Source organism: Curtobacterium sp. MCBD17_032 (assembly GCF_003234855.1).
GTDB lineage: Bacteria > Actinomycetota > Actinomycetes > Actinomycetales > Microbacteriaceae > Curtobacterium.
Map to the genome: position 1 here is coordinate 55,783 of NZ_QKTO01000006.1, position 56,592 is coordinate 112,374.

Here is a 56,592-nt window from a genome sequence, read left to right on the forward strand (position 1 = left end):
ATGTAGCGCGCGAGCTCCAGGTTGTCGTTGAAGCAGCCGACGTCGGCCGGCTCACCGCGGACGAACTGCGGGGCGATGGCGACGGTGCTGTCGTGCACGACCCGCACGCCGCGGTTCTCGCGCTCGAAGCGGCTGAGCAGGTCGTCGAAGTAGGCGATGACCTCCTGCTTCTGCTCGTAGAAGCGCAGGGTGCTGCCACCCGCCGCGGTGCTGCCCGCAGACGGGGCCGAGCACCCGGCGAGCGCGAGTGTGCCGAGCCCGAGCCCGCCCACCGCGCCGGCGAGGAACCCACGCCGACTCAGTGCCGTCCGTGCCGTCGTGCTGCCCATGCCCATGGTCACTCCCTTTCGCGCTCCGTCGCGCCAGCCCAGTTTTACAGCGCTGTAAACGCAAAGTCAACGCTGAGGTGGCGTGCTGCGGGGTGGTTCAGTCGCGGGCGTGCTGGCGCTCGTGTCGCAGGGACCGGACGGCACGCATGAGGTCGTCCTGCTTGCGGGCGCTCGCGCCGATGGGTGACCCCAGAGTCGGGCGCGCGACCACGCCGAGCCGCCCGGCGTCCGTGACGACGGCGAGCGACCACGCGCTCTGCCCGAGGCCGGTCTTCCGCTCGTCGGGCTCGACGTCGTGGAGGTCTGCCCACCCGATCGTGACGACGGGTCCGGGCTGGTCGGGTGTCCATGCGCGCAGCCCGAGGTCGTCCACCGTCCAGAGCGTCGGTCGGTCCCGACGTCGGGAGGGGATGCCGAACGCGGCGAGGTCGCCCCGGAGGTTCGTGTGGACCGGCAGGAACAGGCGCGGCTGCTCGTGCCACGCGCGAGCACGCTGCACCGCGGCACGGTCGCGGCGCCGGTACCGGGCGGTGCCGATGCCGAGGGCGACCGCCGCGAGCAGGAGGAACCAGGGCAGCAGGAACGACCGCGAGGCCCGGCCGTCACCGGTCCCGGTTCCACCGGGGTGCGCCAGCTCGAGCGCGACGCCGGCGAGCCCGAGCACGCCGAGCACCGCGACGGCGAGGACGGTCTTCCAGACCGGCGGGAAGACGCCCTCGCGCAGTCGCTGCATCCAGGGCTCGGGGACGGAGGTCATCGGTCCAGCGTGGCAGCGGCCCGGCCGCGCGTCCGGGGCGGGCGCGATCCGGGCCTCCCGGAGGGGTCAGGCGTAGCGGCGGGCGGCGCGCAGCGCGGCGTCGGTGTACGAGCCGCCGAACAGGAACACGTGGAGCAGGAGCGGGGCGAGCTGGTGCAGGGCCACCCGGTCCTGCCACCCGGGGGCGAGCGGCGACTCGTCGTCGTACGCGGCCAACACGGTCCCGAGCTTTGGGAGGCCGAAGAGCGCCAGCAGCGCCAGGTCCGTCTCCGCGTGACCGCCGTGCGGGGTCGCGTCGATGAGCACGGCGCCGGTCGGTGCGTCCGCCTCCCGCGGCCAGAGCACGTTCCCGGCCCAGAGGTCGCCGTGCAGTCGGGCCGGACCCTCCCCGACGAGCGCCGGCTGCGGGGACCCGAGCGAGCCGTCCTCCAGGCGGCCGCAGACCCGCTCGAACACGGCGGCCTCGGCACCGTCGTACCCGCCGGCGTCGACGATCCGCTCGACGAAGTCCCGGATCCGGTACTCGGCGAAGAACGCGCCCCAGGACGTCGGCGCCTCGGGCGCGGGGACGAACGGCGTGCGCGAGCGGCCCATCCGCAGCGGGCCGTTCGACGGGAACCCGGGCGACGGCGCTCCCCAGTGCGCCGCGCCCGCGGCGTGCGTGTGCGCGAGGGAGCGGCCGAAGCGCGCCGCCTGTGCCCGGGTCGGTGACCCGTCGGCGATGAGCTCGAGCTCGAGCAGCGTCGGGTGCGGGCGCCCCAGGACCCGCGCGACCCGGGTGCCGCCGGCGTCCTCGGCCTCGGCCAACCAATCCAGACCGGCGGCCTCGGCGGCGGCCTCGTCCGGGTCGGTGAAGGTCTTCGTGTGCGTGGCGGCCATCACCCCATCCTGCCGACGACGGGCGACCCTGGGTTCAGACGGCGTCGACCAGGGCCCGGGCGAGCGGGTGCCACGGCCGCGAGGACGGCCCGCTCAGCACCAGGGTCCGCTGGTAGCCGGGCGTCACCGGCAGCATGACGAGGTCCGGCGGCAGCATCACCCGTCCGAGCGTCGGCACGATCGAGACGCCCTCCCCCCGTTGGATCATGCCGAACATCGTGCTCATCTCCCGCACGCGGTGGGCGTAGCGGAAGGGTTGTCCGGCCCGCTCGTGCATGCGCTGGATCTGGTGCTCGCAACCGCCGCCACCCGCGACGAGGCCGTCCTCGTGCAGGTCGTCGAGGGTCAGCGCCGGGAGGTCGGCCAGCGGGTGGTCGCGGCGGACGACGGCGGCCATCTCGTCCTGCGCCACGACGATCCCGCCGTCCGGCACCACGGTCGGGTCGACGAGCACGGCGGCGTCGACCGTGCCCGCCTCGAGCCACTCCGGCATCTCGTCGTCGTCGCCCTCGTAGACCTGCACGTCGACGTCCGGCAGCGTCACCGCCCACACCTCGCGGAGCCGGGGGAGCAGCCCCTGGCACACCGTCGGGACGGCGGCGAGGCGCACCGTGCCGCGGGCCGGGGCGGGCCGGACCACGGCCTCCAGGGCGTCGACCGAGGCGAGCACGCTCCGGGCGTGGCCCAGCAGCCGGTCGCCCAGTGGGGTGGCCGCGGCGGCGGCGCCCCGGAGCACGACGGGGCCGCCGACCTCGCGCTCGAACCCGGCGACGGCATGCGAGACCGCGGACTGCCCGACGCCGAGCGCGAGCGCCGCCGCGGTGAAGGAGCCGGCGTCGACGATGGCGACGAACGCGCGCAGTTGGGGGAGCGAGACGGTCATGCGGTTCCTTCATGAGTGCATGAGCAGCATGCGTTTGCCGCATGCCGTCGGTTTCCCGAGACTAGGCCAGGTGAACGCCCTCCTCTACGTCCTCGTCGCCCTCACGTGGGGATCGAGCTTCTTCTTCGCGAAGATCGGACTCGAGGGCCTGGCGCCCCAGCAGGTCGCCACGGTCCGGACGGTGCTCGGTGCGGTGACGCTCGTCGTCGTGCTGCTCGCCACGCGTCGTCGGTGGCCGCGGGACCGCCGGCTGTGGGCGCACCTGTTCGTGGTCGCGGTGTTCCTCAACGCGGTGCCGTCGTCGCTCATGGCGTGGGCCGAGCAGACCGTGCCGTCCGGGCTCGCGAGCATCTACAACGCGACGACGCCGATCATGACGCTGCTCGCCCTGGCCGTGCTGGTGCCGACCGAGCGCCTGAGCCGCCGGCAGGTCGGCGGGATCGTTCTCGGAGTCGTCGGGGTCCTCGTGCTCGTCGGCCCGTGGGACGTGCTCGGCGACCCGGAGGTCCTGGCGAGCGTGCCGGGCCAGGTCGCGCTGCTCGGCATGACGGCGTCGTACGGCATCGGGCTCGCCTGGCTCCGCCGCTCCGCCGTCGGCGGCGGGATCGACCCGACCACCGTCGCGACCGTCCAACTGACGCTCGCCGCGGCCCTCATGCTCCTGGTCGCGCCCGTCATCGCGGCCGGTCCGGTGCAGCTGGACTGGAGGATCGGAGGCGCGATGGTCGCGCTCGGTGCCGTCGGCACGGGGTTGGCCTACGCGTGGAACACACGGCTGGTGGGTGCGTGGGGCGCCGGGCGGGCCTCCACCGTGACGTACCTGACGCCGGTCGTCGGGGTCGCGCTCGGCGTCCTCGTGCTGGGGGAGCCGCTGCGGTGGAACGAGCCGGTGGGTGGGCTCGTCGTGCTCCTCGGCATCGCCCTGGCGTCCGGGCTGCTCGGGGCGCGGCGCCGGACCGCTCCGGCACCGACCGGGGAGTCACCCGCGGTGGCGGGCCGCTGAGGAGCTCGCGCGTCAGCGAGCTGCGGCGGACGGAGTCCGCTGCCGGAGCGGCTGCGTGCTGGTGTCGTGCAACCCCCTGCCGGTCGTCTCCGGCGCCATGACCTGCGAGAGCACCCCGCCCGCCACGCAGACGGCGGCCGCGATGAGCATGCAGGCGCCGATGCCGATGGTCGAGATGCCGACCGGCAGCAGGAACGTGCCCGCCGCCGCCCCGATGCGACTGCACGCGGCGGCGAACCCGACGCCGGTGGAGCGGACCTCGGTCGGCAGCACCTCGATCGGGTAGACGGCGGTCAGGTTGCCCTGCACCGCGTTCATGAACGAGAACGCCGCGAAGCACAGCACCACGACGACGCCGGGTGCGGAGCCCCAGAGCCCGACGACCGCGAGGGCCACGGCCATGATCCAGAACGGCGGGATGAGCTGACGCCTGCGGCCGAGTCGTTCGATCGTGAGCATGCCGACGAGTGCCCCGACGGCCGCCATCGCGTTGACGGTGATCGTGCCCGCGGCCTCGTCGCGCAGCTGCAGGGACTCCAGCACCGTCGGGGCGAACGTGAAGATCGCGAAGTACGGGGCCACGTTGCACGCCCAGAACAGCGAGATGAAGGCGAGACGCTGGCGGTTCTCCTTCGCGAAGAGCACCCGGTAGCCACCGGACTTCTGCTCCTCCGCCGCGTACTGCTCGTCACGGAAGTACGCCTCGCCGCCGAGGTGCGCGGTGACGATCGCCCGCGCCTCGTCGACCCGACCGCGGGCGAGCAACCACCGGGGCGATTCCGGGAACCCGATCCGGGCGATCGCGGTGACGACGGCCGGCAGTGCGCTCGTCACGAGCACCAACCGCCAGCTCAGCCCGAACGCGTCGATCATCACGTAGGCGGTGACGACGGCGAGCAGGTACCCGCCGTACCAACACACGAGCAACCCGGACAGCCGCCGGCCGCGGTCCTTCGCGGGGGCGAACTCGGCGAGCATCGCGGCACCGATCGCGTACTCCGCGCCGATCGCGACGCCGAGCAACACCCGGACGACGAACAACTGCCACCCGTCGGCGACGACGGCCTGCGCGGCTCCGAGGACGATGAACGCCAGCACGTCGATCGTGAAGACGCGTTTGCGGCCGAACCGGTCGGTCAGCCACCCGGCGAGCGGCGCACCGATGAAGATGCCGATCAGGGAACTCGCACCGATGAGTCCGGCGAGCACCGGGTCCAGGCCGAGCGCCACGGTGATCGCGGGCAGGGCGACACTGATGACGCCGAGGTCGAACCCGTCCAGGCCCTCGCCCCACGCGCAGGCGAAGGTCATCCGGCGCAAGAACCCGCGCCGACCGGCCGGGATGCTCGTCGTGGTCATGGTGCTCCTCCCGCGTGCGGCCGGCGGTCGACGCCCGTCGGACCGTAGACCGGAGGTGCTCGTGTGCGCGTCCAGGATGTCCGGCGGGGCGGTCGACCGTCGCAGCGCCAGGTGGCAGGGCTCGTGTCGTCCGGGCGGACGCCGGCTCCGTACGCTGGCACGGTGACCCCTCCGCGCAGGCCCTCGACCGTCCGCCTGCTGTTCGCGTCCTCGCACCCCGGCCCGACCTTCACCGTCACGGTCCTCGCCACGGTGCTCGCCGCCGCGGTCGGGCACCCGGTGGGGACCGTCGTGCTCGTGGCGCTCGCCGTGGTCGCCGGGCAGCTCTCGATCGGGCTCGCCAACGACTGGATCGACGCAGACCGCGACCGAGCCGTGGGGCGGAGCGACAAGCCCGTGGCTCGTGGGCTCATCGCCGTGTCGACCGTCCGCGCCGCCGCCGTCGTCACCGCGGCCGTCGCCGTCGTGCTGTCGCTGTTCCTCGGACCCGTCGCCGGGGTCGCGCACGTGCTCCTCGTCGCCGCCGGGTGGGCGTACGACGCCGGCCTGAAGCGCACGGTGTGGTCGGTCGCGCCGTTCGTCGTCGCCTTCGGGCTGCTCCCCGTCGTCGCGATCACGGCGGGGCCGGACGGGAGCTGGCCCGCCGCGTGGGCGATCGTGACCGGTGCGGTGTTCGGCGTCGCGATCCACTGCACGAACGTGCTGCCGGACCTCGTCGACGACGAGGCGACCGGGGTGCGCGGCTTCCCGCACCGGCTCGGCCTGCACGCGTCCGGGGTCGTCGCGTTCGGTTCGCTCGTCGTCGCGGCCGTCCTGGTGCTCGTCGGCCAGCTCGGCGGCGACGACCCGGTCCGCGGGGTCGGCGCTGTGCTGGCTGTGCTGGGTGCGGTCGTCGTGGTCGTCCTGGCAGCGGTCGGGGTGCGACTCGTGCTGACCGGGCCGCCGACCCGCACGTTGTTCCGCCTGGTGATCGCGTCGTCGCTCGTGCTCGTCGTCGAGCTCGGCTTCGCGGGAGCGGCCCTGGCGGCCTGAGCCGCGGCCGCGGCCGCGGCCGCCGCCGCCCCACACCAGCCCCATGGCGAGACCGACGCCAGCGTTTGCGGAGCGCCCGATCAGGACCGGCGCAGGAACGGGTCGACGACCGCCCACGTCGCTTCCGGAGCCTCCAGGTGCGGGAGGTGCCCGGCCGCCGGGACCTCGACGAACTGCGCATCGGGAACGGCTGCGGCGACGGCCCTGCCGTACGCGGGCGTGACGACGCGGTCACTGGCACCCCACACGACGAGGGTCGGGACGTCCACCGCCCCCAGACGGCCGAGGAGCGTCGGGTCGCTCATGCTCGTGCCGGCGACGGCAGCCATGGTGCGGCCGTTCGCCTGCTGGACCACGCGCTGCTCGTCGGTGGAGCCGGCCGGGTCCCGGTACCCGCGCTCGGGGTCGTGCCACGCCACCTCGGCCAGTCCGCGGGCGTCGAGGGCGAAGAAGTCGGCGATCGGCTCACCGTCCACCACGACGCCGACGCCGTCGATCACCACGACGGCTCCGATCCGTCCGCGGTACCGGTCGTCCGCGGCCGCCTGGGCGGCCATCTCGAGGGCGACTCACCCGCCGATCGACGAACCGATCAGGACGACGTCGTGCTCGTCGCGGTCGACGAGGTGGTCGAGGTACGCGTGCGCGAGGTCGGCGACCGAGGCGATGGCCTCCGGCCGGGCGGTGCCGTCCCAGCCGGGGTGGGTCGGCGCGACGGCGTGCATGGTCGCCGCGAGGTGCCCGACGATCGGTGCGACGGTCTGCGGGCCACCGCCGCCGTGGAGGACCAGGGCGATCCGCGCGGCGGGGTCGCCGCCCTGGTCGACGGGGAGGTCAGTGGGGAGGGTGCTGGTCATGGTCCGCCTGTCTCAACATGTTGATCTAACGATGTTGATACCGTAGCACCATGGCGACGGACCTCGAACTCCTCGGACAGATGCTCAAGCGAGCGCAGTACCGGAACCACCGGACGATGGACGCTGCGCTCCGCGACGTCGGGGTCAGCCTCGTGCAGTGGGACGCGCTCCGTGCGGTCGACCGGATGCCCGGAGCCTCCGGCCACGACCTCGCCGTCGCCACGTTCCAGAGCGACCAGGCGTTCGGCACGCTCGCGACACGGCTCGTCGAACGCGGCCTCATCGAACGGTCGGCGGGACTCGGGCGCCGTCTCGTGCACACCCTGACGGACGCCGGCCGCGCAGCGCTCGACGACGGCCACGCGATCGCGGTCCACGTGCTCGACGAGCTCTTCGCCCCGTTGGACGACGCGGGTCGGCGCCACCTGGAGCGCGCGCTGGCTGCTCTCACCGCGGCGGAGTGAACGGCATCTCCGCAACCGGGTCCGCGGGGCCCTCGACCGTGCTGGCCGTACAGTGCACCATGACCGAAACCACGCCGACACCCCACCTGCTCCGGCTCGGGGTGCTGGCTGTCTCCCGGAAGGCCGACGAACGTCGCCTGCCGATCCACCCCGCGCACGTCGAACGCATCGACCCCGACCTCCGCGCCAGGATGGTCCTCGAGCGCGGGTACGGCGACCGCTTCGGCGTCCCGGACGAGCAGCTCGAACCCCTCGTCGGAGGGATGGCCACGCGTGCGGAGGTGGTCGCCACCGCCGACGTCGTGCTCCTGCCGAAGCCCCAGGCATCGGACCTCGCCGACCTGCGGGACGGCCAGGTCCTCTGGGGGTGGCCGCACTGCGTGCAGGACCAGGCGCTGACGCAGCTCGCGATCGAGAAGCGCCTGACCCTGATCGCCTGGGAGGCGATGAACCACTGGCGGGCCGACGGCGGCTTCGGCCTGCACGTCTTCCACAAGAACAACGAGCTCGCCGGGTACTGCTCGGTGATCCACGCGCTGCAGCTCTGCGGCTCCACCGGGGACTACGGGCGTCGGCTCACCGCCGTCGTCATCGGTTTCGGCGCCACCGCCCGTGGGGCCGTCACCGCCCTCAACGCCCATGGCATCCACGACGTCCGCGTCCTCACGAACCGCGACATCGCCGCCGTCGGGTCGCCGATCCCGTCCGTCGACATCCTGCAGATCGAGCACGACGAGGACGCACCGACGGGGAGCACGGTCCGGACCCGGGACGGCTCGGTCCCGCTTGCGCCGTACCTGGCGCGGAACGACATCGTCGTGAACTGCACGCTCCAGGACCCGAACGCGCCCCTGACCTACCTCCGCACGGAGGACCTCGAGGCCTTCCGCCCGGGCAGCCTGGTCGTCGACGTCTCGATCGACGAGGGGATGGGCTTCAGCTGGGCACGGCCGACGTCGTTCGCCGAGCCCATGGTCACCGTCGGCGGGTCGACGAACTACTACGCCGTCGACCACAGCCCGTCACTGCTCTGGAACTCGTCGACGTGGGAGATCAGCGAGGCGCTGATGCCGTTCCTCCGGACGGTGATGTCGGGTCCGTCGGCGTGGGCGGAGTCGGACACGATCCGTCGGGCGATCGAGATCGAGCACGGGCAGGTCCGCAACGAGGCGATCCTCGCCTTCCAGGGCCGCGCGGCCGCCTACCCGCACGCGGTCACCGGCTGACGGCGGCGTCTGCTCGGGACGCCTCGGTGGCTCCGAGACGACGCCACCTCCCGCGGCGTCCCGACCACTCGGTGGCGTCCCGCTCGGACGGGCCCGTCTCGCAGGCCCGTCTCGCCGGCCCATCTCCCCGGCCCCCGGATGGACGTGTGGTCGAACGGACGGGAGGCCGGACGGACGGGAGGTCGACTACGCCCAGGCCATCGCGTACAGCCGGGCCAGGGCACGCGCGGTCGGGAGCGCCAGGACGGACCGGAGCAGCACCTCCCGGCCGACGCCGACCACGCCGGGGACCGCGCGCCCGAGGGCCATGTTGGCCTCCGCCTGCCGTCCGGCCCGTCGTGCGGCGGCCTGCCGCCGACGCGCGTACGCCGGCCACGGCCCGGCCGCTCCGGTGCGGACGGCCTCGGCGAGGACCGGGGCGAGGTCGGCCGCGTCCAGCCACCCGAGGTTCATGCCCTGCCCGCCGATCGGGCTGATCTCGTGGGCCGCGTCGCCGACCAGGACCACCCGGCCGGCGCCGACGCGGTCCGCGGTGCGGCGACGCACGCGGAAGGCGCTGAGCATCGAGCAGGTGGCGGGGTCCGGCGCGACACCCGTGCGGTCCCGCACGATCGCCGCCAGCCGGGAGGCCCGGTCCGCCTCCGGCGCGTCGGCTGCGGTCGTGGTGGCGCCCGGGTCCGCCAGGGCGTCGTCGTCCCGGAGGAGCGCGACGTACCGGCGGCGGCCGTCGGGGAGCGGGAACGACTCGACCACGCCCGCCGCGCCGACGTCGACGAGGGCGGCCGAGCGGGCGTCCGCGTCCTCGGGATCGGCGAAGTCGCCCATCACGTAGCGGTCCGGGTAGTCCCGGCCGGTCGTCCCGATGCCGAGCAGGTCGCGGACCAGGCTCCGGGCGCCGTCCGCGCCGACGACGAAGGACGGGCGGATGCCGACCGGTCGGCCGTCGCGGTCGGTGCCGGTCGCGTCGACGTGGTCGCGGTGCCGGGTGAGCCCGACGAGTGCGGTGCCGGTCCGGAGCGCTCCGGGAGCGCCGTCCTCGAGCCGGTCGCGGAGCAGCACCTCGGTCCGGTGCTGGTCGAGCGTCGCCACGTACGGGTGCGTGTCGGACGCGCCGGCGAACGACAGCGTGCCGAGGACCCGACCGCGGCTCCGGGCGACACCGGTCCGGACGAGCACCGCCTCCGCGAGCACCGCGTCGGCCAGTCCGACCTCCGCGAACGCGTCGAGCGACGGCGGGTGGATCCCGATCGCCCGCGAGCCGACCGGGTCGGTGGTCCGGCGCTCCCAGACCTGCACCGTCGTGCCCCGGGCGGCCAGGAGCGCGCCGAGGAAGAGGCCGACCGGTCCACCGCCGACGACGAGGACGTCCGTGGTGTCCGTGGTCACGCGCCGAGCCTACGCATGACCGGACCACCGGTTGTCGGGAACGCCACCGCGACCCCCAAAGAGCTCTTTGACGGTCCCGCCTCGCGAGTGTCACCGTGACGCCGTGTCCACCATCGACGAGCTCCGCGCCACCGCCCACCCCGTCCGCCTGCGACTGCTCTCGCTCCTCACCGGCGTGGCGATGAGCGCCGCCGAAGCGGGCCGGGAACTCGGCCTCTCGCAGGCGACGGCGAGCTACCACCTGCGCGTCCTCGAGCGTGCCGGACTCGTCCGGGTCGTCGAGGTCGTCCGCCTCCGGGGCGGTGACGCCAAGCGCTACCGGCACGAGGCGTCGTCGGTGCCGTTCGACGTCCACGACGTCCACCCGCTCGACCCGGGCACGGCGGAGGAGCGCGTCGCCTACCTCGGGTTGATCGCGGTCGAGCTCCGGCGGCGAGCCCTCGACCAGGTCGACGGCCCCGGCATGTCCGCCGACGCCGAACTCTGGGTCGACCCGGAGACGTGGCGCCGCGTGGTGCACCACGTCGGGCAGACCGCCGCCCTCCTGCACGCCGCCGCACGCCCGCCGCGGACACCCGGCACCCAGCCGGTGTCGATGACGGCGGCGCTGTTCCCGGTGCGACGACGGTGAGCACCACGGTCGACCGGCTCGGTCCACTCCGCTCCGCGCCCTTCCGGTGGCTCCTCGCGGCCCGGACGACGAGCATCCTCGGCAACGCCGTCGCACCCATCGCGCTCGCGTTCGCCGTGCTCGACCTGACCGGGTCGGCGGCCGACCTCGGGCTGGTCGTGGCCGCACGGTCGGTGGCGAACGTCGCGGTCCTGCTGTTCGGCGGCGTGGTCGCGGACCGCCTGCCCCGCGACGTCGTCCTCGTCGGGACGTCCGGCGCTGCCGCCGTCACGCAGGGCGTGGTGGCTGCGCTCGTCCTCACGGGGTCGGCGAGCATCCCGACCCTCGTCGTCCTCAGCGTCCTGAACGGAGCCGTCGCGGCGGTCAGCCTCCCCGCCGCGGCGGCACTCGTGCCGGACACTGTGCCCGCACCGATGCTCCGCCCCGCCAACGCAATGCTCCGGCTCGGCCTCAACGGCGGGAGCATCCTCGGCGCCTCGGCGGGTGCCAGCCTGGTCGCCCTCGTCGGGCCGGGATGGGGACTCGCGGTCGACGCGGCCGGCTTCGCCGTCGCCGGCCTGCTGTTCGCCCGGATGCGACTGCCCCGGACCGGCGCGGCAGCGGCCGACGCGGACAGCGGGACGTCGCGGTCCATCATGTCCGACCTGCAGGAGGGGTGGCGCGAGTTCGCCAGCCGCCGGTGGGTGTGGATCGTCGTGGTGCAGTTCGCGGTGCTCAACGCCGCGTTCGTCGGCGCGACGGCCGTGCTCGGTCCCGTGGTGGCGGACGCGTCGTTCGGCCGAGCTGCGTGGGGCGTCGTCGTCGCCGCGCTCTCCGTGGGGCTCGCGGTCGGCGCGGGCATCGCGCTCCGCTGGCGACCGCGGCACGCACTCGGCATCGGGGTCGCACTGATGGTCGCCGCCGCCGTGCCGGTGCTCGCCCTCGCGCTGACCCCGTCGGTCGTCGCGCTGGTCGTCGCCTTCGCCGCCGCCGGCGTCGCGATCGAGGTGTTCTCCATCGCCTGGGACCAGTCCTTGCAGACGAACGTGCCGCGCGACGTCCTCGCCCGCGTGTACTCGTACGACGCGGTCGGTTCGGTCGTCGCGGTGCCCGTCGGCGAAGCGCTCGTCGGACCGCTCGCGCACACCGTGGGAACGGTGCCGACCCTGCTCGGATGCGCCGCGCTCATCGTCCTCGCCACCGTGGCAGCGGCCGCCACGCGGAGCGTCCGGCACGTGACGGTCGAGGAGTCCGCGGGCTCCTGACCGACCGGTTCCCGACTGTCCGCGAACCGCACCAGGTGCCGGATCTGCCAGCCCTCACGGGCGCACCCGAGTTCCGTTCCGTGCGGATCGACCACCAGCACGAGCACCACCGCCAGGAGGCACCCATGAGCACACCCGACGACGACACCCGGCCCGTCCGCGGCACCGGCGCGCACGACGGCACGGGTCGTGACGACACGCGCCACGACGGCAACGCCGCCCACGCGGTCGGTGCCCCCGACGACACACGGCACGACGGAGCGGGCGGCACCCGGGCCGACGGTCCCGTCGCAGGCACCGTCGGTCGCGCCGAGCGCGGCGCCACCCAGCGCGAGACCGTCCTCGAACGCGAGAAGGAGGAGTTCGCCGGCTTCAAGTGGGGCTCGGCGTTCTTCGGCTGGCTCACCGCCACCGGCACCGCGGTCATCCTGACGGCACTCCTCACCGCCGTCGGCGCAGGCGTCGGCCTCGGCCAGAACGGCGGCGACGTCGACGACGCAGCCCAGGACGTGACGCAGAACGGCGACGTCGTCGGCATCGTCGGCGCCATCGCACTCGCCGTGATCCTGTTCGTCGCCTACTACGCCGGCGGCTACGTCGCCGGCCGCATGGCCCGGTTCTCCGGTGCCAAGCAGGGCATCGCCGTCTGGATCTGGGCGGTCGTCATCGCGATCGTCGTGGCGATCGTCACCGCCGTCGCCGGGAGCCAGTTCAACGTCCTCGGGAACCTCAACAGCTTCCCGCGGATCCCCGTCGACGAGGGCACGCTCACCGTGACCGGCATCGTCACCGTGATCGTCGTCGCCGTCATCAGCCTGGTCGGCGCCGTCCTCGGCGGCCTGACGGGCATGCGGTACCACCGCAAGGTCGACCGCGTCGGTCTCGGCCGCTGAGCCGAGGCACCGCCCCGGGCGCTCTGCCCCCACGAACCCACCTGACACACCACCACCGCACGACGAAGGGAACGACCATGATCGACACGAACAACATCAACAGCGTCTTCGACGCCAAGGTCATCGACCCGGACGGCCAGAAGGTCGGCACCGTCAAGCAGGTCTACGTCGACAACACCGACGGCCACCCGCTGTTCGCCAGCGTCTCCACCGGCCTCTTCGGCACCTCGGAGTCGTTCGTCCCCCTCGAGGGCGCCGACCTGACCGGTGACGAACTCCGCGTCGCGTACGACAAGGACCGCATCAAGGACGCACCGCGCATCGACGCCGACGGCGACCTCAGCGACGACGAGCAGGACCGCATCTTCGACCACTACGGCCTCGGCAGCAGCAGCAGCACCACCACCGGCACCGACACCTCGGCCGGCTTCGGCACCGAGTCGACGACCGGCACGACCGGCACCGACCCGGACCTCACCACAGGCACGGCCTCCGGCTCCGGCACGACCGGTGACGTCACCGGCGTCGACCGCAGCGCCGGCCACGACACGTCCGGGGCGAACACGGACGACGCGATGACGCGGTCCGAGGAGCGCCTGGACGTCGGCACCCAGAAGGTCCAGACCGGCCGTGCCCGCCTCCGCAAGCACGTCGTCACGGAACAGCAGTCCGTCACCGTGCCGGTGCAGCACGAAGAGGTCCGCCTCGAGACCGAGCCGATCACCGACGGCAACGTCGGCGCGGCGACCGACGGCCCGGCCCTGTCCGACGAGGAGCACGAGGTGACCCTCAGCGAGGAGCGCGTCGTGGTCGACAAGGAGACCGTCCCGGTCGAGCGCGTCCGCCTCGGCACCGAGACCGTCACCGAGCAGCAGCAGGTCTCCGAGGACGTCGCGCACGAGGAGATCGAGCTCGACGAGGACGGCACCACCCGCCGCTGAGTCGCGTTCTGCACGACCGGGAGGCTCGGTGCCAGCTGGCACCGGGCCTCCCGTCCGTCGTTGCACCGGCACGCACGACCAGGCGGGCGTCGGAGGGGTGCCGACCACTAGCGTGTGCGCATGGCAGCAACCGACGAGACACCGGCAGTGGAGCCGACGCCGGCACAGCACCTCGATGCGATGATCGCGGCGCACGCGGACTGGCGCGGAGCGGTCCTGGCCGACGCCCGTGCGGCGGTCCTGGCCGTGGACCCGGCGATCGAGGAGACCTGGAAGTGGCGGGGCGCTCCGGTGTGGGAACTCGACGGCATCCTCGTCGTCGGCAACGTCTTCAGGACGGCCGTGAAGCTCGGCTTCATGTACGGCGCGGCCCTCGAGGACCCGGACGGCCTGTTCAACGACGAACTCGGTGGCAACCAGCGTCGCGCGATCAAGTACTCCGAGGGGGACGACGTCGACGTCCCGGCACTGCAGGCGCTCGTGCGACGGGCGATCGACCACAACCACGCGCGACGCCAGGCCAGCCGACGCCGCTGACCGACCGACGCCGCTGACCGACCGTCGCCGCTGACCGACCGGCCCCGCTGTCGGGTCCGCGTCAGCTCGCGGCGCTGCGGGCGGCGTGGTCCTCGGCGACCAGGCGACGGGCCTCCCGGGCACGCGCGCGGAGCTTCTCGACCGGGACCTCGACCGCGTACGCCGCCCCGATGGACACGATGACGGCGGCGGTGAAGAGCCAGACGTTCCCGAACCAGCCGATCGCGAACGTGCCGAGCAGGGCGATCACGAGCGGGTGCCAGAGGTAGGCGGAGTACGACACCCGGCGTCCGAACCAGGCGACCGGGGACCAGGACAGGGCCACGGACACCGGCGTCCGCACCGAGACCAGCCCGCCGATGAGGACCGCCGCCGCCAGTCCGGTGGCAGGCATGAGCAGGCCGAAGGTCCAGGCGTGGTCGGTCCAGTCGTCACCGATCCAGAACTGCACGCCGACCACCGCCGCGGCGCCCGCCCAGGTGCCCACGTGTCCGGCGAGGCCGGAGGCGAACGACCGGCACCGCTCGTCGTCGAGCAGCAGCGCGAGCACGCACCCGGTCGCGAGCGGCACGACGCCGAGTACGGGGGAGAAGTACACGTCCGGGGTGGAGCTGCCTGAGGGGGTCCGGTAGCTGAGCCACGACGCTGCCGACGCCGCCACGACGACGGTGGACAGGCCGAGGACGAGTGTCCGCCGACGACGTCCGAGCGACAGCAGGAGCAGCAGCACCGGTGGCCAGACCAGGTAGAACTGCTCCTCCATCGACAGGCTCCACGTGTGCGCGAAGACCCCCTGCGTGGTGTCCCAGAACGAGCGGTAGAGGTTCCCGGTGTAGGTCAGGGCGATGAAGGCCGCTGACCCTGCCGAGAGCGACGCGCCCTTGTAGTCGCCGACCCAGTTCCAGAGCAGCAGCCCGGCCACGACGAGGGCGACGAGCGCCGGGTAGAGCCGGAGCAGGCGTTTCCACCAGAACGACCCGAGGCGGATGGTGCCGGTCCGCTGCCGCTCGCGGAGGAGCAGCGTGGTGATGAGGTGTCCGGAGAGCACGAAGAAGACGGTCACGCCGATCCACCCGCCCTCGAACTGCGGGACGTGCAGGTGGTACAGGACCACCATGACGATCGCGACGGTCCGGAGGCCGTCCAGCGCGAGGGCGCGACCCGGCGGCGGGGCCGGAGCTGGCGGCGGGGCAGCCACGGGCGCGGCTGCGGCGGGTACGGACGGCGCGACGACGGGCACGGTGTCCGTCGGGGGCGCTATCCGGGTCATCGTCCCAGTGTGCTCCCGCTGTCCATGAACCGGCTCCGGCCCGTCAGGCGTGCTGTCGAACCATCGACGCGGCCAGCGCGTCGAGCCGCTCGGTCGCGAGTTCCGGCAGGGTGCGGGTCTCGCCCGGGGCGATCCACTGCGCGAAGGCCAGGTGGAACACCGTCACGCCGGATTGCGCCAGCAGGGTCGCGGCCGGCTCGGGGACGCCCCGCCCGCGGAGGACCTCGGCGAGCCTGCGTCCGAGACCGGAGAGCTTCGCGAGTTCACGCTCGCCGAGAGCGGGTTCGGCGTCGATCACGGTCTGCCGGCGGCGGGACCACTCGCGGCGGTCCTCGGGGAAGAACGAGCCGGCACCGTCGAGCGCCCGTGCGATGAGCTCGATCGGCGGGATGTCGGCCGGGGCGTCCTCGACGGGTCCGACGAACAGCCCGATGAAGGCGTCCTGGCTCGCGAACAGGACTTCGCGCTTGTCGGCGAAGTGCCGGAAGAAGGTCCGCTCCGTGACGTCAGCGGCACGGGCGATGTCGGCGACCGTCGTGGCCTCGAAGCCCCGGTCGAGGAACAGTTCCAGAGCCGTCGACTGGAGGCGCTCCCGCGTGCCCGGTTGCCATCTCGCCATCCTCCGAGTGTACCGACGGACCAGTCATGATGACAGAGCCTGACATCGGGTGTACCGTCTCGATGTCAGTAACTGACATCAACGAGAAGGGCACCATCATGCACGTGTTCGTCACCGGAGCCTCCGGCTGGATCGGCTCCGCCACCGTCGACGAGCTCCTCACCGCCGGCCACCGCGTCACCGGGCTCGCCAGGTCCGACACCTCAGCCGCGGCCGTCCAGGCGAAGGGCGCCGAGGTCCTCCGCGGCGACCTCGACGACCTCGAGGCACTCCGCCGTGGGGCCGATGCCGCCGACGGCGTCGTCCACCTCGCCAACAAGCACGACTTCGCGCACCCCGAAGTCAGCGACGCTGCCGAGCGCGCCGCCGTCGAGACCCTCGGCGAAGCGCTCGTGGGCAGCGGGCGACCGTTGGTGGTCGCGTCCGGCGTGGCCCGACTGGCCGGCGACCGGGCCGCGACCGAGGCGGACCCGAACCCGGCCGTCGGTCCGCACTCCATGCGCGGCGGTGGTGAGAACCGTGCGCTCGACTTCGTCGACCAGGGCGTCCGGACCGTGATCGCGCGCTTCGCCCCGACCGTCCACGGCTCCGGCGACTCCGGCTTCGTCTCGCTCATCACCGAGGCCGCCCGTCGGCACGGGGCCGCCGCGATCATCGGCGAGGGGTCGAACGGCTGGGCTGCGGTCCACCGCACGGACGCCGCGCGCCTGGTCCGGCTCGGCCTCGAGGGCGCACCGGCGGGCACTCGGATGCACGTCACCGCGGAGGACGCCGTGCCGACCCGGGACATCGCGCGAGCGATCGGTGACGCCCTGGGCGTGCCGGTGACGACGATCGAGCCGGCCGACGCGGTCGACCACTTCGGCTTCGTCGGATCGTTCTACGCCATGGAGATGGCCGCGACGTCGACGGCCACTCGGGATCTCCTCGGTTGGCAGCCGACCGGGCCGACCCTGCTCGAGGACATCGCGGCCGGCGCCTACACGGCCGCACGGAGCTGAGCGCGCGGTTCCCTGACCGCACGGACCGGGCCGACGGCGGACGGGAGGTCCGTCACCCGCTGGTGACGGACCTCCCGTACGGTCCGTGGTCGCGCGGGGCGCTACTCCGCCTTCTGCAGCTGCCAGTGCTCCGGCTCGCGGTCGCCGTTCGGGCGCACCGGGCGGACGTCGCCGACGATCGGGATCGAGCGCTTCCGCATGAACCAGACGTAGCGGACGAAGAAGTGGGTCAGCGTCGACATGCGGTTGCCGTTGCCGAGCAGGCTCGTGATGTGCACGAACACCCACGCGGCCCAAGCCACCGGCCCGACCATCGTGATGCCGCCGCGGAGCTGGGCGACGGCGGCGTTCGTGCCGATCGTCGCCATCGTGCCCTTGTCGAAGTACTTGAAACGCTCGGTCGGCTTGCCGGCGACGAGTCGCTTGATCTGCTCGGCGACGTGCTTGCCGCCCTGCAGCGCCGGCTGGGCGAGCTGGGCGAGGGCATCGTCCTGCGCGGCGATGTCCCCCGCCGAGAAGATCCGCTCGACCCCCTTCACGCTGAGGTCGTCGTTCACCTGGATGCGACCGCCGTGGGTCTGCGGCAGGCCCCAGTTGCCGACCTCCTTGTGCGCCGCGACACCAGTCGCCCAGATGACCTGCGACGCCGGGATGACCTCGCCGCCGGCCAGGCGGACGCCGTCGGGCAGGACCTCCTCGACACCGGCGTTGAGCCGCAGCACCACACCGCGCTTGCGGAGGATCTTGGCCGCGTACCGGCGGAGGCGCGGGGCGAACGGCTTGAGGAGCTCGCCGCTGCGGTGCACGAGCGTGATCGAGATGTTGCCGCGCTCGATCTCCGGGTAGGCGCCGACGAGCGCCTGGTCGCGGAGCTCCGCGAGCGCGCCCGCCATCTCCACGCCGGTGGCACCGCCGCCGACGATGACGACGCGGATCTCGTCCGGCCCCTGCTTCGCCGCGGCCTGCTCCAGGCGGGTGAAGAGCTCGTCGCGGATGCGCAGGGCCTGGGAGCGGGAGTACATCGAGTACGCGTACTCGTACGCGCCGGGCGTCCCGAAGTAGCTCGTGTTCACGCCGTTGGCCAGGATCAGGTAGTCGTAGTGCAGGTGCTCGCCGTCGGACATCTCGGCGATGCGCTCGTCGTGTCGGATGCCGGTGAGCAGCCCGTGCCGGAAGTCCGCGTTCGCCTGGCGTGCGCGGAGGCTGCGGAGGAAGTACGTCACGTCACCGGCGTTCAGCCCGCCGGTCGCCACCTGGTACATGAGGGGCTGGAACATGTTGTAGACGTGCCGGTCGACGAGGGTCACCCGGACCGGTGCGTCCTTGAGCTCGCGCATCGCGGCGATCCCGGCGAATCCGCCGCCGACGACGACGACGTGCGGGCGGGTGTCCTGCGGCATGGTGAGCTCCGGGGGTCGTGCGGTCTGGGCCACCCAGAAGGGTACGCCGATCACGCAGACCCGCTGTCCACGCTCCGGACGAGAGCCGGGAGGCGCGGATCACCGCCGTCAGGCGTCGAACCGCCCGTAGGTGCTCAGCACGTTCCCCTTGCTCGTCACGGCGTTCGTGACCAGGCGGAGCCGCGTCGGCGGGTCCGTCGGCTCGAACAGCTTCCGACCGTGTCCGGCGATCGCCGGGTGCACCATCAGCTGCAGCTCGTCGAGCACCCCGGCGAAGAGCAGACTCCGGACGAGGGTGACGCTGCCGCACACGGCGATGTCGGCTCCGTCCCGTCGCTGCAGCTCGCGGACGAACGCCGGCACGTCGCCGGGGATCCGGGTGCTGTTCTCCCACGCCAGGTCGTCGCCGAGGGTGGTCGACGCGACGTGCTTCTCGATCGGGTTGATCCACTGGCCGAAGGGGTCGTCGGCGTGCGCTGGCCACCACTCGGACCACTCCAGGTAGCTGTTCCGACCGAGCAGCACCGTGTCGGTGGCCGCCATCCACGCGGTCATCGCGGCACCGAGCTCGTCGTCGAAGCTGTCGTACTGGAACTCGTACGGGTCCTGCACGACGCCGTCGACCGAGGTGAACAGTCCCGCAGTGACCTTCCGCATGTGGGCGAGGGTAGCGCCTGGAGCCCGGCGGGGGAATGGTTCCCAGGCGCTGCGGTCCGGTCGGCATAGGGTCGGGGGATGCGTGCACTGGTGGAGACCGTCCAGGTCGACGGACACCCCGTCCGGCTGCGGACCATGGCGCCGGCCGGTCGGGTGCGGGACTCGTTCGCCCCCACGGTCGTGCTCGTGCACGGCATCGGGATGTCGCACCGGTCCTTCCACCGGGTGCAGACGGCGCTGTCCCGGACGCACCGGACCGTGTCGGTCGACCTGCCCGGGTTCGGCGGGTTGCCGTCCGGCCGCCGTCGGTTCGAGGAGCTCGAGTACGCCGACCTCGTCGTGCGCGCGGTCACCGCCCGTGGAGCGGAGGACGTCGTCGTCCTGGGACAGTCGATGGGCACGCAGATCGCCGTCGAGGCCGCCCTCCGTCACCCCGACGTCGTCAGTTCCGTCGTCCTCGTCGGTCCGGTCGTCGACGACCGCCGCCGCTCCCTCGTCCGGCTCGCCGCCGGACTCGGCGTGGATGTCCTGCTCGAGGGTGCCCGGATGAACGCGATCGTCCTCTCGGACTACCTCCGGAGCATGCCCCAGTACCTCCGCGAACTCCGGCCGATGCGCAACTTCCGGATGACCGACGGCGTCCGGGCCCTGACCGTCCCGGTGCTCGTCATCCGCGGTGCGCAGGACCCGGTCGCGAAGCACGACTGGGCCGTGCGGCTCGCGGCGACCGCCGCGCGCGGTGCACTCGTCGAACTGCCCGGACCGCACCACGTGCAGGAACACCAGCCGGTCGCCGTCGCCCGACTGGTGGACGAGTTCCGTCGGGTCCAGACGCTCGAGTCGGCGCGCGACGGAGTCGCGCTGTGACCGGCCCGGCCCCGCACCCGGGTGCGCCGATCGACGTGACGGCGGGCGGGCCTCCCGTCCGGGTCGGCCTCCTCCGACGCGTCCGGTGGGCACTGCTCGACTGGCTCTACGCCGGGGTGTGGCAGGTCCGGAGCCTCGGGCCGACCACCGCGGACGACTACCGGACCGGTGACCGGCAGGCCGTCGTCGTCATCCCGGGCGTGTACGAGACCTGGCACTTCATGCGCCCCCTGATGGACGTCCTGCACGACCGCGGTCATCCCGTGCACGTGCTCACCGACCTGCGCCACAACGTCCGACCCGTCCCGGTGTCGGCGGAGGCGGTCATGGCGTACCTCGACGAGCACGACCTGCAGCACGTCCTCGTCGTCGCGCACAGCAAGGGCGGACTGATCGGCAAGTACGCCATGACCCGACTCGATCCGCACGGGCGGATCGACCGCATGGTCGCGGTGTCGACGCCGTTCGCCGGCTCGAAGTACGCGGTGCTCGCGCCCGTGCGGCACCTCCGGGTCTTCCGGGCGGCGGACCCGGTGCTCGCCGGGCTGGCGCGGGAGCTGGACGCGAACAGCCGCATCACCTCGGTGTACGGGGTGTACGACACGCTCATCCCCGGGGGGTGCGAGTTGGCGGGCGCGCAGAACGTGCGGCTCGACCTCGGCGGGCACTTCCGGATCCTCGCCGACCGCCGGACGGCCGTCGCGGTGCTGCAGGCGGCGGACGGCGACTGAGCAGGGCGACCTGCTGACGCCGCAGTTCAGCGGCTGGCGACGCTCGCGCGCTCGACGATCCGGTGCGGCACGACGACCGTCCGGACCGGTGCCTCACGGTCGGCGATCCGTCGTTCCAGCAGGTCGAGAGCCGCTCCCGCGAACGCCCGGCGGTCGAACGAGACCGTCGTCAGCGCGGGGATCGCGAACGCCGCCTGGTCGACGTCGTCGAACCCGACGACGCTCACCTGCTCCGGCACCCGGACACCCCGTGCCGCCAGGACGTGCAGCACGCCGAACGCGATCGAGTCCGTGAACGCGAACACGGCGTCGGGCAGGGCGTTCCGGTCGAGCCACCCGGCGAAGGCGGTGGCGGCCGCCGGGGTCGTCCACTCGGGCAGCGGCACGCGGAGCGCAGGGTCGACGTGCAGGCCCGCGCTGCCGACGGCGTCGTCGTGACCGAGCTGCCGCAGCCGTGCCGTCGCGGTGACCCCGTCCCGCCGCGCGGCGCCGACGACGGCGATGCGCCGGTGCCCACGGTCCAGGAGCATCGCGGTGACCTCCCGCGCGGCCGCCCGGCTGTCGACGTGCACCTGGTCGACGTGCTCGGGCTCGACCTCACCGATGACGACCGTCGGCGGCAACCCCTCGGTGCTCGCGAGGGTGCTCGCGCTGAGCGACACCGGGTTGAGGACGAGACCGTCCACCAGGTGCGCCCGCGCGCGGGACACCAGTTCCCGTTCGCGCTCCGGGTCGTCGGCGGTCTGCTCGAGCTGCACGACGAGCCCCCGGTCGTGCGCGAGTTCGACGAACCACCGCGCGAGGTCCGCCGAGTACGCGCTCGCGAGTTCCGGCAGCGTCAGGGCGATCGCGCCGGTCCGGCCGTTGCGCAGGCCACGGGCGGAGAGGTTCGGCACGTAGGCCAGCTCCGCGACGGCGGCCTCCACCCGGGCCCGCGTCTCGGGGCGCACCACGACACCGCCGTTGACGACGTTCGACACCGTCTTCGGCGACACCCCGGCGAGGGCGGCCACGTCCCGCACGGTCGCTCGCATGACAGCACCGTAGCGCGCCGCGTCAGCCGGCGACGCCGATCCGCACCGCGGTCGGGCCGTCGGGGCCCAGGGTGACGGTCGCCTCCTCGGCGCCGACCCGGACGGCGTACTCGCCGCGGAACCCCCGGAACGACGCCCGCCCCGCGTCGTCGGTCCGGAGGGTGGTCGGTCCTGTCCACCACTCGTCCTTCACCAGGCGACGGAGGGCATCGTAGGACGGCTTCGGCGAGCCGTCAGCCCGGACGAGGCCGATCGGTGCGCCCAGCCAGGCGCCCTCGTCGGTGATGCCCCAGTACGTGATCGCCTCGACCGCCGGGTGTCCGACCAGGCTGCGGTAGTGCCGTTCGAGCTCGTCGGCCTGCCGTGCCTCGCCCTCGGGCGTCGACGGCCACGAGTCGACCACGTGGTCGTTGAGGTCGACGATGTGCGCGGGCATGAGCTCGCCGGACACGAGTGACGTCTCGGTCAGGTGCAGCGGGAGGCCGTACCGGGCGAACCGGTCGACCATCGCGAGCATGGAGTCCTCACCCCAGTAGCCCTGGTGCATGTGGGTCTGCAGCCCGATCGCGTCGATGCGGATGCCGGCTCGGAGGACGCCCTCGATCAGGCACTCGTACGCGTCCGACAGGTCGAAGTCGTTCAGCAGCAGCGTCACGGCCGGGTTCGTCGCCCGGGCTTCCTCGACGGCCATCCGGATCATCGCGAGGCGGCCACGAGCGAGCGCGAGCGGGGTGATCGCGTTGTCGCCGTTCGCGAAGTGCGGCATGATCACGACCTCGTTGATCGCGTCCCACGTGTCGACGAGACCGGTGAAGTCACCGACCTCGCGGCGGATCCGCTCACGCTGCAGTCGCTCGACCTCGTCGTCCCCGAGACCGAGCAGCCAGTCCGGTTGCACGGTGTGCCAGACGAGGGGATGCCCCTTCGTCGCGACGCCCCGGTCCCGGAACCACGCGGCGGTGCGCTGGAGTCGCTCGGTGTCCGGCCGTCCGCGCTCCGGCTCGAACCGGCCCCAGTAGAACGGGAGCGTCGCGGTGTTGAAGACGTCGAGCCACAGGTCCGCGAGCTCGGGCGTCCCCACGTCCGGCTCGCCGTCCGCCAGCCCGACGAAGTCGAAGCCGATGTTGCCGAAGCCGAACGCGTGCCGCTGCTGCTCGACCACGACCTCGGCGCCGGGGACCGGTGCGCCGTCCGCGTCGGTGACGCTGACGACCGCTTCGCCGGTCCGGTGTGCTGTGTCCTGGTGCGTCGCCATCGACGGCCTCCCGTATTTGTTGTGAGCGGGAACTTATCAGGTCGCGCCGCCGGTGGCGAGGGGGTGCCGGCTCGCGTTCGACCGACGCCCCCGTCTGCCGGCGGCGCCGCCGTGTGGCTGCGACGCCGCCGGATGTGGCGGCGTCTCGGGAGTGGGGCGGCGTGGTGCGGAGACGCCGGCGTCTTGGGTGGCGTACTGGAGGCGCGGGGCGGGCCGGCGCCGCGCCTCCCGTCCGGCGGGCTGTGCGGGGGTGCGGGACGCCCCCGTCTGCCGGTGGCGCCGCCGTGTGGCTGCGGCGCCGCCGGATGTGGCGGCGTCTCGGGTGGCGGGCCGGCGCCGCGCCTCCCGTCCGGCGGGCTGTGCGGGGGTGCGGGACGCCCCCGTCTGCCGGTGGCGCCGCCGTGCGGCTGCGACGCCGCCGGATGTGGCGGCGTCTCGGGAGTGGGGCGGCGTGGTGCGGAGACGCCGGTGTCTCGGGTGGCGGACTGGAGGCGCGCCTCCCGTCCGGCAGGCTGTGCGGGGGTGCGGGACGCCCCCGTCTGCCGGTGGCGCCGCCGTGTGGCTGCGACGCCGCCGGATGTGGCGGCGTCTCGCGAGCGGGGCGGCGTGCTGCGCAGACGCCGGTGTCTCGTCCGCCGGACTGGAGGCTCCGGGCGGCGCCTCGCGCCGCCCGCGTCAGGAACCGGCAGGCGGTGGCGCGGTGCTCGCGCGCACCACGAGCGACGCCGGCAGCTGCACGTGCGCGGGGACGTCCCGCCCGCCGAGGAGCTCGAGGAGCATGCGGAGGGCCTCGGCGCCGAGGTCGTGCAGCGGCTGCGCCACGGTCGTCAGCGGGGGAGTGGCGTTCGCCGCCTGTGGCACGTCGTCGAAGCCGACCACGGACAGGTCTTGCGGAACGCGGAGTCCGAGTTCGCCGGCGACCTGCAGCACCCCGATCGCCGAGCTGTCGTTCGCGGCGAACACGGCGGTCGGGCGGTCCGGGCGGGCGAGCAACTCGCGGGCGACCTCGGCGCTCACGCTCGTCTGGTAGTCGCCGACGCACACCAGGTCGGGGTCGAACGGGATGCCCGCTGCCTCGAGCGACTGCCGGTACCCGATCTCGCGGAGTTCGGCCGACGCCAGGTCCGCGCGGCCCCGGATGTGGGCGATGCGTCGGTGGCCGAGGCCGATGAGGTGTTCGGTGGCTGCTCGCGCCCCGCCGACGTTGTCGGAGTCGATGGCGGCGTGGCCCTCGGGACCGGTGTGCGGGTCGATCGAGACGACCGGGATCGGCGTGCTCGCCATGAGCGTGGTCGGCGTGACGACGATCGCGCCGTCGATCAGGGTGCCGGCGAGTCGGGAGAGCGACCGGCGCTCCCACCCGGGCCGGGCCTCCCCGCTGACGAGTCCGGCGTAGGCGAGCAGTTCGTAGCCGGTGCCGTCGGCCGCCGACGAGATGCCCTTGAGGAGCTCGGTGGAGAACGGCTCGAACTCGGTGACGAGGATGCCGATGACGTCGGTACGGCTGCGCCGGAGACTCCGTGCGACGAGGGAGCTCTCGTAACCGAGCGACTCGATCACGGCGAGCACGCGCTGCGACGTGGCGGCGGCGACTCCGTCGCGTCCGTTGATCACCTTCGAGACGGTCGGCACCGAGACGCCGGCAGCGCGCGCGACATCGCTGATGGTGGTCCGCCCCGGCGGGGGAGCAGGACGGGCGATGGCATCCACGACGACACCGTACTCGTCCTGCGGCCCCGGACAGCACGCCACGGCCGAGACCACGACGTGGAGCGCGACATCATCGTTCTGGGCCGCGCACCGGACAGAAATCGTTATCGAAATCGATTGACAGCCGGTCGGAGCGCCGTGCATGCTCTGTCTGCGGCCTCGCGGTCGCATGTCAACGACGACTACCGAGGGATTCCACAATGACGAGGAAGAACAGGTTCGCGGCGGCCATCGCCATCGCAGCCGGCACCGCACTGCTCGCCACCGGGTGCTCGAGCGGCGGCGCCGCCGACGAGGGCGACGGCAAGGTCACGATGACCTTCTGGCACAACTCGACCACCGGCCCCGGCAAGGCGTACTGGGAGGACACCGTCAAGGCGTTCGAGGCGAAGAACCCGAACGTGACGGTCAACATCCAGGCGATCCAGAACGAGGACCTGGACGGCAAGCTCCAGACCGCGCTCAACTCCGGCGACGGCCCCGACGTGTTCCTGCAGCGCGGCGGCGGCAAGCTCAACGCGATGATCAACGCCGGGCAGCTGCTCGACATCAAGGACTCGATCAGCGCCGACGCGAAGAAGTCGATCAGCGCCGGGACGTTCTCGGGCTACGACGCGAAGGACGGCACGTACGCGATGCCCGTCGCCGTGCTCCCCGAGGGCATCTGGTACAGCCAGGACCTCTTCGACGAGGCAGGCATCGAGGGCACCCCCACCACGATGGACGAGCTGAACGAGGACATCGCCAAGCTCAAGGAATCGGGCGTCGACCCGGTCGCCGTCGGTGCGAAGGACGCCTGGCCGGCCGCGCACTGGTACTACAACTTCGCCCTCCGTGCCTGCAGCGAGAAGACCCTGACCGGTGCTGCTGAGTCGCTCGAGTTCGACGACAAGTGCTGGACCGAAGCCGGCAAGCAGCTCGAGGACTTCAACGACACGAAGCCGTTCAACAAGGGCTTCCTGACGACCGCCGCCCAGCAGGGTGCCGGCAGCTCCGCCGGTCTCCTCGCCAACCACAAGGCGGCCATGGAGCTCATGGGCGCGTGGGACCCGGGCGTGATCTCCTCGCTCACCCCGGACGCCAAGCCGCTGCCCGACCTCGGCTGGTTCCCGTTCCCCGCGGTCGACGGTGGCAAGGGAGACCCGAAGTCGATGATGGGTGGCGTCGACGGCTACTCCTGCACCGCGCAGGCCCCGAAGAAGGCGTGCACCGACTTCCTCAACTTCATCGTGCAGAAGGACAACCAGGAGGGCTACTACAAGGCCTTCCAGGCGATCCCCGTCAACCAGGACGCACAGTCCGTCGTGTCGGAGCCGTACCTGAAGTCGGCCCTGGCCGCCTACAAGGAAGCCCCGTTCGTCTCGCAGTACCTCGACACCCTGTACGGCCAGAACGTCGGCAACGCGCTGAACACCAGCGTCGTGGACGTCCTCGCCGGCAAGGGGACCGCGAAGGACATCGTCACCACCACCAACCAGGCTGCGGCCAAGGGCTGACCATGACCCTCGACACCTCGCTCGGCACGACCCCGGCCACCGGGTCGGACGGCGCCGCGGGGTCCACGCCGGCGGGGAGCGGTGCGTCCAGCGCACCGCGCCCCGCCGGGCGTCGGCCCGCCAAGCGGCTCGCGGACTGGCGGCAGCGCGCGGAGATCGCCGTCCTCGCCGGTCCCGCCGTGATCGTCTTCGTGACGTTCGTCATCCTGCCCGTCGCCATGGCGGCGTACTACGGGTTCTTCAAGTGGCAGGGCTACGGCCCGCCCACCGACTTCGTCGGCCTGCAGAACTACCTCATCATCTTCCAGGACCAGGCCTTCCACTCGGTCCTCATGCACAACGGCTTCATAGTCGTGCTCTCCCTGGTGCTGCAGGGGCCGATCGCCATCGTGCTCGCCCTGCTGCTCAACCAGAAGATGCACGGCCGCGGACTCGTCCGTGTGCTCGTCTTCGTGCCGTACGTCATCTCCGAGGTCATCGTCGGCACCGGGTGGAGCCTGCTCCTGCAGTCCAACGGCGCCGTCAACGACATGCTGCAGACGATCGGACTCGGCGGCCTGCGGGCGGACTGGCTGTCCAACCCGGACATCGCCATCTGGACGCTGCTCGTGATCATCTCGTGGAAGTACATCGGCTTCGCGGTGATCCTGTTCCTCGCCGGTCTGCAGAGCATCCCCGAGGAGCTGTTCGAGGCGGCCGCGATCGACGGTGCCGGCTACTGGCAGATCCAGCGCCGCATCACGTTGCCGCTGCTCGGCCCGACGATCCGCATCTGGGCGTTCCTGTCCATCATCGGCTCGCTCCAGCTGTTCGACCTCGTCTACATCATCTGGGGGCAGTACATCGCCTCGACCGCCGGCACCTCGACGATGGCCACGTACATGGTCGGCAACGGGCGGAACTCCGGGAACTACGGCTTCGGCAGTGCCGTCGCCGTCGTGATGTTCGTCATCTCCCTGGCCGTCGCGCTGATCTACCAGCACTTCGTGCTCCGCCGGGACACCGCGGGCGCGATCACCGAGAGGAAGAAGTGATGGCCACCACGAGCATCGTCGCCCCCGGGCGCCGGGCGACCCGGGACCGACGGTCGAGTGCTGCCATCGGTCGCGCCAACCCGCTCACCTACGTCGTGGCGATCCTGTTCGTCGCCGCCAACCTCGCCCCGGTGCTGTACATCGTGCTGGGCGGGTTCCGGACGAACTCGCAGATCACCACGAGCCCGGCGGGTCTGCCGGCGCCGTTCGAACTCGGCAACTACGGCTCGGTGCTGAGCAGCTCGATCTTCTGGCGTGAGCTCGGCAACTCGACGATCAGCGCCGTCGCCACCACCGCCGGTGTCGTCGTGCTCGGCCTCATGGTGAGCTACGTACTCGCCCGCTACCGGTTCGCCGGCCGCGGCGCGCTCTACGCACTGTTCGCCGCCGGCCTGATGTTCCCGATCACCGTCGCGATCACGCCGCTGTACCTGCTCATCAAGGACCTCGGTCTCACGAACAGCCTGGCCGGCGTGATCCTGCCGCAGATCGCCTTCGCCCTGCCGACGACGGTCATCATCCTGGTGCCGTTCCTCCGGGCCATCCCCGACGAGCTCGAGGAGGCCGCGTCGATCGACGGGGCGAGCCGCCTCGGGTTCTTCTTCCGGATGATCGTGCCGCTGTCCCTGCCGGGCGTCGTCACGGTCGGCATCCTGGCCTTCATCGCCAGCTGGAACAGCTACATCCTGCCGCTGTTCATCCTCAACAACGAGGGCAGCTACACCCTGCCGCTCGGCGTACAGGCGTTCTCGTCGCAGTACTCCGTCGACACCGCCAAGGTGCTCGCGTTCACGTCGATGTCGATGATCCCCGCCCTCGTGTTCTTCACGATCTTCCAGCGCCGCATCGTCGGCGGGCTCACCGGGGCGGTCAAGGGATGACGATCACGAACCAGCCCCGTCACGCAGCCGGGGACCGCGCCGTCGGCGCTGCCCGGACCGACCTGGCGGACGCGACCCCGGGCCTCCCGGCCGTCCCCGAGGTGAGCGACCGCGTCCGCGACCTGCTCGCCCGGATGACGCTGGAGGAGAAGGCGGCGCAGATCGTCGGCTACTGGCTCGACCAGAACGGCGTCGTCGCACCGATGCAGGGCGAGATGGCGGCCGCGCAGGACGCCCAGGCGACCCTGCCGGAGGTCACCCGCGACGGCATCGGGCACTACACCCGCGTCTACGGCACCCGTCCGGTCGACGCCGAGGAGCGAGCGGCCTGGCTCTGGCAGGAGCAGCGACGCCTGAAGCGGGAGACCCGACTCGGCATCCCCGCGCTCGTGCACGAGGAGTGCCTGACCGGGCTCGCCGCGTGGAAGGCCGCGACCTTCCCGACCCCGCTCGCATGGGGAGCGTCGTTCGACCCGCAGCTCGTCGAGCAGGTCGGCCGCGCGATCGGCGACTCGATGCGGGAGCTCGGCATCCACCAGGGCCTCGCCCCGGTGCTCGACGTCATCCGCGACCCCCGCTGGGGCCGCGTCGACGAGTGCATCGCCGAGGACCCGTACCTCGTCGGCACCGTCGGCACCGCCTACGTGCGCGGGCTGCAGGACGCCGGTGTGCACGCCACGCTGAAGCACTTCCTCGGCTACTCGTCCTCCCGCGGGGGACGGAACCACGGACCGGTGTCCGCCGGGCCGCGCGAGATCCGCGACGTGTTCCTGCCGCCGTTCGAGATGGCGCTGCTCGACGGCGACGCCCGCTCGGTCATGAACTCGTACACCGAGACGGACGGGGTCCCGATGGCGGCGAGCCCCGAGTACCTGACCGGGGTGCTCCGCGAGCAGCTCGGCTTCGACGGCACGGTCGTCGCGGACTACTTCGCGGTCGCGTTCCTCGAGGTCATGCACGCCGTCGCCGCCGACCGTGGGGAGGCGGCCGCGCTCGCCCTCGAGGCCGGCATCGACGTCGAACTGCCCACCGGGGACGCGTACCTCGCACCGCTGGTCGAGCGGGTGCGCTCGGGCGCGTTCGACGAGGCGTTCGTCGACCGTGCCGTCCTCCGTGCCCTCGCCCAGAAGGAGGCGCTCGGCCTGCTCGACCCGGACGTGTACGAGGACGAGCCGCCCACCGGGGTCGACCTCGACTCGCCGCGGCACCAGGCCCTCGCCCGGCGTCTCGCCGAGGAGTCCGTCGTGCTGCTCGGCAACGACGGCGTGCTGCCGGTCCGGCAGACACCCGGCTCCGTGGCGGTCATCGGCCCGAACGCCGACCGCGCCGAGGCCCTGCAGGGCTGCTACTCGTTCGCGAACCACGTCCTGGCCGCCCACCCCGGGCTGCCGCTCGGGTTCTCCATCCCGACCGTGGCGGAGGCGCTCCGGGACGCGTTCACCGGTGCGGACATCCGGTACGCCGAGGGCTGCACGGTCGAGGGGACCGACTCCTCGGACTTCGCGGCCGCGGTCGAGGCCGCCACGGGTGCCGACCTCGCGGTCGTGGTCGTCGGCGACCAGGCCGGCCTGTTCGGCCGTGGCACGGTCGGGGAGGGCAACGACTCCGAGTCGCTCGACCTGCCCGGCGTGCAGCGCGAACTCGTGGAGGCCGTGGTCGCCACCGGCACACCGGTCGTCCTGGTGCTCCTGACCGGTCGGCCCTACGCGATCAGCTGGGCGCTCGACGGGGACCAGCCCCGACCGGGCGCGGTGCTGCAGGCGTTCTTCCCGGGCGAGGGCGGCGGGCTCGCGATCGCCGACGTCGTCACCGGGCAGGTGAACCCCTCCGGTCGCCTGCCGGTCTCGTTGCCGAGGTCCGCGGGAGCGCAGCCGTACTCGTACCTGCATCCCGTGCTCGGCGGTCCGTCGGACGTCACCGCGACCGACTCCACGCCGGTCCGACCGTTCGGCTTCGGCCTGTCCTACGCGTCCTTCGCGTACTCCGACCTGGTCGTCGACGACTCGGTGCAGGCCGGAGGGTCCTTCACGGCGAGCGTGACCGTCACGAACACCAGCGCGGTCGCCGGCGGTCACGTCGTGCAGCTGTTCGGGCGCGACGTGCATGGCTCGGTCACCCGGCCCGTCGTGCAGCTGCTCGGCTACGCCCGCGTCGAGCTCGACGCGGGGGAGACCGTCCGGCTCGCCTTCTCCGTGCCCACCACCCGACTCGCGTTCAGCGACCGGCGCATGGTCCGGATCGTCGAGCCGGGCGACGTGGAGGTCTGGGTCGGGTCGCACGCCTCGGCGTCCGCCTCGGCTGCGGACGCCGACGCCGCCACCGGTGGGGTCATCGTCAACGAGCGGGCGACCGCGGTGCGGGTCCTGCCCGGGACCGCGACGCCGCGGGCGGTCGTCGCGGTCGCGGGGCCCGTGCACGAGGTGACCACCCGTGACGCGCGACTCGTCACGTGGGAGGTCGTCGGCTGACGGGGGACCGACGCGCGCGATCCGTCGGACGGGAGGCCCGTGACCAGCCGGTCACGGGCCTCCCGTCCGTCATGTGCGCGGCTGCGGTCGCGGGGTGAGCGCGGGCTATGGTGGCGACGATGAGCAGCGCTGCCGATCGGGCCCGCACGTCCTGGACCGGGCGCCCGGGACCGTTGCTGACCCTCAGCCTCATCGTCGGGGTGTCGCCCTTCGCGACCGACATGTACATCCCGGGTCTGCCGGCGATCGCCCGTGACCTCGACGTCTCCGCCGCAGCCGTGCAGCTCAGTCTGACCGCGTTCCTCGTCGCCTTCGCGATCGGGCAGATCGTCGTCGGGCCGATCAGCGACGGCGCCGGGCGACGCCGGATCCTCCTCGCCGGGACGGCCCTCTTCGCCGTCGCCGGGCTCGTCTGTGCGATGGCCCCGGACATCGTCACCCTGGTCGCCGCCCGGGTCGTGCAGGGCCTCGGCGGGGCAGCCGGTGCGGTGGCCGGGCGGGCGATGGTCGGTGACGCGGCCACCGGGACGCAGCGCGGCCGGCTGTACTCGACGCTCGCGGTCGTGAACTCGGTCGGGCCGGTGGTCGCGCCGCTCGCGGGTGGCGTCGTGCTGTCGTTCGCCACCTGGCGCGGAGCGTTCGTCGTGCTCGCGGTCCTCGGCGCCGTCCTCACGGTCGCCGCCGGTCGACTGCTGCCGGAGACCCTCGTCGAGCCGACGCCCGGTGGTCGCTCGCCCCGGGCCGTGCTCGGTCGGATGGGGGAACTGCTGCGCATCCCACGGTTCCGCTGGTACCTCGTCACCGGGTGCGCGGCCACCATCGGGTTCTTCTCGTACATCGCCACGTCGTCGTTCGTGTTCCAGCAGCAGTACGGGTTCGGCGAGGGGCTCTACACCCTCGTCTTCGCCTCGAACGCGTCGTGCATGATCCTGTCGACCCTGGTGTTCCGGCAGCTCGTCGGCCGCGTCCCCGAGGACCGCCTCTACTCGATCGGACTCGTCGTCGGCACCGCGGGGTCGGTGCTCGTCCTGCTCGGTGCGGTCAGCGGGGCGGGCGCAGCCGTGGTGTGGCCGGCGCTCGCCCTCGTCACCGCTGCGTGGGGCTGGGTGATCCCCGGGTCCATCACGGTGACGCAGGCGCTCGGGCACCGGCATCCCGGGACGGCCTCCGCGCTCGCCGGTGGCATGACCTTCGGGCTCGGTGGACTGGCGACGCCGCTCGCCGGGGCGCTCGGCGGGACCGCGACGGCGATGGGCGGGATGATGGCGGGGTTCATCGCGCTCGGGTTGGTCGTGCAGCTGTGGGCGTCCGCGCGGGACCGACGGCGGTCGGTCGACGAGCGCTGAGTGTCCGTGGTCTGACGGCGTGCAGGGCGATCCGGACCACGCTGAGCGTCCGTGGTCGGACGGCGTGCACGGCGACCCGGACCACGCTGCGCGTCCGTGGTCAGACGGCGTGCAGTGCGATCCGGACCGCGGCGACGAACGGGATGACCCCGAGCGCCGCGGACACACCGGCGAACCAGAGCGCGGCAGTCCGCCCTGGCAGCGTGCGGAGCCGGACCGCGAGGACCACCGCGACCAGGGCGAGCGGGAAGGTCACGAGCGTCGCCCACAGCGGCCAGACCCAGAGGGCCCATGCCCGCTCGCTCTCGTACGGCGCATCGATCGAGGCCACGGACCCGGCGATGACGAGGGCCGCCTCGATGGTCGGCGGCGCGGCGATGAGCAGGTCGCGCAGCACGCGCCACCGGGTCCGACGTGTCTCCCGTGATGTTCCCCCCATGCCGCGAGGGTAGCGGGCGCCACCGGACGGGCAGATGGGCGGACGGCGGGGCGTCCGGCTGACACGTCGTCGTGACGGGTCTCCCTAGGGTGGGGGGATGCCCACGCTGAACCGCATGCCCGTCCTGCTCGCCACCGGCTCGATCGCCATCCCCGTCGCGGAGGCCCTGGTCGCTCTGCCGTTCGAGGTGCTGCAGCGCATCGAGGCCGCACCGATCGACCCAGAGCTGGCGGACACCGCCGCGTTCTCCGAGGCGTACGGCTTCCCGGTCGCGGGCGGCGCGAACTGCATCGTCGTCGCGGGCAAGCGGGGCGACACCGTGACGTACGCGGCCTGCGTCGTGCTCGCCTCCACCAAGCTCGACGTGAACCGCACCGTCAAGGGGCTGCTCGGTGCCCGGAAGGTCAGCTTCGCGCCGATGGAGGACGCCGTGGAGCGCACCAGCATGGAGTACGGCGGGATCACCCCGATCGGCCTGCCCGCCGACTGGCCCGTCTACGTCGACGCGCGGGTGCTCGCGGCGCCCGAGGTCGTCATCGGTGCGGGCGTCCGCGGGGCGAAGCTGTTCCTGCCGGGTGCGGTGCTCGCCGAGCTGCCCCGGGTCGAGGTCGTCGAGGGGCTCGCGGTCGAGCCGTCCGCCGACGTCACCGGCGAGGTGCCGTCGGCCTGAGCGTCGTCGGTCAGTCCTGCGGTCGGACCAGGCAGAACGGATGCCCTGCCGGGTCGAGGTAGACGCGGAACGTGTCCGTCCCCTCGCCGGTGGCCCGCGCTCCGATCGCCAGCACGGCCCGCTCGCCCGTGTCGAGGTCGTCGACCTTCACGTCGAGGTGGAGCTGCTGTGGGACGTCCTGCCCCGGCCACTCCGGCGCCCGGTAGCCGTCGACCCGCTGGAAGGCGATCATGGGGCGACCCCCGGCGGACGGCAGGGTGACCTCGACCCACTCGTCGTCCGGCCCGACCGTGTCGGCCCCCTCGACCGATCCGCCGAGGAGTTCCGCGTAGAAGCGGGCGAGGGCAGCGGGGTCCGGGCAGTCCAGGACGACGACGTCGAGTGAGCCGATCATGGCGGTCACCGTAGTCCTCGCGGGCGGGGTCGTCCTCCGGTCAGCGTGCCGCCGCCGTGAGGGCCTTCGTGATCCGCTGCAGCGAGACCGTCTCGGCGGTGCCGAGCTCCTGGGCGAACAGGCTGAGGCGGAACTCCTCGAGCATCCACCGCGCGTGCACGAGCTCCGGGTGCGACCCGACGGCCGGCGGGAACGCGCCCCCGGCTTCGACGTAGCGGTCCGTCGCGCCGGTGACCTCGCGCATCCAGCTCGCATCGCGGCCCGGGTTCTGCAGCAGCTTCGTCACGCGCGCTTCGATGCCCTGCAGGTACACGCGGATGCGGCGGAGTCGGTCGAGTCCGGCGACCGAGACGAACCCGGCGGACACCAGCCGTTCCATCTGCTGCCGCATGTCCGACAGGGCCGGCAGGAGCGCCATGTTCGTCGCCTGCTTCAGCGCCCGCTCGGCGTTCCGCTGCGCCGTGAGCACCGCCGCGACCTCGGACACGGCGGTGAACATCGTGTCGACGACCGTCGCGGACACCGCGTCCCGGACCTGCTCGAACGCTGCTCGGGTGAAGACGAGGCCGTCCGCGTGGGTCCGGCGGATCCCAGCGTCGACCACCGCGGCCAGGACGTCGTCGAACAGCGCCGACGTGGACGGGTAGGGACTCGCGGCGAGGGCCAGTTTCTCCTGCGCGGTGAGGTGCTGCTGGATGTAGGACACGGGGGAGGGCACCGCGAGCATGACGAGGCGGCGGACCCCGGCGGGCATCTGCACGGCTCGGTCGTCCGGCGTCGCGAGGAGCTGCACGCCGACGGTCGCCTTCGGGCCGGTGCCCTCCTCGACGAGCGCGGGGTAGGCGCGGATGACACCGCCGGCCTGTTTCGTGTCGAGCACTTCCGGCAGGTCCTCGTCCGGCCAGCCGGTCAGACCGGACCGTTCGATGCGGCGACCGGAGCCGGCGTCGGCGACGCGGGACGAGCCTCCCGGCCGACCCTGCCGCTGCGTGGCGGCGGCGACGCTCTGCTGCGTGCGGTCCTTCAGCTTGGTCTGCAGGGCCGCGAGGTCCTTCCCGGCTTCGACCCGGCGGCCGCGCTCGTCGACGACGGCGTAGGTCGGCAACAGGTGCGCGGGCACCCGGGTCATGTCGAAGTCGGACTCGGTGACGGGGACGTGCACGAGTCGCTGGATCGTCTTCGCCAGGGTCGCGCGGAAGCTCTCGGTCGGCGTCGTCGGGGCGTCGTCCGGCAGTTCGGCGACGATCTTCTCCGCCCAGTCCGCGGCCGGGACGACGTTCTTGCGGATCTGCTTCGGCAGCGCCTTGATGAGCGCGGTGACGAGTTCCTTCCGGAGCCCGCGGACCTGCCAGTCGAAGCCCTCTTCCCGCATGCGCGGCAGGACGGCGAGCGGCACCTGGACGCTGACGCCGTCGTCCTCGGCGCCGGGCTCGAAGCGGTAGCGGACGGCGAGGCGCTGGTCGCCGCTCCGCCACTGGGTCGGGTACTCGGCGTCGTCCTCCGCGGCGGAGGCGGCTGACTCGTCGAGCAGGTCCTCCCGGCGCATCGTGAGCAGGTCCGGTTGGTCGCGGCGCGTCCTGCGCCACCACCCCTCGAAGTCGCGGGTCGTGGCGATCTCGGCGGGGATGCGGGCGTCGTAGAACGCGACGACGGTCTCGTCGTCGAGCAGGATGTCCCGCCGCCGGGTGCGCTCCTCGAGCTGTTCGAGTTCGCGCCGGAGCTTCCGGTTCGCCCGGTCGAACGCCTGCTGCGAGTCCCACTCACCCTCGACCAGGGCATGCCGGATGAACAGCTCCCGCGAGTGCACCGGGTCGATGCGGTTGTACTGCACGCGGCGTCGCTGGACGATCGGGACACCGAACAGCGTGACGCGCTCGAACGCGACGACCGCGCCCTGCTTCTTCTCCCAGTGCGGTTCGCCGTACGTGCGCTTGAGCAGGTCTCCGGCGAGGGGCTCCACCCACGCCGGGTCGATGCGCGCGACGGTCCGGGCGAACAGCCGACTGGTCTCGACGAGTTCGGCGGCCATCACCGCGTCCGGCTGCTTCTTCGCGAGCACGCTGCCCGGGAACACCACGAACCGGGTGTTCCGCGAGCCGAGGTAGTCGCGCTTCTCACGGTCGCGGAGGCCGATCTGGCTGAGGAGCCCGGCGAGCAGCGCGCGGTGGACGGAGTCGGGGTCGTCCTTGCGCTCCGTGCCGACGTGGATCCCGACCTGCTTCGCCGCCCGTGAGAGCTGCCGGTACAGGTCCTGCCACTCGCGGATGCGGAGGTGGTTGAGGAACTCGGCCTTGCACATCCGGCGGAACGCGCTCGAGGACAGTTCCTCCTGCTTCTCCTCCAGGTGGTTCCAGAGGCCGAGCAGGGTGAGGAAGTCGCTCGTGGGGTCGGCGAAGCGGGCGTGCAACTGGTCGGCCTGCGCACGCTTCTCGAGCGGGCGCTCGCGCGGGTCCTGGATGCTCAGCGCCGAGACGATCGCGATGACCTCCCGTCCGACGCCCTGGCGGCTCGCCTCGAGCACCATCCGACCCAGACGCGGGTCGATCGGCAGCCGGGTCAACTGCTTGCCGGTCTTCGTGATGGCACCGGTGGTGTCGACGGCGCGGAGCTCACGCAGCAGGTCGAGGCCGTCCTTCACCCCGCGCGAGTCCGGCGGCTGCAGGAACGGGAACGACTCGATGTCACCGAACCCGAGCGAGATCATCTGCAGGATGACGGCGGCCAGGTTCGTCCGGAGGATCTCCGGGTCGGTGTACTCGGGACGACGGTCCAAGTCGTCCTCCGAGTACAGGCGGATCGCGATGCCCGCGCTCGTGCGGCCCGCTCGACCGGAGCGCTGGTTCGCGGACGCCTGCGAGATCGCCTCGATCGGCAGCCGCTGCACCTTCGCCCGGGGGGAGTACCGCGAGATGCGGGCCGTGCCGGTGTCGATGACGTACTTGATGCCGGGGACCGTCAGGGAGGTCTCGGCGACGTTGGTCGCGAGCACCACCCGGCGGCGGACGCCCGGTGTGGTCGATCGCTGGAAGACGCGGTGCTGGTCGGCCGCCGAGAGTCGTCCGTACAGCGGGAGGACCTCGGTGCCCGGGTAGTGCTTGCCCTCGATCGCGTCTTGGGCGTCACGGATGTCGTTCTCGCCGGGCAGGAACACGAGGACGTCGCCCGGGTCCTCGCGAGCGAGCTCGTCGAGTGCGTCCGTGATGCCCTGCAGGGGGTCCCGGTCATCGCCGGCCGTCGGGCTCCCGGTGCGGCCCGCGGCGCCGCCCTTCGACGTCGCCGGTCGGGTGCCGGCAGGACGCTCGTCGAACTCGTCCTCGTCCTCGTCGTCGCCCGCGGCGTCTTCGTCGGCGACGAGCGGCCGGTACCGGATCTCCACCGGGTAGGTACGCCCGGAGACCTCGACGATCGGCGCGCCCCCGAAGTGCCGCGAGAACGACTCCGGGTCGATCGTGGCACTCGTGATGATGAGCTTGAGATCGGGCCGGCGGGGCAGGAGCCGCTTGAGGTAGCCGAGCAGGAAGTCGATGGTGAGGGACCGCTCGTGCGCCTCGTCGATGATGATCGTGTCGTACCGCTTCAGGTCGCGGTCGAAGTGGATCTCGTTCAGCAGGATGCCGTCGGTCATCAGCTTGATCCGGGTGTTCGCGCTCACCTTGTCGGTGAAGCGGACCTGGTAGCCGACGAGGTCGCCGAGTTCCCCGCCGAGTTCGTCCGCCACCCGCTCGGCGATGGTGCGTGCGGCGATGCGGCGGGGCTGCGTGTGGCCGATGTGCTCGCGCCCGAGCTCCAGGCAGATCTTCGGCAGCTGCGTCGTCTTGCCCGACCCGGTGGCGCCGGCCACGATGACGACCTGGTTGTCGCGGATCGCAGCGGCGATGTCGTCCCGCCGCTGCGAGACGGGCAGTTCCGGTGGGTACGTGATGACGGGGGGATTCGGCATGAGCATTCCAGGATACCGCCCGGGCGCGTCCGCCATCAGCCGAGCTGCGCCACGAGGTCGTCGGCGGACCGCGCGGGCAGGGCGCAGACGCGGTCGTGGCAGACGTAGGCCACGCCGTCCAGCGCGTCCCGACCCTCGAGCAGCGAGAACCCGGCGTCCGCCCAGTCCGCTGCCTGCGCTCGCGTGAGCACCGCCGTGATCGTCCCCGGACGCCGGACGGCCCGGAGGGTGTGCAGCATCGCTGTCACGTCGGGGCCGGAGCGGTCGTCGGCGACGAGGACGACCTCCCGCGACGGGCGCTGCAGGGCGAGCGCGACCCCGAGGGCGTCGGCATGCCCGAGCGGACGGTCCACTCCCGTCCGTGCGCGTTCGGCGACGAGTCGTCCCGCTGCGGCCCGACGGTCGTCCTCGCCGGTCAGGGCGGCGAGCAGTGCGGCCGCGCTCGCGAGGGCGACGGTCCCCGACCGGAGCGCGGTCTGCGGCTGTTCCCCGGTCGCGGTCCCGGCCGCGGCGAGGACCGGGTCGACCTCGAGGACGCCCGACAGTCCGTCGTCCACCAGGGTCCGAGCGGTGGTCGCGTACGCCAGCTCGCCGGTCACGAGCGCGAGTTCGAGGAGCCCCTCGGCGAACAGCCCGATGTCCTCGATGGTCGGCGCCGCCGTCGACGTGCCGGCGCCCGAGCTCGAGCGGACGGCGACGTGTCCGTCCCGGAGGTGCGCTGCGATGACCGCGTCGGCGGCGGCGCGGGCGAGCCCGATCATCTCCTCGTCCCCGGCGCGGGTCCCCGCCAGCACGAGTCCGCGGACCGCCAGGCCGTTCCACCCGGTCAGGACCTGGTCGTCGAGCGGCGGCGCGTCGAACCGTGCGCGCTCGTCGAGGGGCAGGCGGTACCACTCGCCCTCCACCCGACGTCCGTCGATGGTCGACTCGCTGTCCTGGGCGGCGACGAAGGCACCGTCCGTCCGCCGGAGGGTGTCCCGCAGGAAGTCGGCGATCCCGCGGGCCCGTGCCGGATCGGCGACCGCGAGCAGTCCGGCGTTGTCGTACAGCATCCGCTCGTAGTGCGGAACGGACCAGTCACGGCGGGTGGCGTACCGGAAGACGCCGCCGTCCGCGTCGGTCAGCTCCGACCTGGCGATGGCGCCGAGGGCCCGGTCGAGGAGCCCGCCGGCCGCGTCGACGCCGTCGGCAGCGGCGTCGCCGAGGAACTCCAGCAGCGGAGCGTTGGGGAACTTCGGTGCGCCGGCGAAGCCGCCGTACTCGGCGTCCTCGGCCCGCTCGAGGTCGCGCACCACCCTCCGGATCGCGTCGACGGACGGGAGGCCCGGCCCGCTCCCGTCGGAGCGTCCCGCCTCGGCGCTGGCCGCGTCCGCCTCCGCACCCTGCCGGATCGCCCGCGCGATCGCGGTCGCGTTCGCGTCAACCTCGTCCCGACGGTCCCGCCAGGCGTCGAGCACCGCGGCCGTGACCTGCCGGAACGACGGGTGCTGCCCGACCGGCTGCGGTGGGTAGTAGGTGCCGGCGTAGAAGACCTGCGCGTCCGGCGTCATGAAGACGGTCAGCGGCCACCCGAGCTGCTCGGTGAACGCGCTCGCGGCGGCCATCGCGCTCGCGTCGACGTCCGGGCGCTCCTCCCGGTCGACCTTGACCGCGACGAAGTCCCGCCGCAGCAGCTCGCCGACCTCCGGGTCGGAGAAGCTCTCGCGGGCCATGACGTGGCACCAGTGACAGGTGGCGTACCCGATCGACACGAGCACGGGGACGCCGCGCTCACGGGCCTCGGCGAACGCCTCGGCACCCCACTCCCGCCAGTCCACCGGGTTGGCGGCGTGCTGGCGGAGGTACGGGCTGACGGCGGATCCGAGCCGGTTGTCGTTCATGCACCCAGCGTGCCCCGCGTGGCCTGTGTGGGCGGGCCTCCAGGCCGTCCTGTGGAGGGTGAGCCGCCGTCCACAGCCGCTGGTCTGCTGGTCAGCCGAGCCCCGAGGACAGCAGCGCGAGCGCCGCGTCCTCCGGCCCGTAGTCGAACATCCGGTCCCAGAACGGATCAGCTGCCCACGGGACGTCCCCGTCCGCCGGGGTCCGACGCGCTGTCTCGACCAGCCAGTCGACCTCCGCCCGCACCGCGTCCGCGAACCGCGGTGGGACCCACCCGAGCGCCCGGGCCGCGGTCGTGTCGAGCACGGACGGTGACGGGGTGGACCACGGTGTCAGCCCGACGAACGCCGGAGCGTCCTCGCCGAGCAGGACCTCGTCGAACGTGTGCCCGAGGTGCCCGGCGATCGTCCGGACGATCTCGAGCGCGGTCGGAGCGGTCTCGTCGGCGACGTTGAGGATCCGGCGGTCCGGGGCGTCGGCGACCAGCCGGACGAGTGACCCGATGCCGGACGCGGCCGTGGTGTGGTCGACGCTGCGCCCCTGGTCGGCGAGCAGGATCCGCTCCCGTCCGTCGAGGACGCGCCGCACCACGAACCACTCGCGCGGTCGACCGATGCCGACCCCGTACACCCGGGACGGGCGGAGGACGGTGACCGGTGCGCCGTGGTCGAGCAGCACCTGCTCGGCCGCGACCTTCGCGGCGCCGTAGCCGTCGCGCGAGGTCGGGTCGCCGTCGCCGGGCGCGACCGTCTGCTGCAGCTCCGTGACCGCGCCCCCGAACACGGGCTTGTCCACCGAGTTGGCGTGCCGTCCCTGCTCGTCGACGTAGACCGCCTTCGACGACACGAAGACGGTCGAGCCGACGTCGTCGAGGAACGGCGCGAGCTGCAGTGCGTCGTCGCGCGTCACCCCGACCGTGTCGACGACCAGGTCCGCGCCCGGTCGCAGCAGGTCCCGCAGCAGCGCGGTGTCCCGTCGGTCACCGGGGTGGGCCAGCGCACCGGCGGCGACGAGGTCGTCGGCGACGGGACCGCCGTGCCGCGAGACGATCTCGACGGACCAGTCGTCCCCACCCCGACCCGAGCGGTCGAGGAGTTCGCGGGCGACCTGGGACCCGATGCCACCGGTCCCGCCGAGGACCACCGCGCGTCTGCTGCTCATGGCGCCAACGCTAGCCCCCGGGCCGACGCCGTCCGGCGCTGCGCCCGGCCGGCACCGCGCCCGGCACCGCGGCCCGGCACCCGGTCAGGAGGCGATCGACTCCCGCCACCACTCGGCGAGCGACCCGTCGTACACGCGGACCTTCTCGTGACCGAGCACGGTCAGGGCGAGGGCATCGACGCAGGACGCGCTCCCGACGCCGCAGTACGTCACGACCTCCTCGGCCGTCAGGACCGGGGCGAGCGCGCGTTCGAGTTCCGGACGGCGGAGGAGCGCGTTCGAGTCACCGAGGAGGTCCCGCACGGTGATGGTCGTCGTGCCGGGGACGAGGGGCGGATGGTCATCGCCGAGGTCTGCGGGGTCGGCTGCGAGCACGAGTGCGGCCGGCTCGGACCCGTCGACGGCGCGGAGCACACGCGACCGGTCGGCCCACAGCGGGAGTTCCTCCCCGGCGACGAACGCGTCGCCGTCCGCGGCGCGGCGAGGAGCGCGGGAGAGCGCGCCGACGCGGACGGGCCGGCCCTCGTCGCGCCACTTCGCGAAGCCGCCGTCGAGCACGGCGACCGACCGGAACCCGAAGGAGCGGAAGATCCACCAGAGTCGGGCGGACCACTCGCCGATGCCGTCGTCGTAGACCACGACCGTGGAGGCACGGCTCACCCCGAGCGCGTGGGCCGCGGCCTCGAAGCGCTCGGCTCCGGGTCGCGTGAACGGGAGGCCCGTGTCGGGCGCGGAGAACGCGTCGATGAGGTCGGCGTAGACGGCGCCCGGCACGTGTCCGGTGTGCTCGTGGGCGTCCCGCGCCGAGTGCCAGGTCGTCCCGAGGCCGATGCCGTCCGTGTGCACCGACGCGTCGAGCACGAGGAGGTCGTCCGCGCCGAGGTGGTCGGCGAGCCACTGCGTCGAGACGAGCGGCGAGGTCAGGACGGGGGGCATGCCGCCACGGTAATCCAGACCCCTGACCCGCGACAGAGCACGCGCAACAGTGCGACTCGTGCCGCGCGATCCGGCACGGACATGACGACGCACGACGGGACGGACCCGGCAGCACGGTCGTGCGGTGCCGGGTCCGTCCCGTGGGCTCGTGCGGCTCGGGCGATCAGTGCGCGGCGGTCGGGATGCTGCCGGTGGTGCCGGCCCCGGCCTGCTCGAGGCGGGCGACGCGCACGGACTGGCGGTTGATGAGCAGTCCGCTCGCGATCGCCACGACCACGAGCACGCCGGCCGAGATGGCGAAGGCCGCGTGGTAGCCGTCGAGGGTCGCCTGCGCCTGCTGCAGCGCCGTCGGTGCCGCGGTCAGGCCGGCGAGGCTGTCCTCGACCACGTTCGCGAAGATCGTCGACAGCAACGCGGTCCCGATCGAGCCGCCGATCTGCTGCATGGTGTTCACCGTCGCGGAGGCGACACCGGCGTCCGCACGGGCGACCCCGGTCGTCGCGGTGTTCATCGCCGACGAGAAGATCGTGCCCATGCCGAGACCGATGACGACGAGGGCCGGCAGGACCGTGCCCGCGTACGAGCTGTCGAGGTCGGTGCGGAGGAGCAGGAGGAGTCCCGTCGCGGCGACGAGCCCGCCGGCGAAGATGAGCACCTTCGGTCCGACGCGGGGCAGCAGGCGTCCGCCGATCTGCGTGGCGGAGATCATGATCGACAGCGGCATCGGCAGGAACGCCAGGCCCGTCTGCAGCGCCGAGAACCCGAGCGTCTGCTCGAGGTAGTAGGTCAGGAACAGGAAGATGCCGAACATGCCGATCGCGACGAGGCCGATCGCGACGAACGAACCACCGCGGTCGCGGTCGAGGACGACGCGGAGCGGCAGCAGCGGGTGCGCGACCCGGGTCTCGATGACGACGAACGCCGCGATGAGCAGCACGCCACCGACGAGCATGCCGATCGTGAGCGGGGCGTCCCAACCGTTGGTCTCGGCGTTCGAGAAGCCGTAGACGACCCCGACGAGACCGGCGGTGATGGTGATGACCCCGGCGACGTCGATGCGCGGACGCTCCACCTTCGGGGGCTTCGCCATGAAGACGAGTGCACCGATGACGCCGAGGACCGCGAAGACCACGTTGACGTAGAGGCACCAGCGCCACGACGCGTACTCGGTCAGGACGCCGCCGAGCAGCAGACCGATCGCGGCACCGGACCCGGCGATCGACCCGAAGATGCCGAACGCACGCCCGCGCTCCTTCGGGTCGCGGAAGGTGGTGGTCAGCATGCCGAGGGCGGACGGGGCGAGCAGCGCACCGAAGACGCCCTGCAGCGCGCGGGCGGCGACGAGCAGTCCGAACGAGTCGGCCAGTCCGCCGAGCACGGAGGCGACGGCGAACCCGACCAGGCCGATGATGAAGGTGTTCTTCCGGCCGAACAGGTCGCCGAGACGACCGCCGAGCAGGAGCAGTGAGCCGAACGCGAGCGAGTACGCCGTCACGATCCACTGGCGCTGGTCGGTGGCGAATCCGAGGTCCTCCTGCGCAGAGGGCAGCGCGATGTTCACGATGGTCGCGTCGAGGACGACCATGAGCTGGGCGAGCGCGATGACCGCCAGGGCGATCCAGCGGTGGTCGGTGCGGGCCGGGGTGGTGCCCGCGGTCGTCGGCGTCGCTCCTGTGGGAGCGGGCGCGGTCTGTTCTGCCGTCACGACAGCCTCCTTCTCGAAGGGATGAAGGGGAGGGGCGCGCGCCGTCGGGCGTCCCGGAGGAGGGTGAAGCGGATGCAGGACATCCGCTTGTGGTCACTGTACATCGAAACGGAGCAACCGCATCCGCTTGTTCCCAGCCGGGTCGATTACATTCACTGTGTGAGCACCACCGGACCCGCCGCCGACCTCGACCGGCCCCTCCGTGCCGACGCGGCGCGGAACCGCGAACTGATCCTGCAGACGGCACGGAAGTGCTTCGCGGAGCGCGGCCTGTCGGTGACCCTGAATGACATCGCCCACGAGGCCGGGGTCGGTGTCGGCACCGTCTACCGACGTTTCGCCGACAAGGACTCCCTGATCGCGGCCCTGCTCAGCGCCAAGTTCGAGGCGCTGAACGCCGCGGCCGCGGCCGCGGCCGAGGAGACCGACCCCCGGGAGTCGCTCCGCCTGTACCTGATGGGGGTGTTCGCCTTCCGCGCCCGCGACCGAGCGCTCGCCGACGCGATCGTCCGCGCGGGCAAGGCCCGACCGTCGGTCATGCAGGAGCGGGACCGTCTCGAGCAGCAGGTCGCCGAGATCATCCGTCGTGCCCGCGAGGCCGGGGTCGTCCGGCCGGGCTTCGACGCCCGTGACCTGCCCATCCTCACGACGATGGTCGGTGCCGTGGCGGACGCGACCCGGAGCCACGACCCGGAGGCCTGGAAGCGTTACGCCCAGGTCCTCGTCGACGGCGTGCTGCCGCAGGCCCGGCAGGACCCGATGGTCGGCGAGCCGCTCGACCGCGACGCCCTCGAGCGGTCGATGCAGCCGCAGCCCTGACCGCCGAGCGACGCGGGTCCACCCCGGCCTGCGCGTGCCTCGCGAGCGCTACAACCAGCTCGGCAGCCAGTAGTGCGACCGGATGAAGTCCCACGACACCTGCATCGCGGTCCACATCGGGTACCAGTAGGCCGACGCGAGCACCACGACGACCAGGTACACGCCGAGACCGAGCAGCGCCCGCGTCCGCCGCTGTCGGGGATCGTCGCGCGACCCGATCAGGTGTGCGATCGCCGCGGCCAGTGCCATCACGAGGAACGGTTCGAAGGTGACCGTGTAGAACTGGAACACCGTCCGGTCCAGGTACATCAGCCAGGGCAGGTACCCCGCGCCGATGCCGATGAGGACGAGTCCGTACTCCCAGCGCCGACGCGTGACGAACAGCACGAGCAGCACCACGGCCGCGATCACCGAGGCGTACCAGACGAACGGGTTCGCGATCCCGGTGATCGCCGCACCGCACCGGTCGAACCCGCAGCCGTCCTGGCCCGCGTCCGTGCCCTGGTAGTACATCGACGTGGGGCGTTGCATGACGAGCCACAGCAGCGGGTTCGCCTGGTACGAGTGCGGCGTGTGCAGGCCGATGTTGAACGCGTAGATCTCCGACTGGTAGTGCCACCAGTTCTGCAGGCTGTCGGGCACCCACGCGAGCACGCCCGTCCAGCGCTGGCCGCCGCTGCCGATCCAGTCGCGGTCCCAGCCGCCCTTCGTCAGGAACCACCCGGACCACGAGGCCAGGTAGGTGACCGCGGCGACGGGCACGGTGAGCAGGAACGTGACGGGTGCCTGCTGCAAGGCCGCACTCGACGACCAGAACGCCACACCCGCCCGCCGTCGGAGCATCATGTCGCTGAGGACCGAGTACACGGCGAAGAACGCCAGGAAGTACACGCCGGTCCACTTCGTCGCCGACGCCAGGCCGAGCGCGAACCCCATCGCGAGCAGCCACGGTCGCCACCACAGCACGGGGCCCCAGAGCGTGGCCCGTCCGGCCGCTGCCCGCCGGTCGGTCCACCGGTCGAGCTGCCGGGCGGACCAGCGCCGGTCGAGCAGCAGGGCGCCGAAGCCGAGCACGACGAAGAACGTGACGATGCCGTCGAGCAGCGAGACCCGGGACATCACGATCGCCTGCCCGTCCACCGCCAGGAACCCGCCGGCGAGCGTCCCGACGAGCGTCGAGCGGAACAAGGACTGCGCGATGACGGCGATCAGGAACACGGTCGCGATGCCGAGCACGGCGACCGTGAACCGCCACCCGAACGCGTTGTCCGGCCCGAACACCAGCATCCCCAGGCCGATGAGGTACTTGCCGAGCGGCGGGTGCGCGATGAACTCGGCAGCCCGCGAGTAGATGTCGGTCTGCCCGCTCGCGAACCGGTCGTCGGTCGTGGGTGCGGCGTCGTCGCTCGGGTTCGCCGGCCAGGTGCCCTCGTACCCGAGGTGCACGATCGACCAGCTGTCCTTGACGTAGTACGTCTCGTCGAACACCAGCGAGTGCGGCCGCCCGAGGTCGACCAGGCGGAGCAGCGCGGCCAGGACCGTCACCGCGACCGGGCCGCCCCACCGCCAGACGGCCACCCGCCAACCGACGGAGAGCACGCGGGCCCACCAGTCGTCGAGCCACGAGCCACGGGGGACGTCCGGCACGGTCTGCTTCGGGTCGGCCAGGTCCGTGGTCACGCGCAGCATCCTACGGAGGCCGTGCATGCGTCGGCTGCGCTGTCCACAGGTGACCGGCGCGGCGACGACAATGGGGACGTGATCGTCCTCGCAGCAACCCCCATCGGCAACCTCGGTGACGCCTCCCGTCGACTCGTGGAGACGCTGTCGAACGCCTCCGTGGTCGCCGCCGAGGACACCCGGACCGCGATCCACCTCATGCGTGCCCTGGGCATCGAGAACCGTCCGCGGCTCATCGCGCTCCACGAGCACAACGAACGGGAGCGTGCTGCGGAGGTCGTCGAGCTCGCCCGGGAGGACGACGTCGTGGTGCTCACCGACGCGGGCATGCCGGCGATCAGCGACCCCGGCTTCCCGCTGGTCGAGGCCGCCGCCGCCGCGGGCGTCACCGTCACCGCCGTCCCCGGCCCGAGCGCCGTGCTCACCGCACTCGCCCTGTCCGGGCTGCCGACCGACCGGTTCACGTTCGAGGGGTTCCCGACCCGGAAGGCCGGGGAGCGGCGTCGCGTCTTCGCGTCGCTGGCCGGCGAGCAGCGCACGATGGTCTTCTTCGAGTCCCCGCACCGGATCGCCGACACGCTCGGGGACATGGCCGCCGGCTTCGGTGCCGACCGGCGCGCCGCGGTCTGCCGGGAGCTCACCAAGCTGCACGAGGAGGTCCGTCGCGGCACCCTCGCCGAGCTCACCGCCTGGGCGGCGGACGGGGTCCGCGGCGAGATCTGCGTCGTGGTCGCCGGCGCCAGCGGGTCGGGTGAGGACGCCACGATCGAGGACGGCGTCCGCCTCGTGCTCGAGCGGGTCGCCGCGGGCGCGCGCATGAAGGAGGCGGCCGCCGCGGTCGCCGACGCGACCGGCCTGTCCAAGCGGGACCTGTACGAGGGCGCGCTCGCCGCGCGGTGAGCCGGACGGGAGGCCCGTGGCGGCGCCGCCACGGGCCTCCCGTCCGGTCATCCACAGGCGGCCGGGAGGCGCGTCACGCGGTTTCGAGTCGCCTCTAGGATGGTCGGCATGGCCGACGGCAGCTCGTTCTCGATCACCACGCCGATCTTCTACGTCAACGACGTGCCCCACATCGGGCACGCGTACACGGAGGTCGCCGCGGACGTCCTCGCGCGCTGGCACCGGCAGCGCGGCGACGACACCTGGCTGCTCACGGGCACCGACGAGCACGGCCAGAAGATCCTCCGGACGGCCTCGGCGAACGACGTCACCCCGAAGGAGTGGGCGGACCGGCTGGTCACCGACGCCTGGAAGCCGCTGCTCGACACCGTCGACGTCGCGAACGACGACTTCATCCGCACCACCGACGAGCGGCACGAGCGCGGCGTGACGGCGTTCCTGCAGAAGCTGTACGACGACGGCTACATCTACGCGGGCGAGTTCGAGGGCTTCTACTGCGTGGGCTGCGAGGAGTACAAGCAGCCGAGCGACCTCGTGCCCGGCACCGGTCCGTACGAGGGCCAGCAGGTCTGCGCGATCCACTCCATCCCGGTGGAGGTCCTCGCCGAGCGGAACTACTTCTTCCGCATGTCGGACTTCGAGCAGCGCCTGCTCGACCTGTACGAGTCGAACCCGCAGTTCATCCAGCCGGAGAGCGTCCGCAACGAGATCGTGTCGTTCGTCAAGCAGGGCCTGCGCGACCTGTCCATCTCGCGGTCGAGCTTCGACTGGGGCATCCAGATCCCGTGGGACTCCGACCACGTCCTCTACGTCTGGTTCGACGCACTCCTCAACTACGTCACCGCGCTCGGCTACGGCACGGACGACGACGAGGCCTTCCGGCGTCTCTGGCCGAGCGTGCACATCGTGGGCAAGGACATCGCCCGCTTCCACGCCGTCATCTGGCCGGCGATGCTCATGGCCGCCGGGCTGCCCGTGCCGGAGCGCGTGTTCGGCCACGGGTGGCTGCTCGTCGGCGGCGAGAAGATGTCCAAGTCGAAGCTGACCGGCATCGCCCCGAGCGAGATCACCGACACCTTCGGGTCGGACGCCTTCCGCTACTACTTCCTGCGCGCCATCACCTTCGGGCAGGACGGCAACTTCAGCTGGGAGGACATCTCGGCGCGGTACCAGGCGGAGCTCGCGAACGGGTTCGGCAACCTGGCGTCCCGTATCGTCGCCATGCTGAACCGCTACTTCGACGGCGCCGTCCCCGAACGTGGGGAACGCAGCGAGTCCGACGCCGCGATCGACGCCCTCGCGCAGTCCGTGACGGAGCGTGCGGACGCCGCGATCGAGGCCTTCGCGCCGCACGACGCGATCAGCACGATCTGGGAGCTCGTCGACGCCCTGAACGGCTACATCACCGAGCAGGAGCCGTGGGCCCTCGCCAAGGACGACGCGCAGCGCGAGCGGCTCGCGACCGTGCTCGTCACGGCGCTCCGCGGGCTCGGGACCGTCGCGGTCCTGGTGTCGCCCGTCATGCCGAAGGCGACGGAGAAGCTCTGGGCGTCGATCGGTGCCGGTGGGTCGATCGCCGAGCAGCGCATCGACCGCGCCTGGGAGTGGCAGGGTTCCGACACGGTGACGCCGCTCGCCGCCGGGCTCTTCCCGCGCATCGAGCAGCCGGAGCAGGGCGCCGCGTGACCGACGCGCACGTCCGTGCACGCGGTGGCGACGGGAGTGGGCAGAAGCGGGACCTGACGTACCCGCCGTTGCCGCAGGCCCTGTCGGTGCCCGTGTACGACAACCACACCCACATGGAGATCGCCGACGGCGTCGGAGACGGCGGAGACGGTCCGCTCGCGTTCGGCGAGCACCTCGACCGCGCCGCGAGCGTCGGTGTCCGCGGTGTCGTCCAGGTCGGCACGGACCTGGCCACCTCGCAGTGGTCCGCGGCGATCGCAGCGCAGGACCCCCGTGTCCTCGCGGCGGTCGCACTGCACCCGAACGAAGCGCCGGTGCTCGACGAGCAGGGGCTCCTCGACGAGCACCTCGCCGGCATCGAGGCGCTCGCGGGGCTGCCGCGCGTCCGGGCGATCGGTGAGACGGGGCTCGACTTCTTCCGGACCGGTGAGGACGGCCGGACCGCCCAGGTCCGGTCGTTCGAGGAGCACATCCGGATCGCCAAGGAGCACGACCTCGCGCTGACCATCCACGACCGCGACGCCCACGACGCCGTCGTCGAGGTCCTCGAGCGCGTCGGCGCCCCGGAGCGCACGGTCTTCCACTGCTTCTCCGGCGGCACCGAACTCGCCCGGCTCTGCGCCGAGCGCGGGTGGTACATGTCCTTCGCCGGGACCGTCACCTTCAAGAACGCGCAGGACCTGCGAGAGGCCCTGCACGTCGCACCGCGCCACCTCGTCATGGTCGAGACCGACGCCCCGTTCCTGACGCCGACGCCGTTCCGCGGCCGGCCGAACGCGCCGTACCTCATCCCGATCACGGTGCGGTCGATGGCCGAGACCCTCGGGACCGACCCCGCGACGCTCGCCGAGCAGATCGCGGCCAACACCGAGCTCGTGTACGGCCCGTGGGACGACGAGCCGACCACGGTGGGGGAGTCGTCATGAGTGCCCTCCTCGGTCCGGCGGAGATCCGCGACCTCGCGGCGACGCTCGACGTCACCCCGACGAAGAAGCTCGGCCAGAACTTCGTGCACGACGCCAACACCGTCCGACGCATCGTCTCCGTCGCGGGTGTGACGCCGGAGTCGCGCGTGCTCGAGGTCGGTCCGGGGCTCGGGTCCCTGACGCTCGGGCTGACCGAGACCGGCGCTCCCGTGACCGCCGTCGAGATCGACGCCCGGCTCGCCGCGCACCTGCCGACGACCGTCGCCGCGATGCAGCCCGGCGCCCGCCTCACGGTCGTCCACCAGGACGCGCTCCAGGTGTCCGCCGAGGACCTGCCCGTGGCGCCGACGCACCTCGTCGCGAACCTGCCGTACAACGTCTCCGTGCCGGTGCTCCTGCACCTCCTCGCCACCTTCCCGTCCCTCGTCCGGTCGCTCGTCATGGTGCAGGCCGAGGTCGGCTACCGGCTCGCGGCGGACCCGGGCAGCAAGGTCTACGGCTCCCCGAGCGTCAAGGCAGCCTGGTACGGCTCGTGGCGGATCGCCGGCCAGGTCAGCCGTCAGGTGTTCTGGCCCGTGCCGAACGTGGACAGCGTGCTCGTCGGCTTCGACCGGCACGACCCGCCGGGGGACGAACAGCTGCGGTCGCGGGTCTTCACCCTCGTCGACGCGGCGTTCCAACAGCGACGGAAGATGCTCCGCCAAGCGCTGTCCGGCGTCCTCGGCGGGAGTGCACACGCATCTGAGGTCCTCGAAGCGGCCGGCATCGCGCCGACCGCCCGCGGTGAGGAGCTCGGCATCGACGACTTCGTGCGCCTCGGCCGGACCGTCCTCGCAGCCGCCGGCGGCGCCGGGTCCTGACCCGGCCACACACGCACGGGCGTCTGGCTCGGTCGTGGTGGGTACGCTCGCTCCATGACCGACGACGTCGTCCGCTCGCACGCGCGGGGCATCCCCGCCGACCGGGTGCTCGCGGCCACCGGTGCCGCGCCGGACGACTGGTACGACCGCCTGGACGGCGACGGCGGGCGCACGATCGGGCACACCGCCATCGCCGCCTGGCTCGTCGGGCAGGGCGTCGACCCGTGGTGGGCGCAGAGCGTCGCCGTCGGGTACGAGCAGTCCCGCGGGCTCCGCGTGCCCGGGCAACGCGCCGACGGCACGTTCGCCGTCTCGGCCTCACGGCAGGTCGACGGCGACCGGGAGACGGTGCTCGACCGCGCGGTCGTCGTCGCGTCCGCCGCGCTCGGGCACGACCCGACGTCGGAGCGCCGGGGCGGGAAGCGTCCGTCCGCGCGGTGGACGTCCGCCGACCGCGAGTCGGTGCTGGTCACGACCGAGGACGGCCCCCGCCCGGGCACCGTCCGGCTGTCGGCGACGCGTGAACGCCTGACCGGTCCGGAGCGGATGCCCGAGGCGAAGGCCGCGCTGCGGGACCTGCTCGCCGCGGTCTGAGCCGCAGGGCGGGCTCAGTGCTCGCGGCCCGCCATCATCTCGAGGATCTGCTGGTGGGTGCCGTCACGCTCGGCCCACCGGAGCGGCTGGACGTCCTGCACGAGGACCTCCGTGGTCCCGCCGGTCTCGATGATCGTCATCACCTCGTCCGCGAAGGCGTCGAGCGGCATGCCGCCGAAGTCCGCACCACCCATCAGGTCGGTCTGCACGGCCGGCGGTGCGAGTTCGAGCACCTCGACCGTGGTGCCGGCGAGCTGCTGTCGGAGTGCCTGCGTGTACGAGTGCACGCCGGCCTTGGTGGCGCTGTAGGTCGGGGTCGCGGTGAGCGGTACGAACGCGAGCCCCGACGACACCGTCATGACGGTGGCGGCCGGGCGGGTGAGCAGGTGCGGCAGGAACGCGTCGATCAGGCGGATCGTCCCGACCAGGTTCGTCTGGATCGTCTCGATGGCGTCCTCGATGTGGCCGGGGTCGCGGAGGTCCTCGTTCCGCATGATGCCCGACATCGTCACGAGGGTGTCGAGTCCGGGGTGTGCGGCGAGGACCTGGTCGGCGGCCGCCCGGATCGAATCGGCATCGGCGACGTCGACCTGGACCGTGCCGAGGCCGTGCTCCTCGGCGAGGGAGTCGAGCAGGGCCTGTCGGCGCCCGCCGATGACGACGGTGCTGCCCGCGGCCTGCAGGCGGAGCGCGAGCGCCAGGCCGATGCCCGAGGTCGCGCCGGGGATGAAGACGGTGCTGTTGGTGGTGTCCATGACGACCACGATGCCCGCGCCGTGTCGACGCATCCAGAGCCCGCACATCGGGGGACCGCCGGTCCCTGGTTCCCGGCCGCGCCGAGCAGCAGACTGGACGCATGGACCGTGCCGCCCTCGCCGACTTCCTGCGCCGTCGACGCGAGCTCCTGCGACCGGAGGACGTCGGGCTCGGTGCCGGCGCTCGTCGACGCACCCCGGGCCTCCGTCGTGAGGAGGTCGCCGCGCTGGTCGGCATGTCGGTCGACTACTACACGCGCCTGGAGCAGCAGCGCGGACCGCAGCCGTCCGAGCAGATGGTGGCCGCGATCGCCCGTGCCCTCCGCTGCTCCCTCGACGAGCGAGACCACCTGTTCCACCTCGCGGGGCAGAACGCGCCGGTGCGCATGCACCGCGCCGACCACGTGGACCCGGCGATCCTCCGGGTGCTCGACCGGCTGACGGACACGCCGGCGATCGTCGTCAGCCACCTGGGGGAGACCCTCGTCGAGAACCGGCTCGCCGTGGCGCTCCTCGGCACGTCGGTCGGCCTGTCGGGCAACGACCGGTACCAGGCATGGCGGTGGTTCGTCACCGGCACCGAGCTCGACCGGTACGCGCCGGAGCAGCACGAACGACTGGGGCGGGTCGTGGTGGCGTCACTGCGGGCGGCGGTCGGTCTCGCCGGACCCGGCGATCGTCGGGCGACCGAACTCGTCGCCGAACTCGAGCGGCGCAGTCCCGAGTTCGCCCGGCTGTGGGCGCTGCACGAGGTCGCCCTCCGCTGGTCGGACAACAAGACGATCATGCAAGCCGAGCTCGGTCGCATCACCGTCGACTGCCAGGTGCTGCACACGGACGACCAGGCGCAGGCGCTCCTGCTCTTCACGGCACCGCCGGGGAGCGAGGACGCCCAGAAGCTCGAACTGCTCGGCGTCCTCGGCCAGCAGACCTTCGCCTGAGCGGCAGCTGCAACACCGCGTCACACACCTGGCAGCCCCCACACCTGCGTGCCTAGGGTGGGGCGGTGAGCACTCCGCGCGTGACCGTCATCCACGAGAACCCCGAGTGGTTCCCACCGCTCGCCGCCGCCTTCGAGGCCGAGGGCGTCCCGGTCCGGGAGCTCCTGCTGACCGAGGGCCAGATCGACCTCGGTGCCGAACCGGAGCCGGGTGTCTACTGGTCGCGGATGTCGGCGTCGAGCCACACGCGCGGCCACGAGCACAGCAAGGAGTACACCCGCGCGGTGCTCGGCTGGCTCGAACGGGCGGGCCGCCAGGTCGTCGGCGGCAGTCACGTGCTCGAGCTCGAGGTCTCGAAGGTCGCCCAGCACGGGCTCCTGCGGCAGGCCGGGTTCGACGTGCCCCGCACCACCGCGGTGTTCGGCACGGCGACGCTCAAGCAGGCGGCCGCGGACTTCACGGGCGGCCAGGACGGCCCGTTCATCACGAAGCACAACCAGGGCGGCAAGGGCCTCGGGGTCCGCCGCTTCGACTCGCTCGCCGAGTTCGACGCCTACGTCGACAGCCCGGAGTTCGAGGAGCCGGTCGACGGCATCACGCTGTTGCAGGAGTACCTGACCGCGCGCGAGCCGTTCATCACCCGCGTCGAATTCGTGGGGGGCGAGTTCGTCTACGCCGTCCGCGTCGACACGAGTGCGGGCAGCTTCGAGCTCTGCCCCGCGGACGCGTGCGAGGTGCCGCAGGTCATCGCGGGCGCGGTGTGCGCGGTCCCCGGCACGGAGACGGCAGGAGCGCCCCCGGCGTTCAGCGTCCGGACCGAGGTGACGGCGGAGCACCCGCTCGTGCAGCAGCTCCGGACGTTCCTGGCGGACCAGCGGATCACGATCGCGGGCGTCGAGTTCATGGAGACGACCGACGGCCGGACGGTCGTCTACGACATCAACACGAACACGAACTACAACCCCGCCGTCGAGGAGACCGCGCCGGCCTCGGGCCCGCGGGCGATCGCCCGCTACCTCGGCAGCCTGCTCGACGCCGAGTACGCCACGGCCGCCGCACCCGCGGCGCACGCCTGACCGGCGACGCGACGCCGTCCCACCACACCGACCGACCACCTCCCGGACGGGAGGCCCGGCTCGCCACCGGCACCGAGCCTCCCGTCCGTCATCTCCACCAGCAAGGAACCCCGTGCGATTCGGATACTGGACCCCGCTCTTCGGCGGCTGGCTGCGCAACGTCGACGACGAGCAGATGCCGGTCACGTTCGACTACGTGAAGCTCCTGGCGCAGCGCGCCGAGCGGATCGGGTTCGACCTGACGCTCGTGCCGGAGCTCAACCTCAACGACATCAAGGGCGTCGCAGCGCCGAGCCTGGAGGCGTGGGCGCTCGCGGCGGCGATCGCGGCGACCACCGAGCGCCTCGAGATCATGGCGGCGATGCGTCCCGGGTACCACCTGCCCGCGGTGACGGCGAAGCAGGCGGCGACGATCGACGACATCTCCGGCGGCCGGTTCACCTTCAACGTCGTGAGCGCCTGGTGGGCGGAAGAGGCCCGTCAGTACGGCGGCATCTTCTCGGAGCACGACGACCGCTACAAGCGCACGGCGGAGTTCGTCGAGGTCATGAAGGGGCTGTGGCGCGAGACGCCGTACAGCTTCTCCGGCGAGTACTACGACATCGAGAACGCCCACCTCGAGCCGAAGCCCCGCGTCACCCCGCGCATCTACGCCGGCGGTGAGAGCGAGGCCGGCAAGGCGAGCATCACGCACTACGCCGACGCCTACGTCACCCACGGCGGCACCGTCGAGGAGCTCCGCACGAAGATCGCCGAGATGCGCCGGCGCCGCGAGGACGCCGGGCTCCCGCCGTTCGAGGCGTTCGGCATGGCCGCGTACGCGATCGTGCGCGACACCGAGGAGGAAGCGCAGGCCGAGCTCGCGCGCATCACCGACGTGCAGCACGGCAAGGCGTACGAGTCCTACCAGGACTTCATCTCGAAGTCGCAGCTCGAGCACGTGCCGTCGCTCGAGGACTACTCGGTGTCGAACCGGGGCCTGCGCCCGCAGTTCGTCGGGACGCCGGAACAGGTCGCCGCACGGATCCGCGAGTACGAGGAGGCGGGTGTGGACACCCTGCTCCTGCAGTTCTCGCCGCAGCTCGAGGAGATGGAGCGCTTCGGCGAGCAGGTCATCCCGCTCGTGCGCGCGTCCGTCCCCGCTGAGCCGGTGTCCTGATGGCTGCCGAGGACGACTGGGCGTTCGAGACCCGGCAGATCCGCGCCGGGTTCAAGGCCGACCCGGGCTTCGGCGGGAACGTGCCGCCGATCGCGCAGACCGCGGCGTTCGTCTACCCGTCGGGTGAGGACGCGGCCGACCGGTTCCTGCTCAACGCCCCCGGGCACACGTACTCGCGGGTGAACAACCCGTCGGCCGCTGCGCTCGAGCGGCGCATCGCCGACCTGGAGGGCGGGGTCGCCGCGCTCGCGCTCGCGTCGGGGCAGGCGGCCACGTCGCTCGCCGTGCTCGGGCTCGCCCGCGCCGGCGACCACGTCGTGTCGAGCGCTTCGCTCTACGGGGCGACGTACACGCTCTTCGCGTCGACGCTCCGTGATCTCGGCATCACGTTCACGTTCGTGCAGGACCCGACGGACCTGGACGAGTGGGCCGCCGCCGTCCGTCCCGAGACCCGCGCGTTCTTCGGGGAGTCGATCCCGAACCCGCGCGGGGACGTCCTCGACTTCGCCGGGGTGGCGGGGGTCGCGCACGAGGCCGGCGTGCCGCTCATCGTCGACAACACCATCGCGACGCCGTACCTGGTCCGACCGATCGAGCACGGCGCGGACATCGTCGTGCACTCCGCGACGAAGTACCTCGCCGGGCACGGAAGCGCCATCGCCGGACTCATCGTCGACAGCGGCAACTTCGACTGGGCCGCACACCCCGAGAAGTACCCGCAGCTGACCACGACCGAGCACTCGGGCTTCTCGGGTACGAACTTCGCGGAGAAGTTCGGTCGCCGGGCGTTCATCCAGCGCACCCGCTCGAAGCTGTCCGCCGACCTCGGTCCCGCGATCGCCCCGTTCAACGCCTTCCTCGTCCTGCAGGGCATCCAGACGCTGTCCCTCCGCATGGACCGGCACGTGTCGAACGCCGCGACGGTGGCGTCCTGGCTCGATCCGCACGACCAGGTCGAGCACGTGCACTACGCCGGCCTGCCGGGCTCACCGTGGCACCACCTGCAGCAGCGGTACGTGCCGAAGGGGCCGTCGAGCGTCCTCGCGTTCGACCTGGCCGGCGGGGTCGAGGCCGGGCGGCGCTTCGTGGCCGCGCTCGAGCTCTTCGACCACGTGTCGAACATCGGCGACGTCCGCTCCCTCGTCGTGCACCCGGCCTCGACCACGCACGTGCAGATGACCCCGTCCGAGCGGGCCGCGGCGGGCGTCGGCGAGGGGCTCATCCGGCTGTCGATCGGCCTGGAACACGTCGACGACGTCATCGCGGACCTGGAGCGCGGCTTCGCCGCTGCGGCGTAGCCGTCCGACGGGAGGCCCGTGGCACCGCCGCCACGGGCCTCCCGTCCGACGTGCCTGCGGGACGCGCGGATCGCCCGGGGTGCCCGCTCGGCGGGTGCACCGTCGGGACGGGGATAGGTTGGTCGCATGACGTCGACGCCCGCTCCGGACCGGGTGCGGACCCGCGCGCCGGGCAAGATCAACGTCCACCTGTCGGTCGGCGCCCTGCAGGACGACGGGTACCACGACGTCGCCACCGCGTACCAGGCGGTGTCCCTGTACGAGGACGTCACCGCCGAACGCGCCGACGACTTCTCCGTCCGCTTCACCGGGCCGATCGACACGTCCACGGTGCCGACCGACGACACGAACCTCGCGCTCCGGGCCGCCCGCCTCGTCGCCCGCTCCGCCGGACACCGCGGCGGGGTGCACCTGACGATCGACAAGCAGGTGCCGGTCGCCGGCGGGATGGGCGGTGGATCGGCCGACGCCGCCGCGACGCTGCTGGCGGTCGACACGCTCTGGGGCACCGGCCTCGGTCGCGACGAACTGCTGCGCCTCGCCGCCGAGCTCGGGGCCGACGTGCCGTTCGCCTTCGTGGGTGGG

The 56,592-nt window shown here is 72.5% G+C and carries 51 protein-coding genes and 1 pseudogene (2 of these 52 cut by a window edge); 29 read left to right on the plus strand and 23 right to left on the minus strand.

The window, feature by feature from the left end; genetic code table 11:
* The 4 genes from DEI91_RS10160 to DEI91_RS10175 form a co-directional block, all read right to left on the minus strand.
* Positions 1 to 335: the 5' end (the start) of an ABC transporter substrate-binding protein gene (locus DEI91_RS10160; RefSeq protein WP_258374379.1), read on the minus strand. It extends 976 nt beyond the left edge of the window; the window shows 335 of its 1,311 coding nt (coding positions 1–335); the start codon lies at positions 333 to 335; its stop codon lies beyond the left edge, outside the window.
* A 91-nt stretch (positions 336 to 426) separates the two neighbouring features.
* Entirely contained in the window at positions 427 to 1,086 is a 660-nt protein-coding gene (locus DEI91_RS10165; RefSeq protein WP_111052189.1) for a hypothetical protein, read from the minus strand.
* Between the two features lie 66 nt (positions 1,087 to 1,152).
* The gene (locus tag DEI91_RS10170; RefSeq protein ID WP_111052190.1) at positions 1,153 to 1,965 is read right to left on the minus strand and encodes a fructosamine kinase family protein; all 813 of its coding nucleotides are present in this window, start codon (positions 1,963 to 1,965) and stop codon (positions 1,153 to 1,155) included.
* Between the two features lie 34 nt (positions 1,966 to 1,999).
* Positions 2,000 to 2,848 carry a LysR family transcriptional regulator gene (locus DEI91_RS10175; RefSeq protein WP_111052191.1) on the minus strand — a complete coding sequence of 283 codons (849 nt, stop codon included), beginning with the start codon at positions 2,846 to 2,848 and terminating at the stop codon, positions 2,000 to 2,002.
* A gap of 70 nt (positions 2,849 to 2,918) precedes the next feature.
* On the opposite strand from DEI91_RS10175, the gene DEI91_RS10180 reads away from it, so the two are divergent.
* On the plus strand, positions 2,919 to 3,851 hold the full coding sequence (locus tag DEI91_RS10180; RefSeq protein ID WP_111052192.1) for a DMT family transporter: 933 nt from the start codon (positions 2,919 to 2,921) through the stop codon (positions 3,849 to 3,851).
* 12 nt (positions 3,852 to 3,863) lie between these two features.
* Here DEI91_RS10180 and DEI91_RS10185 read toward each other — a convergent pair whose 3' ends face one another.
* Positions 3,864 to 5,210 carry an MFS transporter gene (locus DEI91_RS10185; RefSeq protein WP_111052193.1) on the minus strand — a complete coding sequence of 449 codons (1,347 nt, stop codon included), beginning with the start codon at positions 5,208 to 5,210 and terminating at the stop codon, positions 3,864 to 3,866.
* A gap of 162 nt (positions 5,211 to 5,372) precedes the next feature.
* Here DEI91_RS10185 and DEI91_RS10190 point away from each other — a divergent pair, with 162 nt between their 5' ends.
* On the plus strand, positions 5,373 to 6,242 hold the full coding sequence (locus DEI91_RS10190; protein WP_111052286.1) for a UbiA family prenyltransferase: 870 nt from the start codon (positions 5,373 to 5,375) through the stop codon (positions 6,240 to 6,242).
* Positions 6,243 to 6,322: 80 nt separating this feature from the next.
* On the opposite strand, the pseudogene DEI91_RS16915 reads toward DEI91_RS10190, so the two are convergent.
* A pseudogene (locus DEI91_RS16915) lies at positions 6,323 to 7,099 on the minus strand (alpha/beta fold hydrolase).
* A 50-nt stretch (positions 7,100 to 7,149) separates the two neighbouring features.
* On the opposite strand from DEI91_RS16915, the gene DEI91_RS10200 reads away from it, so the two are divergent.
* Both DEI91_RS10200 and DEI91_RS10205 read left to right on the plus strand, forming a co-directional pair.
* On the plus strand, positions 7,150 to 7,563 hold the full coding sequence (locus tag DEI91_RS10200; protein WP_110825943.1) for a MarR family winged helix-turn-helix transcriptional regulator: 414 nt from the start codon (positions 7,150 to 7,152) through the stop codon (positions 7,561 to 7,563).
* A 59-nt stretch (positions 7,564 to 7,622) separates the two neighbouring features.
* Positions 7,623 to 8,789: a N(5)-(carboxyethyl)ornithine synthase gene (locus DEI91_RS10205; protein WP_111052287.1), complete on the plus strand. Its 1,167-nt coding sequence runs from the start codon at positions 7,623 to 7,625 to the stop codon at positions 8,787 to 8,789.
* Positions 8,790 to 8,975: 186 nt separating this feature from the next.
* Here DEI91_RS10205 and DEI91_RS10210 read toward each other — a convergent pair whose 3' ends face one another.
* Positions 8,976 to 10,175, minus strand: coding sequence for an NAD(P)/FAD-dependent oxidoreductase (locus DEI91_RS10210; RefSeq protein WP_111052194.1), 1,200 nt, complete (start codon positions 10,173 to 10,175; stop codon positions 8,976 to 8,978).
* 103 nt (positions 10,176 to 10,278) lie between these two features.
* On the opposite strand from DEI91_RS10210, the gene DEI91_RS10215 reads away from it, so the two are divergent.
* The 5 genes from DEI91_RS10215 to DEI91_RS10235 all read left to right on the plus strand — a co-directional run bounded on the left by DEI91_RS10215 (position 10,279) and on the right by DEI91_RS10235 (position 14,421).
* Entirely contained in the window at positions 10,279 to 10,806 is a 528-nt protein-coding gene (locus DEI91_RS10215) for a helix-turn-helix domain-containing protein (RefSeq protein WP_111052195.1), read from the plus strand.
* The gene (locus tag DEI91_RS10220; RefSeq protein WP_111052196.1) at positions 10,803 to 12,050 is read left to right on the plus strand and encodes an MFS transporter; all 1,248 of its coding nucleotides are present in this window, start codon (positions 10,803 to 10,805) and stop codon (positions 12,048 to 12,050) included. The genes DEI91_RS10215 and DEI91_RS10220 overlap by 4 nt, the downstream gene beginning before the upstream one ends.
* 125 nt (positions 12,051 to 12,175) lie before the next feature.
* Positions 12,176 to 12,943, plus strand: coding sequence for a hypothetical protein (locus DEI91_RS10225; protein ID WP_181439561.1), 768 nt, complete (start codon positions 12,176 to 12,178; stop codon positions 12,941 to 12,943).
* Positions 12,944 to 13,020: 77 nt separating this feature from the next.
* Positions 13,021 to 13,884 carry a DUF2382 domain-containing protein gene (locus tag DEI91_RS10230; RefSeq protein ID WP_111052197.1) on the plus strand — a complete coding sequence of 288 codons (864 nt, stop codon included), beginning with the start codon at positions 13,021 to 13,023 and terminating at the stop codon, positions 13,882 to 13,884.
* A 120-nt stretch (positions 13,885 to 14,004) separates the two neighbouring features.
* The gene (locus DEI91_RS10235) at positions 14,005 to 14,421 is read left to right on the plus strand and encodes a DUF1801 domain-containing protein (protein ID WP_111052198.1); all 417 of its coding nucleotides are present in this window, start codon (positions 14,005 to 14,007) and stop codon (positions 14,419 to 14,421) included.
* A gap of 61 nt (positions 14,422 to 14,482) precedes the next feature.
* Here DEI91_RS10235 and DEI91_RS10240 read toward each other — a convergent pair whose 3' ends face one another.
* Both DEI91_RS10240 and DEI91_RS10245 read right to left on the minus strand, forming a co-directional pair.
* Positions 14,483 to 15,691 (minus strand): acyltransferase, encoded by a 1,209-nt coding sequence (locus DEI91_RS10240; protein ID WP_146244268.1) that lies wholly within the window; start codon positions 15,689 to 15,691, stop codon positions 14,483 to 14,485.
* A gap of 43 nt (positions 15,692 to 15,734) precedes the next feature.
* Positions 15,735 to 16,310 (minus strand): TetR family transcriptional regulator, encoded by a 576-nt coding sequence (locus DEI91_RS10245; protein WP_110910974.1) that lies wholly within the window; start codon positions 16,308 to 16,310, stop codon positions 15,735 to 15,737.
* 62 nt (positions 16,311 to 16,372) lie between these two features.
* On the opposite strand from DEI91_RS10245, the gene DEI91_RS10250 reads away from it, so the two are divergent.
* Complete coding sequence (locus tag DEI91_RS10250; protein WP_258374382.1) at positions 16,373 to 17,311, plus strand: SDR family oxidoreductase; 939 nt, start codon at positions 16,373 to 16,375, stop codon at positions 17,309 to 17,311.
* Between the two features lie 101 nt (positions 17,312 to 17,412).
* On the opposite strand, the gene DEI91_RS10255 is transcribed toward DEI91_RS10250, so the two are convergent.
* Together DEI91_RS10255 and DEI91_RS10260 are read right to left on the minus strand one after the other, a co-directional pair.
* Positions 17,413 to 18,744 carry an NAD(P)/FAD-dependent oxidoreductase gene (locus tag DEI91_RS10255; RefSeq protein WP_258368264.1) on the minus strand — a complete coding sequence of 444 codons (1,332 nt, stop codon included), beginning with the start codon at positions 18,742 to 18,744 and terminating at the stop codon, positions 17,413 to 17,415.
* A gap of 75 nt (positions 18,745 to 18,819) precedes the next feature.
* Positions 18,820 to 19,368 (minus strand): dihydrofolate reductase family protein, encoded by a 549-nt coding sequence (locus DEI91_RS10260; RefSeq protein WP_111052201.1) that lies wholly within the window; start codon positions 19,366 to 19,368, stop codon positions 18,820 to 18,822.
* Positions 19,369 to 19,446: 78 nt separating this feature from the next.
* On the opposite strand from DEI91_RS10260, the gene DEI91_RS10265 reads away from it, so the two are divergent.
* Positions 19,447 to 20,235, plus strand: coding sequence for an alpha/beta fold hydrolase (locus DEI91_RS10265; RefSeq protein WP_111052202.1), 789 nt, complete (start codon positions 19,447 to 19,449; stop codon positions 20,233 to 20,235).
* Positions 20,232 to 20,966: a triacylglycerol lipase gene (locus tag DEI91_RS10270; protein WP_258374383.1), complete on the plus strand. Its 735-nt coding sequence runs from the start codon at positions 20,232 to 20,234 to the stop codon at positions 20,964 to 20,966. Before DEI91_RS10265 ends, DEI91_RS10270 begins: the two co-directional genes overlap by 4 nt.
* A 26-nt stretch (positions 20,967 to 20,992) precedes the next feature.
* Here DEI91_RS10270 and DEI91_RS10275 read toward each other — a convergent pair whose 3' ends face one another.
* From DEI91_RS10275 to DEI91_RS10285, 3 genes are all read right to left on the minus strand, one after another.
* Entirely contained in the window at positions 20,993 to 22,000 is a 1,008-nt protein-coding gene (locus DEI91_RS10275; protein ID WP_111052203.1) for a LacI family DNA-binding transcriptional regulator, read from the minus strand.
* Between the two features lie 22 nt (positions 22,001 to 22,022).
* The gene (locus DEI91_RS10280; protein WP_111052204.1) at positions 22,023 to 23,255 is read right to left on the minus strand and encodes an endo-1,4-beta-xylanase; all 1,233 of its coding nucleotides are present in this window, start codon (positions 23,253 to 23,255) and stop codon (positions 22,023 to 22,025) included.
* Between the two features lie 675 nt (positions 23,256 to 23,930).
* A complete protein-coding gene (locus DEI91_RS10285) occupies positions 23,931 to 24,965 on the minus strand; it encodes a LacI family DNA-binding transcriptional regulator (protein WP_258374384.1) in 1,035 nt (344 codons plus the stop codon).
* Between the two features lie 200 nt (positions 24,966 to 25,165).
* Between DEI91_RS10285 and DEI91_RS10290 the strand changes: the two genes are divergently transcribed.
* The 5 genes from DEI91_RS10290 to DEI91_RS10310 all read left to right on the plus strand — a co-directional run bounded on the left by DEI91_RS10290 (position 25,166) and on the right by DEI91_RS10310 (position 32,190).
* Complete coding sequence (locus DEI91_RS10290) at positions 25,166 to 26,461, plus strand: ABC transporter substrate-binding protein (RefSeq protein WP_111052206.1); 1,296 nt, start codon at positions 25,166 to 25,168, stop codon at positions 26,459 to 26,461.
* Positions 26,462 to 26,463: 2 nt separating this feature from the next.
* Entirely contained in the window at positions 26,464 to 27,495 is a 1,032-nt protein-coding gene (locus tag DEI91_RS10295) for a carbohydrate ABC transporter permease (protein WP_111052207.1), read from the plus strand.
* On the plus strand, positions 27,495 to 28,376 hold the full coding sequence (locus DEI91_RS10300; protein WP_111052208.1) for a carbohydrate ABC transporter permease: 882 nt from the start codon (positions 27,495 to 27,497) through the stop codon (positions 28,374 to 28,376). The genes DEI91_RS10295 and DEI91_RS10300 overlap by 1 nt, the downstream gene beginning before the upstream one ends.
* Entirely contained in the window at positions 28,373 to 30,844 is a 2,472-nt protein-coding gene (locus tag DEI91_RS10305) for a glycoside hydrolase family 3 N-terminal domain-containing protein (RefSeq protein WP_111052209.1), read from the plus strand. Before DEI91_RS10300 ends, DEI91_RS10305 begins: the two co-directional genes overlap by 4 nt.
* A gap of 119 nt (positions 30,845 to 30,963) precedes the next feature.
* Positions 30,964 to 32,190, plus strand: a complete 1,227-nt coding sequence (locus DEI91_RS10310; protein WP_181439562.1) for a multidrug effflux MFS transporter — start codon at positions 30,964 to 30,966, stop codon at positions 32,188 to 32,190.
* 100 nt (positions 32,191 to 32,290) lie between these two features.
* On the opposite strand, the gene DEI91_RS10315 is transcribed toward DEI91_RS10310, so the two are convergent.
* Positions 32,291 to 32,629 carry a hypothetical protein gene (locus tag DEI91_RS10315; RefSeq protein WP_146244269.1) on the minus strand — a complete coding sequence of 113 codons (339 nt, stop codon included), beginning with the start codon at positions 32,627 to 32,629 and terminating at the stop codon, positions 32,291 to 32,293.
* 97 nt (positions 32,630 to 32,726) lie between these two features.
* Between DEI91_RS10315 and DEI91_RS10320 the strand changes: the two genes are divergently transcribed.
* Positions 32,727 to 33,299, plus strand: coding sequence for a YbaK/EbsC family protein (locus tag DEI91_RS10320; RefSeq protein ID WP_111052212.1), 573 nt, complete (start codon positions 32,727 to 32,729; stop codon positions 33,297 to 33,299).
* A gap of 10 nt (positions 33,300 to 33,309) precedes the next feature.
* Here DEI91_RS10320 and DEI91_RS10325 read toward each other — a convergent pair whose 3' ends face one another.
* The 6 genes from DEI91_RS10325 to DEI91_RS10350 form a co-directional block, all read right to left on the minus strand.
* Entirely contained in the window at positions 33,310 to 33,693 is a 384-nt protein-coding gene (locus DEI91_RS10325) for a VOC family protein (RefSeq protein WP_111052290.1), read from the minus strand.
* A 40-nt stretch (positions 33,694 to 33,733) separates the two neighbouring features.
* Entirely contained in the window at positions 33,734 to 37,633 is a 3,900-nt protein-coding gene (gene hrpA / locus DEI91_RS10330; RefSeq protein WP_111052289.1) for an ATP-dependent RNA helicase HrpA, read from the minus strand.
* A gap of 35 nt (positions 37,634 to 37,668) precedes the next feature.
* Complete coding sequence (locus DEI91_RS10335; protein ID WP_111052213.1) at positions 37,669 to 39,513, minus strand: thioredoxin domain-containing protein; 1,845 nt, start codon at positions 39,511 to 39,513, stop codon at positions 37,669 to 37,671.
* A gap of 91 nt (positions 39,514 to 39,604) precedes the next feature.
* Entirely contained in the window at positions 39,605 to 40,672 is a 1,068-nt protein-coding gene (locus DEI91_RS10340) for an NAD(P)-dependent oxidoreductase (protein ID WP_111052214.1), read from the minus strand.
* Positions 40,673 to 40,756: 84 nt separating this feature from the next.
* Positions 40,757 to 41,608: a sulfurtransferase gene (locus tag DEI91_RS10345; RefSeq protein WP_111052215.1), complete on the minus strand. Its 852-nt coding sequence runs from the start codon at positions 41,606 to 41,608 to the stop codon at positions 40,757 to 40,759.
* Positions 41,609 to 41,771: 163 nt separating this feature from the next.
* On the minus strand, positions 41,772 to 43,313 hold the full coding sequence (locus DEI91_RS10350; RefSeq protein WP_111052216.1) for an MFS transporter: 1,542 nt from the start codon (positions 43,311 to 43,313) through the stop codon (positions 41,772 to 41,774).
* Between the two features lie 159 nt (positions 43,314 to 43,472).
* Here DEI91_RS10350 and DEI91_RS10355 point away from each other — a divergent pair, with 159 nt between their 5' ends.
* On the plus strand, positions 43,473 to 44,132 hold the full coding sequence (locus DEI91_RS10355) for a TetR/AcrR family transcriptional regulator (RefSeq protein ID WP_181439563.1): 660 nt from the start codon (positions 43,473 to 43,475) through the stop codon (positions 44,130 to 44,132).
* 48 nt (positions 44,133 to 44,180) lie between these two features.
* Here the strand turns inward: DEI91_RS10355 and DEI91_RS10360 are convergent, their stop codons facing one another.
* Positions 44,181 to 45,812, minus strand: coding sequence for a dolichyl-phosphate-mannose--protein mannosyltransferase (locus DEI91_RS10360; RefSeq protein ID WP_181439564.1), 1,632 nt, complete (start codon positions 45,810 to 45,812; stop codon positions 44,181 to 44,183).
* Positions 45,813 to 45,890: 78 nt separating this feature from the next.
* On the opposite strand from DEI91_RS10360, the gene rsmI reads away from it, so the two are divergent.
* From rsmI to DEI91_RS10385, 5 genes are all read left to right on the plus strand, one after another.
* A complete protein-coding gene (rsmI, locus tag DEI91_RS10365) occupies positions 45,891 to 46,712 on the plus strand; it encodes a 16S rRNA (cytidine(1402)-2'-O)-methyltransferase (protein ID WP_111052219.1) in 822 nt (273 codons plus the stop codon).
* Between the two features lie 108 nt (positions 46,713 to 46,820).
* Positions 46,821 to 48,398 carry a methionine--tRNA ligase gene (metG, locus tag DEI91_RS10370; protein ID WP_111052220.1) on the plus strand — a complete coding sequence of 526 codons (1,578 nt, stop codon included), beginning with the start codon at positions 46,821 to 46,823 and terminating at the stop codon, positions 48,396 to 48,398.
* On the plus strand, positions 48,395 to 49,324 hold the full coding sequence (locus tag DEI91_RS10375) for a TatD family hydrolase (protein ID WP_111052221.1): 930 nt from the start codon (positions 48,395 to 48,397) through the stop codon (positions 49,322 to 49,324). The genes metG and DEI91_RS10375 overlap by 4 nt, the downstream gene beginning before the upstream one ends.
* The gene (gene rsmA, locus DEI91_RS10380; RefSeq protein WP_111052222.1) at positions 49,321 to 50,184 is read left to right on the plus strand and encodes a 16S rRNA (adenine(1518)-N(6)/adenine(1519)-N(6))-dimethyltransferase RsmA; all 864 of its coding nucleotides are present in this window, start codon (positions 49,321 to 49,323) and stop codon (positions 50,182 to 50,184) included. The genes DEI91_RS10375 and rsmA overlap by 4 nt, the downstream gene beginning before the upstream one ends.
* A 54-nt stretch (positions 50,185 to 50,238) precedes the next feature.
* Entirely contained in the window at positions 50,239 to 50,778 is a 540-nt protein-coding gene (locus DEI91_RS10385; protein ID WP_111052223.1) for a hypothetical protein, read from the plus strand.
* 14 nt (positions 50,779 to 50,792) lie between these two features.
* Here the strand turns inward: DEI91_RS10385 and DEI91_RS10390 are convergent, their stop codons facing one another.
* On the minus strand, positions 50,793 to 51,533 hold the full coding sequence (locus DEI91_RS10390; protein WP_111052291.1) for an SDR family oxidoreductase: 741 nt from the start codon (positions 51,531 to 51,533) through the stop codon (positions 50,793 to 50,795).
* Positions 51,534 to 51,634: 101 nt separating this feature from the next.
* Here DEI91_RS10390 and DEI91_RS10395 point away from each other — a divergent pair, with 101 nt between their 5' ends.
* From DEI91_RS10395 to DEI91_RS10415, 5 genes are all read left to right on the plus strand, one after another.
* Entirely contained in the window at positions 51,635 to 52,474 is an 840-nt protein-coding gene (locus tag DEI91_RS10395; RefSeq protein ID WP_110891234.1) for a helix-turn-helix transcriptional regulator, read from the plus strand.
* A 65-nt stretch (positions 52,475 to 52,539) separates the two neighbouring features.
* Positions 52,540 to 53,550: a RimK family alpha-L-glutamate ligase gene (locus tag DEI91_RS10400; protein WP_111052224.1), complete on the plus strand. Its 1,011-nt coding sequence runs from the start codon at positions 52,540 to 52,542 to the stop codon at positions 53,548 to 53,550.
* A 112-nt stretch (positions 53,551 to 53,662) separates the two neighbouring features.
* Positions 53,663 to 54,709, plus strand: coding sequence for an LLM class flavin-dependent oxidoreductase (locus DEI91_RS10405; protein ID WP_111052225.1), 1,047 nt, complete (start codon positions 53,663 to 53,665; stop codon positions 54,707 to 54,709).
* The gene (locus tag DEI91_RS10410; protein ID WP_111052226.1) at positions 54,709 to 56,007 is read left to right on the plus strand and encodes an O-acetylhomoserine aminocarboxypropyltransferase/cysteine synthase family protein; all 1,299 of its coding nucleotides are present in this window, start codon (positions 54,709 to 54,711) and stop codon (positions 56,005 to 56,007) included. The genes DEI91_RS10405 and DEI91_RS10410 overlap by 1 nt, the downstream gene beginning before the upstream one ends.
* 126 nt (positions 56,008 to 56,133) lie before the next feature.
* Positions 56,134 to 56,592, plus strand: the 5' portion of a protein-coding gene (locus tag DEI91_RS10415) for a 4-(cytidine 5'-diphospho)-2-C-methyl-D-erythritol kinase (RefSeq protein WP_111052227.1). Its footprint extends 474 nt past the window's final position; only the first 459 of its 933 coding nucleotides appear in the window; it begins with the start codon at positions 56,134 to 56,136; the stop codon falls past the right edge of the window.

Excerpts from the sequence above, each read along its gene's own strand:
- DEI91_RS10165 (WP_111052189.1), bottom strand. The coding sequence starts at position 1,086 with ATGACCTCCGTCCCCGAGCCCTGGATGCAGCGACTGCGCGAGGGCGTC.
- DEI91_RS10170 (WP_111052190.1), bottom strand. The coding sequence starts at position 1,965 with ATGGCCGCCACGCACACGAAGACCTTCACCGACCCGGACGAGGCCGCC.
- DEI91_RS10175 (WP_111052191.1), bottom strand. The coding sequence starts at position 2,848 with ATGACCGTCTCGCTCCCCCAACTGCGCGCGTTCGTCGCCATCGTCGAC.
- DEI91_RS10185 (WP_111052193.1), bottom strand. The coding sequence starts at position 5,210 with ATGACCACGACGAGCATCCCGGCCGGTCGGCGCGGGTTCTTGCGCCGG.
- DEI91_RS10200 (WP_110825943.1), top strand. The coding sequence starts at position 7,150 with ATGGCGACGGACCTCGAACTCCTCGGACAGATGCTCAAGCGAGCGCAG.
- DEI91_RS10205 (WP_111052287.1), top strand. The coding sequence starts at position 7,623 with ATGACCGAAACCACGCCGACACCCCACCTGCTCCGGCTCGGGGTGCTG.
- DEI91_RS10225 (WP_181439561.1), top strand. The coding sequence starts at position 12,176 with ATGAGCACACCCGACGACGACACCCGGCCCGTCCGCGGCACCGGCGCG.
- DEI91_RS10230 (WP_111052197.1), top strand. The coding sequence starts at position 13,021 with ATGATCGACACGAACAACATCAACAGCGTCTTCGACGCCAAGGTCATC.
- DEI91_RS10235 (WP_111052198.1), top strand. The coding sequence starts at position 14,005 with ATGGCAGCAACCGACGAGACACCGGCAGTGGAGCCGACGCCGGCACAG.
- DEI91_RS10240 (WP_146244268.1), bottom strand. The coding sequence starts at position 15,691 with ATGACCCGGATAGCGCCCCCGACGGACACCGTGCCCGTCGTCGCGCCG.
- DEI91_RS10245 (WP_110910974.1), bottom strand. The coding sequence starts at position 16,310 with ATGGCGAGATGGCAACCGGGCACGCGGGAGCGCCTCCAGTCGACGGCT.
- DEI91_RS10250 (WP_258374382.1), top strand. The coding sequence starts at position 16,373 with ATGTCAGTAACTGACATCAACGAGAAGGGCACCATCATGCACGTGTTC.
- DEI91_RS10260 (WP_111052201.1), bottom strand. The coding sequence starts at position 19,368 with ATGCGGAAGGTCACTGCGGGACTGTTCACCTCGGTCGACGGCGTCGTG.
- DEI91_RS10265 (WP_111052202.1), top strand. The coding sequence starts at position 19,447 with ATGCGTGCACTGGTGGAGACCGTCCAGGTCGACGGACACCCCGTCCGG.
- DEI91_RS10275 (WP_111052203.1), bottom strand. The coding sequence starts at position 22,000 with ATGCGAGCGACCGTGCGGGACGTGGCCGCCCTCGCCGGGGTGTCGCCG.
- DEI91_RS10280 (WP_111052204.1), bottom strand. The coding sequence starts at position 23,255 with ATGGCGACGCACCAGGACACAGCACACCGGACCGGCGAAGCGGTCGTC.
- DEI91_RS10290 (WP_111052206.1), top strand. The coding sequence starts at position 25,166 with ATGACGAGGAAGAACAGGTTCGCGGCGGCCATCGCCATCGCAGCCGGC.
- DEI91_RS10295 (WP_111052207.1), top strand. The coding sequence starts at position 26,464 with ATGACCCTCGACACCTCGCTCGGCACGACCCCGGCCACCGGGTCGGAC.
- DEI91_RS10300 (WP_111052208.1), top strand. The coding sequence starts at position 27,495 with ATGGCCACCACGAGCATCGTCGCCCCCGGGCGCCGGGCGACCCGGGAC.
- DEI91_RS10305 (WP_111052209.1), top strand. The coding sequence starts at position 28,373 with ATGACGATCACGAACCAGCCCCGTCACGCAGCCGGGGACCGCGCCGTC.
- DEI91_RS10310 (WP_181439562.1), top strand. The coding sequence starts at position 30,964 with ATGAGCAGCGCTGCCGATCGGGCCCGCACGTCCTGGACCGGGCGCCCG.
- DEI91_RS10315 (WP_146244269.1), bottom strand. The coding sequence starts at position 32,629 with ATGGGGGGAACATCACGGGAGACACGTCGGACCCGGTGGCGCGTGCTG.
- DEI91_RS10320 (WP_111052212.1), top strand. The coding sequence starts at position 32,727 with ATGCCCACGCTGAACCGCATGCCCGTCCTGCTCGCCACCGGCTCGATC.
- DEI91_RS10325 (WP_111052290.1), bottom strand. The coding sequence starts at position 33,693 with ATGATCGGCTCACTCGACGTCGTCGTCCTGGACTGCCCGGACCCCGCT.
- hrpA (WP_111052289.1), bottom strand. The coding sequence starts at position 37,633 with ATGCCGAATCCCCCCGTCATCACGTACCCACCGGAACTGCCCGTCTCG.
- DEI91_RS10335 (WP_111052213.1), bottom strand. The coding sequence starts at position 39,513 with ATGAACGACAACCGGCTCGGATCCGCCGTCAGCCCGTACCTCCGCCAG.
- DEI91_RS10340 (WP_111052214.1), bottom strand. The coding sequence starts at position 40,672 with ATGAGCAGCAGACGCGCGGTGGTCCTCGGCGGGACCGGTGGCATCGGG.
- DEI91_RS10345 (WP_111052215.1), bottom strand. The coding sequence starts at position 41,608 with ATGCCCCCCGTCCTGACCTCGCCGCTCGTCTCGACGCAGTGGCTCGCC.
- metG (WP_111052220.1), top strand. The coding sequence starts at position 46,821 with ATGGCCGACGGCAGCTCGTTCTCGATCACCACGCCGATCTTCTACGTC.
- rsmA (WP_111052222.1), top strand. The coding sequence starts at position 49,321 with ATGAGTGCCCTCCTCGGTCCGGCGGAGATCCGCGACCTCGCGGCGACG.
- DEI91_RS10385 (WP_111052223.1), top strand. The coding sequence starts at position 50,239 with ATGACCGACGACGTCGTCCGCTCGCACGCGCGGGGCATCCCCGCCGAC.
- DEI91_RS10390 (WP_111052291.1), bottom strand. The coding sequence starts at position 51,533 with ATGGACACCACCAACAGCACCGTCTTCATCCCCGGCGCGACCTCGGGC.
- DEI91_RS10395 (WP_110891234.1), top strand. The coding sequence starts at position 51,635 with ATGGACCGTGCCGCCCTCGCCGACTTCCTGCGCCGTCGACGCGAGCTC.
- DEI91_RS10410 (WP_111052226.1), top strand. The coding sequence starts at position 54,709 with ATGGCTGCCGAGGACGACTGGGCGTTCGAGACCCGGCAGATCCGCGCC.